The 56,961-nt window shown below is 71.5% G+C and carries 52 protein-coding genes, 1 tRNA gene and 1 pseudogene (2 of these 54 only partly in view); 31 read left to right on the forward strand and 23 right to left on the reverse strand.

Features of this window, described 5'->3' with window-relative positions:
• On the reverse strand, positions 1–1,043 hold the 5' portion of the coding sequence (locus FHX46_RS00300) for a sigma-70 family RNA polymerase sigma factor (protein ID WP_167109663.1). 430 nt of this gene lie to the left of the window's left edge; only the first 1,043 of its 1,473 coding nucleotides appear in the window; the start codon lies at positions 1,041–1,043; its stop codon lies off the left edge, out of view.
• 217 nt (positions 1,044–1,260) lie between these two features.
• On the opposite strand from FHX46_RS00300, the gene FHX46_RS00305 reads away from it, so the two are divergent.
• A tRNA-Gly gene (locus FHX46_RS00305) sits at positions 1,261–1,333 on the forward strand.
• Between the two features lie 507 nt (positions 1,334–1,840).
• Here FHX46_RS00305 and FHX46_RS00310 read toward each other — a convergent pair.
• The 5 genes from FHX46_RS00310 to FHX46_RS00330 form a co-directional block, all read right to left on the reverse strand.
• Positions 1,841–4,168, reverse strand: coding sequence for an oxidoreductase (locus FHX46_RS00310; RefSeq protein ID WP_208399940.1), 2,328 nt, complete (start codon positions 4,166–4,168; stop codon positions 1,841–1,843).
• Positions 4,169–4,238: 70 nt separating this feature from the next.
• Positions 4,239–5,012, reverse strand: coding sequence for an amino acid ABC transporter ATP-binding protein (locus FHX46_RS00315; RefSeq protein ID WP_167109664.1), 774 nt, complete (start codon positions 5,010–5,012; stop codon positions 4,239–4,241).
• Positions 5,009–5,956 carry an amino acid ABC transporter permease gene (locus FHX46_RS00320; RefSeq protein ID WP_167109665.1) on the reverse strand — a complete coding sequence of 316 codons (948 nt, stop codon included), beginning with the start codon at positions 5,954–5,956 and terminating at the stop codon, positions 5,009–5,011. The genes FHX46_RS00315 and FHX46_RS00320 overlap by 4 nt, the downstream gene beginning before the upstream one ends.
• A complete protein-coding gene (locus tag FHX46_RS00325) occupies positions 5,956–6,894 on the reverse strand; it encodes an ABC transporter substrate-binding protein (RefSeq protein WP_313885974.1) in 939 nt (312 codons plus the stop codon). Before FHX46_RS00325 ends, FHX46_RS00320 begins: the two co-directional genes overlap by 1 nt.
• 133 nt (positions 6,895–7,027) lie before the next feature.
• Entirely contained in the window at positions 7,028–8,446 is a 1,419-nt protein-coding gene (locus FHX46_RS00330) for a M20/M25/M40 family metallo-hydrolase (protein ID WP_313885975.1), read from the reverse strand.
• Between the two features lie 422 nt (positions 8,447–8,868).
• Here FHX46_RS00330 and pdhA point away from each other — a divergent pair, with 422 nt between their 5' ends.
• From pdhA to FHX46_RS00385, 11 genes are all read left to right on the forward strand, one after another.
• Positions 8,869–10,077, forward strand: a complete 1,209-nt coding sequence (gene pdhA / locus FHX46_RS00335; protein ID WP_167109666.1) for a pyruvate dehydrogenase (acetyl-transferring) E1 component subunit alpha — start codon at positions 8,869–8,871, stop codon at positions 10,075–10,077.
• Positions 10,077–11,105, forward strand: coding sequence for an alpha-ketoacid dehydrogenase subunit beta (locus FHX46_RS00340; protein WP_167109667.1), 1,029 nt, complete (start codon positions 10,077–10,079; stop codon positions 11,103–11,105). Before pdhA ends, FHX46_RS00340 begins: the two co-directional genes overlap by 1 nt.
• A gap of 6 nt (positions 11,106–11,111) precedes the next feature.
• On the forward strand, positions 11,112–12,431 hold the full coding sequence (locus FHX46_RS00345) for a dihydrolipoamide acetyltransferase family protein (RefSeq protein WP_167109668.1): 1,320 nt from the start codon (positions 11,112–11,114) through the stop codon (positions 12,429–12,431).
• Between the two features lie 119 nt (positions 12,432–12,550).
• The gene (locus tag FHX46_RS00350; protein WP_167120939.1) at positions 12,551–13,099 is read left to right on the forward strand and encodes a TetR/AcrR family transcriptional regulator; all 549 of its coding nucleotides are present in this window, start codon (positions 12,551–12,553) and stop codon (positions 13,097–13,099) included.
• Positions 13,099–15,054: an ABC transporter ATP-binding protein gene (locus tag FHX46_RS00355; protein ID WP_243871363.1), complete on the forward strand. Its 1,956-nt coding sequence runs from the start codon at positions 13,099–13,101 to the stop codon at positions 15,052–15,054. Before FHX46_RS00350 ends, FHX46_RS00355 begins: the two co-directional genes overlap by 1 nt.
• Before the next feature lie 75 nt (positions 15,055–15,129).
• A complete protein-coding gene (locus FHX46_RS00360) occupies positions 15,130–15,588 on the forward strand; it encodes a hypothetical protein (RefSeq protein ID WP_208399942.1) in 459 nt (152 codons plus the stop codon).
• On the forward strand, positions 15,585–16,115 hold the full coding sequence (locus tag FHX46_RS00365; protein WP_167109669.1) for a DUF3558 family protein: 531 nt from the start codon (positions 15,585–15,587) through the stop codon (positions 16,113–16,115). Before FHX46_RS00360 ends, FHX46_RS00365 begins: the two co-directional genes overlap by 4 nt.
• Before the next feature lie 99 nt (positions 16,116–16,214).
• Positions 16,215–16,655 carry a hypothetical protein gene (locus tag FHX46_RS00370; RefSeq protein WP_167109670.1) on the forward strand — a complete coding sequence of 147 codons (441 nt, stop codon included), beginning with the start codon at positions 16,215–16,217 and terminating at the stop codon, positions 16,653–16,655.
• Positions 16,652–17,170 carry a DUF3558 domain-containing protein gene (locus tag FHX46_RS00375; RefSeq protein ID WP_243871198.1) on the forward strand — a complete coding sequence of 173 codons (519 nt, stop codon included), beginning with the start codon at positions 16,652–16,654 and terminating at the stop codon, positions 17,168–17,170. The genes FHX46_RS00370 and FHX46_RS00375 overlap by 4 nt, the downstream gene beginning before the upstream one ends.
• A 184-nt stretch (positions 17,171–17,354) precedes the next feature.
• Entirely contained in the window at positions 17,355–17,885 is a 531-nt protein-coding gene (locus FHX46_RS00380; RefSeq protein WP_313885976.1) for a DUF3558 family protein, read from the forward strand.
• A 94-nt stretch (positions 17,886–17,979) separates the two neighbouring features.
• Positions 17,980–19,224: a hypothetical protein gene (locus FHX46_RS00385; protein ID WP_167109672.1), complete on the forward strand. Its 1,245-nt coding sequence runs from the start codon at positions 17,980–17,982 to the stop codon at positions 19,222–19,224.
• Here the strand turns inward: FHX46_RS00385 and FHX46_RS00390 are convergent.
• Entirely contained in the window at positions 19,221–20,849 is a 1,629-nt protein-coding gene (locus tag FHX46_RS00390; RefSeq protein WP_167109673.1) for a hypothetical protein, read from the reverse strand. The two genes, FHX46_RS00385 and FHX46_RS00390, sit on opposite strands and share 4 nt — an antisense overlap.
• A gap of 156 nt (positions 20,850–21,005) precedes the next feature.
• Here FHX46_RS00390 and FHX46_RS00395 point away from each other — a divergent pair, with 156 nt between their 5' ends.
• From FHX46_RS00395 to FHX46_RS00415, 5 genes are read left to right on the forward strand one after another with little or no spacing between them, the layout of a single operon-like run.
• Positions 21,006–22,151, forward strand: coding sequence for a hypothetical protein (locus tag FHX46_RS00395; RefSeq protein ID WP_313885977.1), 1,146 nt, complete (start codon positions 21,006–21,008; stop codon positions 22,149–22,151).
• A gap of 7 nt (positions 22,152–22,158) precedes the next feature.
• Positions 22,159–24,228 (forward strand): class I SAM-dependent methyltransferase, encoded by a 2,070-nt coding sequence (locus FHX46_RS00400; RefSeq protein ID WP_167109674.1) that lies wholly within the window; start codon positions 22,159–22,161, stop codon positions 24,226–24,228.
• On the forward strand, positions 24,225–26,108 hold the full coding sequence (locus tag FHX46_RS00405) for a glycosyltransferase family 4 protein (RefSeq protein WP_167109675.1): 1,884 nt from the start codon (positions 24,225–24,227) through the stop codon (positions 26,106–26,108). Before FHX46_RS00400 ends, FHX46_RS00405 begins: the two co-directional genes overlap by 4 nt.
• Positions 26,105–26,590: a hypothetical protein gene (locus FHX46_RS00410; RefSeq protein WP_167109676.1), complete on the forward strand. Its 486-nt coding sequence runs from the start codon at positions 26,105–26,107 to the stop codon at positions 26,588–26,590. The genes FHX46_RS00405 and FHX46_RS00410 overlap by 4 nt, the downstream gene beginning before the upstream one ends.
• Positions 26,587–28,419, forward strand: coding sequence for a glycosyltransferase family A protein (locus tag FHX46_RS00415; protein ID WP_167109677.1), 1,833 nt, complete (start codon positions 26,587–26,589; stop codon positions 28,417–28,419). Before FHX46_RS00410 ends, FHX46_RS00415 begins: the two co-directional genes overlap by 4 nt.
• 148 nt (positions 28,420–28,567) lie before the next feature.
• Here FHX46_RS00415 and FHX46_RS00420 read toward each other — a convergent pair whose 3' ends face one another.
• The 3 genes from FHX46_RS00420 to FHX46_RS00430 form a co-directional block, all read right to left on the reverse strand.
• Complete coding sequence (locus FHX46_RS00420; RefSeq protein WP_167109678.1) at positions 28,568–29,239, reverse strand: response regulator; 672 nt, start codon at positions 29,237–29,239, stop codon at positions 28,568–28,570.
• The gene (locus FHX46_RS00425) at positions 29,236–30,294 is read right to left on the reverse strand and encodes a sensor histidine kinase (RefSeq protein WP_167120950.1); all 1,059 of its coding nucleotides are present in this window, start codon (positions 30,292–30,294) and stop codon (positions 29,236–29,238) included. The genes FHX46_RS00420 and FHX46_RS00425 overlap by 4 nt, the downstream gene beginning before the upstream one ends.
• 132 nt (positions 30,295–30,426) lie before the next feature.
• Complete coding sequence (locus FHX46_RS00430; RefSeq protein ID WP_167109679.1) at positions 30,427–31,260, reverse strand: helix-turn-helix transcriptional regulator; 834 nt, start codon at positions 31,258–31,260, stop codon at positions 30,427–30,429.
• A gap of 101 nt (positions 31,261–31,361) precedes the next feature.
• Here FHX46_RS00430 and FHX46_RS00435 point away from each other — a divergent pair, with 101 nt between their 5' ends.
• Genes FHX46_RS00435 through FHX46_RS00445 form a run of 3 tightly spaced genes read left to right on the forward strand, consistent with a single transcriptional unit; the run spans position 31,362 to position 34,216 of the window.
• A complete protein-coding gene (locus tag FHX46_RS00435) occupies positions 31,362–32,774 on the forward strand; it encodes an MFS transporter (RefSeq protein ID WP_167109680.1) in 1,413 nt (470 codons plus the stop codon).
• A 52-nt stretch (positions 32,775–32,826) separates the two neighbouring features.
• Positions 32,827–33,351 carry an RNA polymerase sigma factor gene (locus tag FHX46_RS00440; protein WP_167109681.1) on the forward strand — a complete coding sequence of 175 codons (525 nt, stop codon included), beginning with the start codon at positions 32,827–32,829 and terminating at the stop codon, positions 33,349–33,351.
• A complete protein-coding gene (locus FHX46_RS00445; RefSeq protein WP_167109682.1) occupies positions 33,344–34,216 on the forward strand; it encodes a VOC family protein in 873 nt (290 codons plus the stop codon). Before FHX46_RS00440 ends, FHX46_RS00445 begins: the two co-directional genes overlap by 8 nt.
• Before the next feature lie 41 nt (positions 34,217–34,257).
• Here the strand turns inward: FHX46_RS00445 and FHX46_RS00450 are convergent, their stop codons facing one another.
• Positions 34,258–35,562 (reverse strand): UDP-glucose dehydrogenase family protein, encoded by a 1,305-nt coding sequence (locus tag FHX46_RS00450; protein ID WP_167109683.1) that lies wholly within the window; start codon positions 35,560–35,562, stop codon positions 34,258–34,260.
• A gap of 158 nt (positions 35,563–35,720) precedes the next feature.
• Between FHX46_RS00450 and FHX46_RS00455 the strand changes: the two genes are divergently transcribed.
• Positions 35,721–36,479: an SDR family NAD(P)-dependent oxidoreductase gene (locus FHX46_RS00455; protein WP_167109684.1), complete on the forward strand. Its 759-nt coding sequence runs from the start codon at positions 35,721–35,723 to the stop codon at positions 36,477–36,479.
• A 21-nt stretch (positions 36,480–36,500) separates the two neighbouring features.
• Here FHX46_RS00455 and FHX46_RS00460 read toward each other — a convergent pair whose 3' ends face one another.
• Entirely contained in the window at positions 36,501–37,649 is a 1,149-nt protein-coding gene (locus FHX46_RS00460) for an erythromycin esterase family protein (protein ID WP_167109685.1), read from the reverse strand.
• An 80-nt stretch (positions 37,650–37,729) separates the two neighbouring features.
• On the opposite strand from FHX46_RS00460, the gene FHX46_RS00465 reads away from it, so the two are divergent.
• On the forward strand, positions 37,730–38,437 hold the full coding sequence (locus FHX46_RS00465; protein ID WP_167109686.1) for a TioE family transcriptional regulator: 708 nt from the start codon (positions 37,730–37,732) through the stop codon (positions 38,435–38,437).
• Here the strand turns inward: FHX46_RS00465 and FHX46_RS00470 are convergent.
• Positions 38,421–40,055: a TM0106 family RecB-like putative nuclease gene (locus tag FHX46_RS00470; RefSeq protein ID WP_167109687.1), complete on the reverse strand. Its 1,635-nt coding sequence runs from the start codon at positions 40,053–40,055 to the stop codon at positions 38,421–38,423. The two genes, FHX46_RS00465 and FHX46_RS00470, sit on opposite strands and share 17 nt — an antisense overlap.
• A gap of 103 nt (positions 40,056–40,158) precedes the next feature.
• On the opposite strand from FHX46_RS00470, the gene FHX46_RS00475 reads away from it, so the two are divergent.
• A complete protein-coding gene (locus FHX46_RS00475; protein ID WP_167109688.1) occupies positions 40,159–40,623 on the forward strand; it encodes a DUF6474 family protein in 465 nt (154 codons plus the stop codon).
• A 4-nt stretch (positions 40,624–40,627) separates the two neighbouring features.
• Here the strand turns inward: FHX46_RS00475 and FHX46_RS00480 are convergent, their stop codons facing one another.
• From FHX46_RS00480 to FHX46_RS00495, 4 genes are read right to left on the reverse strand one after another with little or no spacing between them, the layout of a single operon-like run.
• The gene (locus tag FHX46_RS00480) at positions 40,628–41,590 is read right to left on the reverse strand and encodes a glycine betaine ABC transporter substrate-binding protein (protein WP_167109689.1); all 963 of its coding nucleotides are present in this window, start codon (positions 41,588–41,590) and stop codon (positions 40,628–40,630) included.
• Positions 41,587–42,363, reverse strand: coding sequence for an ABC transporter permease (locus FHX46_RS00485; protein ID WP_167109690.1), 777 nt, complete (start codon positions 42,361–42,363; stop codon positions 41,587–41,589). The genes FHX46_RS00480 and FHX46_RS00485 overlap by 4 nt, the downstream gene beginning before the upstream one ends.
• Positions 42,360–43,505, reverse strand: a complete 1,146-nt coding sequence (locus FHX46_RS00490) for a betaine/proline/choline family ABC transporter ATP-binding protein (protein ID WP_167120952.1) — start codon at positions 43,503–43,505, stop codon at positions 42,360–42,362. The genes FHX46_RS00485 and FHX46_RS00490 overlap by 4 nt, the downstream gene beginning before the upstream one ends.
• Positions 43,506–43,542: 37 nt before the next feature.
• Positions 43,543–44,190, reverse strand: coding sequence for an ABC transporter permease (locus FHX46_RS00495; protein WP_167109691.1), 648 nt, complete (start codon positions 44,188–44,190; stop codon positions 43,543–43,545).
• A gap of 236 nt (positions 44,191–44,426) precedes the next feature.
• On the opposite strand from FHX46_RS00495, the gene FHX46_RS00500 reads away from it, so the two are divergent.
• From FHX46_RS00500 to FHX46_RS00515, 4 genes are all read left to right on the forward strand, one after another.
• Positions 44,427–44,942, forward strand: a complete 516-nt coding sequence (locus FHX46_RS00500) for a hypothetical protein (RefSeq protein WP_167109692.1) — start codon at positions 44,427–44,429, stop codon at positions 44,940–44,942.
• A gap of 40 nt (positions 44,943–44,982) precedes the next feature.
• Positions 44,983–45,711 (forward strand): YcnI family copper-binding membrane protein, encoded by a 729-nt coding sequence (locus FHX46_RS00505; RefSeq protein ID WP_167109693.1) that lies wholly within the window; start codon positions 44,983–44,985, stop codon positions 45,709–45,711.
• Positions 45,711–46,241: a copper resistance CopC family protein gene (locus FHX46_RS00510; protein WP_167109694.1), complete on the forward strand. Its 531-nt coding sequence runs from the start codon at positions 45,711–45,713 to the stop codon at positions 46,239–46,241. The genes FHX46_RS00505 and FHX46_RS00510 overlap by 1 nt, the downstream gene beginning before the upstream one ends.
• 73 nt (positions 46,242–46,314) lie before the next feature.
• Complete coding sequence (locus FHX46_RS00515) at positions 46,315–47,337, forward strand: copper resistance D family protein (protein WP_167109695.1); 1,023 nt, start codon at positions 46,315–46,317, stop codon at positions 47,335–47,337.
• A 157-nt stretch (positions 47,338–47,494) separates the two neighbouring features.
• Here FHX46_RS00515 and FHX46_RS00520 read toward each other — a convergent pair whose 3' ends face one another.
• A complete protein-coding gene (locus FHX46_RS00520; protein ID WP_167109696.1) occupies positions 47,495–48,406 on the reverse strand; it encodes a phosphotransferase enzyme family protein in 912 nt (303 codons plus the stop codon).
• A gap of 53 nt (positions 48,407–48,459) precedes the next feature.
• On the reverse strand, positions 48,460–49,842 hold the full coding sequence (locus FHX46_RS00525; RefSeq protein WP_167109697.1) for a helix-turn-helix domain-containing protein: 1,383 nt from the start codon (positions 49,840–49,842) through the stop codon (positions 48,460–48,462).
• Positions 49,843–50,131: 289 nt separating this feature from the next.
• Between FHX46_RS00525 and FHX46_RS00530 the strand changes: the two genes are divergently transcribed.
• Together FHX46_RS00530 and FHX46_RS00535 are read left to right on the forward strand one after the other, a co-directional pair.
• Positions 50,132–50,452 carry a hypothetical protein gene (locus FHX46_RS00530; protein WP_167109698.1) on the forward strand — a complete coding sequence of 107 codons (321 nt, stop codon included), beginning with the start codon at positions 50,132–50,134 and terminating at the stop codon, positions 50,450–50,452.
• Positions 50,453–50,465: 13 nt separating this feature from the next.
• The gene (locus tag FHX46_RS00535) at positions 50,466–50,864 is read left to right on the forward strand and encodes a hypothetical protein (RefSeq protein WP_167109699.1); all 399 of its coding nucleotides are present in this window, start codon (positions 50,466–50,468) and stop codon (positions 50,862–50,864) included.
• A 228-nt stretch (positions 50,865–51,092) separates the two neighbouring features.
• On the opposite strand, the gene FHX46_RS00540 is transcribed toward FHX46_RS00535, so the two are convergent.
• The gene (locus FHX46_RS00540; RefSeq protein ID WP_167109700.1) at positions 51,093–52,340 is read right to left on the reverse strand and encodes an MFS transporter; all 1,248 of its coding nucleotides are present in this window, start codon (positions 52,338–52,340) and stop codon (positions 51,093–51,095) included.
• Positions 52,337–53,356 (reverse strand): annotated as a pseudogene (locus FHX46_RS00545) (family 1 glycosylhydrolase); the annotation flags it as partial. The pseudogene FHX46_RS00545 and the gene FHX46_RS00540, both read right to left, overlap by 4 nt.
• 94 nt (positions 53,357–53,450) lie before the next feature.
• Between FHX46_RS00545 and FHX46_RS00550 the strand changes: the two are divergent.
• Positions 53,451–54,074 (forward strand): TetR/AcrR family transcriptional regulator, encoded by a 624-nt coding sequence (locus tag FHX46_RS00550; RefSeq protein ID WP_167109701.1) that lies wholly within the window; start codon positions 53,451–53,453, stop codon positions 54,072–54,074.
• A gap of 71 nt (positions 54,075–54,145) precedes the next feature.
• On the opposite strand, the gene FHX46_RS00555 is transcribed toward FHX46_RS00550, so the two are convergent.
• The gene (locus tag FHX46_RS00555) at positions 54,146–55,327 is read right to left on the reverse strand and encodes an alanine racemase (protein ID WP_167109702.1); all 1,182 of its coding nucleotides are present in this window, start codon (positions 55,325–55,327) and stop codon (positions 54,146–54,148) included.
• Positions 55,328–55,412: 85 nt separating this feature from the next.
• On the opposite strand from FHX46_RS00555, the gene FHX46_RS00560 reads away from it, so the two are divergent.
• Entirely contained in the window at positions 55,413–56,729 is a 1,317-nt protein-coding gene (locus FHX46_RS00560; protein WP_167109703.1) for a D-arabinono-1,4-lactone oxidase, read from the forward strand.
• Here the strand turns inward: FHX46_RS00560 and FHX46_RS00565 are convergent.
• Positions 56,714–56,961: the 3' end of an ADP-ribosylglycohydrolase family protein gene (locus FHX46_RS00565; protein WP_167109704.1), read on the reverse strand. It continues 1,093 nt past the right edge of the window; only the last 248 of its 1,341 coding nucleotides appear in the window; its start codon lies beyond the right edge, outside the window — the gene reads right to left on this strand; it ends in the stop codon at positions 56,714–56,716. The genes FHX46_RS00560 and FHX46_RS00565 overlap by 16 nt on opposite strands.

Raw genomic sequence — 56,961 nt, forward strand, 5'->3', positions numbered from 1 at the left:
ACGTCGTCGGGCGCGATCAGCACCTGCGGCGGCGGGCTCAGCCGTTGATCCGGCTCCGCGATCCGCAGCTCGACCGCGCCCTGCGCGGGCAGGCCCACCGGATGCGACTCGTCCACCACCGCCGGCCCCACCGCGAACCCGACCACACCCGCCGCGGTGGTCGACACCAGCGCCACCCCGACCTTGAGCTTCGACACCAGCACCGTCTTCAGCGTGGTGAGCGCACCGGATGCCCCGCCGGCGCCACCGGCCACCGCCACCGACGCCGGCACCAGCAACGCCACCGCCCCCGCGTGCGCCCGCAGCGACGAGCACACGTCACGCAGCTCGGCGTGCATCGCCCGGCACGACGCGCAAACCAGCAGGTGCCCGCGAACCCGGCTCGCCTCTGCACCGGTGACACTGCCCGCCGTGTAGCCGCCGAGCTTCTCGATCACCCCGCGGCAACTCACGTCCGAAGTCCGGTTCACCGCCAGGTGCGCCTGGAGGTACGCCGCCCGCAAACCCTGCCGCGCCCGCCGCGCCAGCGCCGCCGTCGCGTTCGCGCTCAACCCGAAATGCGGCGCCACCACCGCCGGCTGCTCACCCTCGACCTCGGTCTGCCACAACACCGTCCGCCACCGCTCCGGCAGACTCGTGAACGCGGTGGTGATCAAGGTGTGCTCGGCCGTGCGGGCATGCGCGTCCGCACCGGCGCCCGCACGCGAGGTCAGCTCGTCGTCGGTGACCGGCACATCGCGGCGTGCCCCGTGCCACTCCCACGACACCCGGCGCGCCACCGTCAGCAGGTAGGCGCGCACATGCTCCTTCGGGCCCTTCCCGCGGCGCAACGCCTGCAACACGCGGAAGAACGTCTCGGCCGTGATGTCCTCGGCCTCCGACGCATCGGCGGCCAGGCTCCGGGCCAGCCTGCGAACGGCGGAGGCGTGCAGCTCGAACAGCTCGCGGAACGCGGCATCCTCACCGGCCCGCAGCCGGCTCAGCAGAACCTGCTCGTCCGCCGATGACGAACGCTGTTCCGGCACCGCCGCCTCGTCCGACATGCGGCCAGCCACCTCCTCCCCCGCGGGACTAACCCGTTCGGTTGAATGGAGTCACCATACGGAGCGAAACGCTCCCCGTCACCCCTTGTGCTCCGGGAGTGACCGAGTTCCCTCCGGCAAGCGATACCCCACCCAAGATCACCCCCACACCACCACCCCGTCAACCCGGCGAACCAGACCGGTATAGACTCTCCCTCGCACCGGTGAACCGGAGCACGCGGACGTAGCGCAGCTGGTAGCGCATCACCTTGCCAAGGTGAGGGTCGCGGGTTCGAATCCCGTCGTCCGCTCGCAGCTGGCCGCCCCCTGCTCGCGGAGTGCGCTCGCCGGGGGCTGCTCGCCATCGTTCCGGGGGTCGAACCCCCGGGCCCCCGCCAGGGTGGGCTTCGCCCCCCTGGACCCCCCGCCGCGGTGCCGGTTGCATTGTTATCTCGCCTGTTGAAGGGTTCCTGCTTCAGCTGGCCGAACCCTGCCGCGGGAAGCGCTCGCCGAGAACTGCTCGCCACCGTTCCGGGGGTCGAACCCCCGGGCCCCCGCCAGGGTGGGCTTCGCCTCCCTGGACCCCCCGCCGCGGTGCCGGGTTCGTTGTCAGGTCGCCTTCCGAAGGGTTCCTCCTTCAGCTGGCTGAGCCCTGCTCGCGGGAAGCGCTCGCCATCGTTCGGGGGGCGAACCGCCGAACACTGCCAGGGTGGGCGACGCCCCTGGACCCCCGCGGTGCCGGGTTTGGTGTCGGGTTGTCTGGCGAAGGGTTCCTGTTCAAGCTGGCCGAACCCCTCGCGGCTGAAGCGTTCGCGGGGTCAGGTGTCTCGGCGGATCATTCGGCCGGCGCCGGCGGCTACCGTGGTGGCCAGGATCCAGCCCATCGCGGTGAAACCGTTGCTCACCCACTTGTCCAGATCGTGCATGTACCAGCGGCCCTTGTTGCCGAAATCCACGATCGGCACCAGGAGGTCCGCGGTGTAGAGCACCGGGTTCCACTCCAGGCCCGTCTCCTGCTGATCAACCGCACAACGCGGGCCGCTCACCATGTACCGGATCGGGTCCTTCACACACGAATCGGTGCCCAGACCGAAATAGACGCTGCCCGCGGCCAGCAACGCGATCAACCACGCCAGCGCCCGCACCGGGCGGTAACCGTAGCCGACCATCCACCGCTGCAACCAGCTCCACAACCGCACCCCGGGACCCAGCACCCGGTAACCCCGGGCGAGAGCCTCGTACCGGTACTGCTGCTTCTTAAACAACACCGTCGACGCGTGCTCCTCGTTGCCGCTGTTGCGCAGCATCGCGGCGAGCTGGTCGTACGGCCCCGGCCGGTACCCCGCCATCGCCGTGCGCAGCCGCTCGATGCGGTCCCGCACGGCGGCGTCGTCCTTCATGTCGATCGGCTGCTTGAGCACGTCGTAGCGGAAGTCTTCGAGCTCGATACCGCCCTCGGCGCGCCAGAAGTGCTCGTTGTCCGCCAGCGTCTGGCAGTGCGCGTGCCGCATCACGATGGCGCCCGCGGCCGGCCGGGCGAGGGTGAGCAGGAACTCGTCCGCCCCCACGTCACTCACGTCGAGCGCCACCCCGTGCTTGTTCAGCGCACCCAGCACGGCACCGGTGAAGTCGATCCGGCGGCCCGCCGCCGCGCCATCCATGTTCACGCCGCCCGCGGCGTGGAACGGCTGCTCACCGGCGTTGGTGAGGATGATGTCGCGGCCCACCTTCACGGTCCGCAGGTCCACCGAAAAACTGGTCCGGTTGCGCACCGCGGGCTCGGTCACGTCGGTGCCGTAGAGGTAGACGCTGCCGCCCACCTCCACGCCCTGCAACCGCAGGGTGCCCTCGATCGTCGCCTCGTGCAGGTGCAGGTTGCCCGCCACCTTCATCCGGCGGGCGGACAGCACGTCCCGCTCCGCGTGCCGCAGCCCCACGCGGCCGGCCAGGACGTTCCCGCGCACCGTCACGTCGGCCATGCGCATCTGGCCGGACGGGATCTCCAGGCCGGTCGCCTCCAGATCGCTGCCGATCTGCGAACCGTCCAGGTGCAGCGCCCGGTCGTAGTACGGCTCGACCGCGCCGCGCGGCACCGTGATGCGCGCCCGCGCCAGCCGCAACGTGCCGCCGATGCGCGCGTTGATCATCCGCACCGTGCCGACCGCGGTCAGCCCGTCGGACAGCTCGACGTTGCCGTCGACCTGGCAGCGATCGCCCACCAGCGCCGGCCACGGATCCACGTAGGGGTCGCTGGACTTCCACGCCTCCAGGACGATCCGGCCCTGCTGCTCGCTGGTCAGCTCGGCGGCGCGCAGCACCACGTCACCGTTGACGCGGATGCTCGGCAGGTGCAGCACGCCGTGCGCGGAAAACGCTTGCCGCGTGCTCGCGGCGCCGAAGTTGTCCACCTCGCACAACAGGCTGCCGCCGATGTGCGCGCCGTTCCCGTCGAGCGCGAACCCGTCCGGGTTGCGCAGCCGCGCCCCGGAGAAGTTGACGTTGCCGCCGGTGCGCATGCCCGGCAGCCGGACCTCACCCTCGGCCTGCATCCGGTAGGCCAGCAGCGCACCGGCGATGATCAATCGGTCGGCCTGGATCGCGCGGCCCTGCGGGTGGTCCACCGCGGTGCGGGTCAGCACGACCGAACCCTCCACGACGGCGTCGGTCAGGTTGATCGCCGCATCCGGCACCCCGCGCTCGCGGGTGTCGCCCCGCTGCACGGCCGTCTCGCCGTCGTCGCTGCCCGGCAGGACCTGCACGACGCAGCGGATGAGCCGGAGGTCGTTGCGGCTGCGCAGGTTCCGGGCTTTGAGACCGGGCAGCCAGCAACGGCGGAAGACCAGGCCGAGGATCTTGGCCTCGCGCACGTCCGGCGGATGCTCGAAGCGGCAGTTCTCGAAGCGGAACAGGCAGTCCAGGTCCGCGCCGCGCAGATCCAGCCGGCCGGTGACGTAAGCGTTTTCCAACGACACGATCGGCGCGTTGCTGGCCTGCCGGCGGAACCGCAGCAGCCCACCGCTGCCCGGCTCGAGCAGCGGTTTCAGCAGCTCCTCGGCCGCGACGTGGTAGCGCCGGTCCGGCACCCCGCGAAAAGGATCCAGGGCCGGCACGTCGCGGTCCCCGATCCCCGGCTGGCCACCCACCATCCGCGTCCCCCTCCCCGCGACGATCGCCACACCTGCTCCGACGATCCTCGCGGGTGAGGGGTTCCCGGCGCTACTGCTCGGGTTTGAGAACGCGCGCCAGGAACGCGCGCGTGCGCTCGTGCCGCGGGTCCCCGATCACCTGCTCCGGCGCACCCTGCTCGACGACGACGCCGTCGTCCATGAACAGCACCTTGTCCGCCACCTCGCGGGCGAACTGCATCTCGTGCGTCACCACGACCATCGTCATGCCGTCACGCGCCAGCTGCCGCATCACACCCAGCACGTCGCCGACCAGTTCCGGGTCCAGCGCCGACGTCGGCTCGTCGAACAGCATCAGCCGGGGCTGCATCGCGAGCGCACGGGCGATCGCGACCCGCTGCTGCTGACCGCCGGAGAGCTGCGCGGGGTAGGAGCTCTCCTTGTCCGCGAGGCCCACCCGGTCGAGCAGTTCGCGGGCCCGCTCACGCGCGGCCTGCTTGCTCTCCCGCCGCACCTGCACCGGCGCCTCCATGACGTTCTCCAGCGCCGTCATGTGCGGGAACAGGTTGAAGCGCTGGAACACCATGCCGATGTTGCGGCGCTGCTGGGCGATCTCGCTGTCCCGCAGCTCGTACAGCCGCTCGCCGCGTTGCCGGTAGCCGACGAGCTCGCCGTCGACGTAGAGCCGGCCGGCGTTGACCTTCTCCAGGTGGTTGATGCACCGCAGCAGCGTCGACTTGCCCGAGCCGGACGGACCGATGAGGCAGGCGACCTCCCGCTCCTGCACCTCGAAGTCGATGCCCTTGAGCACCTCGAGCCGGCCGAACCGCTTGTGGATGCCCTGCGCCTGGACGACCGGGGTCATCCCACCGCACCTCCCCCGATACCGCCGCCACCGCCCGAGCCGTACCGGAACCCGAGCATGCGGCTCGTCCACTTCGTGCGCTCGCCCACCTGCCGGGAAGTCCCGCGGGCGAACCGCCGCTCGATCTGCATCTGCACCAGCGTCAGGATCGTGGTCATGAACAGGTACCACAGCGCGGCCGTGATCAGCAGCGGCGCGATCCGGTAGTTCTGCGCGTAGATCTGCTGCGCCGACGTCATCAGCTCGAAGTACCCGATGACCACCACCAGCGACGTCGTCTTGAGCATCGCGATGGTCTCGTTGCCGGTCGGCGGGATGATCACCCGCATCGCCTGCGGCAGGATGATCCGCCGCAGCGTCTTGGCCCGCGACATGCCGAGCGCACTGGCGGCCTCCAGCTGGCCGGCGTCGACCGACAGGATGCCGCCGCGCACGATCTCGGCCATGTAGGCGGCCTCGTTCAGGCCCAGGCCCAGCAGGGCCGCGGTGAACGGCGAGATCAGCGAGTTGGTGTCCCAGCTGACGAACTCCGGCCCGAACGGGACCCCGAGGCCGAGCCGCGGGTAGAACAGCGCGAGGAAGTTCCAGAACACCAGCTGCGTGATCAGCGGCGTGCCCCGGAACAACCAGATGTAGGTGCCCGCCGCACCCGCCGCGAGCGGGTTCGGCGACAACCGCATCACCGCGAGAACGACCCCGCCGACCACCCCGATCACCATCGAGATGACGGTGAGGATCAGGGTGTTCTGCAGGCCGCGCAGGATCCGGTCGTCGAACAGGTAGTCGCCGACGACGTCCCACTGCATGTTCGCGTTGGTGACGACACTGCGGATGACGATGGCCGCCAGGAGCAGGATGATCACACCCGCGATCCACCGGCCGTAGTGGCGGACCGGAACGGCGCGGATGTCCTCCGACTGGGTGGCTTGACGTGTCTCGGTCATCAGCTGGCCGGGTTCAGCTCCGCCTTCGTGAGCGTCCCGCTCGGGTTCAGGCCCCACTTGGCCAGGATCTTGGCGTAGGTGCCGTCGTCGATGAGGGCCTGCACGGCACCCTGGACGGCCTCGGCGTAAGTGCCCTGGCCCTTCTTGAGCGCGATGCCGTAGGGCGCGGCGTCGTAAGGCTGGCCGACGGTCTCGACGGCGCCGCCGGTCTGCTTGATCGCGTAGTCGACGACCGGGGAGTCGGCGAGCATCGCCTGGCTGCGCCTGGTCTGGACCTGCAGGTTCACATCGGTCTGCGCCTGGAACTGCTGCACGTTGATCGCCGGCTTGCCGGCCGCGGTGCACTGCTGCGAGCGGGCGGCCAGGTCGTCGACCTGCACGGTGCCCTGCTGGACGGCGATGTTCTTGCCGCACAGGTCGTCCAGCGAGATGTGCTCCGGGTTGCCCTTCGGCACGCCCAGCGAGGTACCCGCCCGGTAGTACGAGACCATGTCCACGGTCTGCAGGCGCTCGGGGTTGACCGTGAACGAGGACATGGCCAGCTCGTACTGGCCCGAGGCGAGGCCGGCGAGGATGCCGGAGAACGCGGCGTTCTGGTACTCCATGGTCAGGCCGAGCTTCTGCCCGACGGCGTTGCCCAGGTCGACGTCGAAGCCGACGACCTTGCCCTGCGCGTCGACGAACTCGTTGGGCGCGTAGCTCTGGTCCTGACCCACGATTATCTTGCCGTCGGCCGCTATGGCCTGCGGGACCTTGGCGGCCAGCGCCGGGTCCTTCGCCACCGCCGGGATCTCCTCGGACTGGGTCGCGCCAGTCCCGCCGGCCGGCTGCGAGGTGCCTCCGGAGCCGGTGCCACCCGCACCGCACGCCATGGTCAGCCCGGCCAGGGCGAAGGCGGGCAGCAGGGCCAGCGCCTTGATGTGTGTTGCACGAGCCACGGAGCTACTCCTCGTCACTCTAAGTAGGTCTTACCGTTGAGCTCTCGCATCCTGCCATTCGAAAGGAGTACGCGCAGCATCGGAAGGGTCACGTCTGAACTTCACGGCTCGCCCCGGCCCGGGCCGTGCGGATTCACCCCCGGGCGTGGGCGTCCAGCATGTGCGCGACCGCCTCGGTCAGCCGCTGCGCCTGGGGCAGGTGCAGCCACTCGTCCGGGACGTGCGCGTTCGAATCGGGCCCGAGCGCTCCGGTGACCAGGAACTGGGCCTCCGGGTACTTCTCACCCAGCAGGCCCATGAACGGGATCGACCCGCCGAGCCCCACGCTGCGCCACGGCGCACCGAACACCTCGTCGCTCACCTTCTCCAGCGCGGCGGACAGCCACGGGGAGGCGTCCGGTGCGTTCCAGCCGTCCGCGGCCTCGACCCCGGACAGCTCGACCGCGGCACCGTACGGGACGTCCGAAGTCAGCGCCTTCTCGATCGCGGCGAGCGCTGCCGCCGAGTCGGCCGTCGGCGGCAGCCGGAAGCTCAGCGCCAGCGTCGTCGACTCACGCAGGACGTTGCCCGCGTTCGCCGGCTCCGGCAGGCCCGCCGCGCCGATCACCGACAGCGTCGGCCGCCACGACTGGTTCAGCAGCAGCTCCAGCTCGTCGTCGGAGACCGGCCGCATGCCGGGCATCAGCGGGAACGACCCCTTGGTCGCCCCGGGGGCCACCGCGACCGTCGCCGCGGCCTCCGCGCGCCGGTTCGGCGGGATGTCGACGTGCAGGTCGGCGAGCTTGATCTCGCCCGTCGCGGAGTCCTCGATGCGGTCCAGCAGCTGCCGCAGGACGCGGAACGAGCTCGGCACGACACCGCTGGCCAGCCCGGAGTGCGCGGCCGTCTCCAGCACGCGCACCGTGACGTGCACCTGGGCCAGCCCGCGCAGGCTGGTCGTCAGCCACAGCCGGTCGTAGTCGTTGCCACCGGAGTCCAGGCACACCACGAACGTCACGCGGCCCAGCCGCTCCGACAGGTGCTCGAGGTAGAGCGGCAGGTCGGGGCTGCCCGACTCCTCACCGGTCTCCAGCAGGATCACCGACCGCGCGTGGGCGCCGCCGGCGGCGTGCACCGCCTCCAGCGCGGCGGTCGCCGCGTATCCCGCGTAGCCGTCGTCCGCCGAACCGCGGCCGTAGAGCCGGTCCCCGCGGACCACCGGGGTCCACGGACCGAGCCCGTCGGCCCAGCCGCCGACCGGGGGCTGCTTGTCGAGGTGGCCGTAGAGCAGCACCGTGCCGCGGTCCTCCGCACCGGGTGTCGCCGGGACGTCGACCAGCAGCACCGGGCTGCGGCCGTCCAGCTGGACGACGTCGATCGTCGCGCCGGGCAGGTTCCGCCCGGTGATCCAGTTCTGCACGTGCCGCACGGCGGCGGCGAGGTGCCCGGTGGCGGCCCACTCGGGGTCGAACGCCTGCGACAGGGCGGGGATCTCCACCAGGCCGGACAGGCTCGGCAGCACCTCGTTCGCCCAGAGGCGCCGGACGGTTTCACGCACGGTTGTTTGCTCCACGCGGCCATTCTGCCCCAGCTGGAGCACGCCCTCCGGCGTCCTCGCGATAGCAGCCCGCCGGCACCGGCCACGCATCACCCCCTGTGATGCAGTTCACTTTCGAACACGCTCGGCGACCGGCTCGTCGCGGTGCGGTCGCCACCCCGCGCGCCGCGGCTGGTGAGGGCGTGCGCGACAGCCCGAATGTCGGTGCGGCCAGTATCGGGCGTCCTAGCGTTTACGCAGCTCAGGCACGCCTTTCGCGGCAACAAATCGGGCGTGGACCTGCACCGGGACCCCCTGTTCGTGTCAGGATGTCCCTCGTAAGCCGTCACGGCCGACGGCTGCCGAGCGCTTCGGACCCGAAACGTCGGTGGCTGCCGGTCAAAGCCGTGAGCGGCCGCCACAAGCGGCCCCGTGGCAGGACACCGAGGAGAACGCGCATGCCGTCCCCCGAACAGTGGACGCACCCGGAGCCCGGCGAAGGACCGGCCGCACAGGCCGCCCAGCCATCACGGGAGCAGGTGATCGCCGGTTTGCGAAACACGGACGCGGGTGGCGCTGAGGTGACTCAGCTGCTCACCCCCGAAGGCGAGCGAATCGCCTCGCCCCAGTTCGACCGCTACATCTCCGACATCGACCCGGACGCGCTGCGCGGGCTCTACCGCGACATGGTGCTGGTCCGCCGGGCCGACCGGGAAGCCAACGCCATGCAGCGCCAGGGCCAGCTGGGCATCTGGGTCCCGCTGCTCGGCCAGGAGGCCGCACAGGTCGGTTCCGGCCGCGCGCTGCGGCCGCAGGACATGGCGTTCCCGAGCTACCGCGAACACGGCGTGGCCTACACCCGCGGCGTCGACTTCAAGGAACTGCTGGGCATCTTCCGCTGCACCGACCACGGCGGCTGGGACTTCCAGGCCCACGGTTTCCACCCGTACACCATCGTGATCGGCAACCAGGTGCTCAACGCGGCCGGTTACGCGATGGGCCAGAAGTTCGAGGGCAAGGTGGGCGACGACGACGGTGAGGCCACCATCGTCTACTTCGGTGACGGCGCCACCTCCCAGGGCGACGTGCACGAGGGCTTCGTGTGGGCCGCGGTGTACGACGCGCCGCTGGTGTTCTTCTGCCAGAACAACCAGTGGGCGATCTCCGAGCCCACCGAGCGCCAGTCCCGGCTCCCCCTGTACCAGCGCGCCCGCGGCTACGGCTTCCCCGGCATCCGCGTGGACGGCAACGACGTGCTGGCCTGCCTCGCGGTGACCCGCTGGGCGCTCGAGGAGTGCCGCCACGGCAACGGGCCGGTGTTGATCGAGGCGTTCACCTACCGGATGGACGCCCACACCACCACCGACGACCCGACCCGCTACCGGCTCTCCGAAGAGCTGGAGGTCTGGAAGCACAAGGACCCGATCGAGCGCGTGCGTGTGCACCTGGCCCGCAACGGGTACGCCGACCAGGCGTGGTTCGACCAGATCCAGGCCGAGGCCGACGCCTTCGCCACGGACCTGCGCGAGTTCTGCTTCAACATGCCGGAACCGCCCCCGGAACGCGTGTTCGCCAACGTCTATGCCGAATCGTCGCCGGTGCTGGACTCCCAGCGCGACGAGTTCCTGTCCTACCTGGCCGGTTTCGTGGAAGCGGGTGAGCGCTGATGGCCGCCCCGGTGAAGTCCCCTGTGGACGGTGCGGTACCCGCCGTGCAGAAGCTGACGATCGGCAAGGCCCTGAACATGGGCCTGCGCGCGGCGATGGAGGCCGACGACAAAGTCCTGATCCTCGGCGAGGACGTCGGCAAGCTCGGCGGCGTCTTCCGGATCACCGACGGGTTGCAGAAGGACTTCGGCGAGCAGCGCGTGCTGGACACGCCGCTGGCCGAGTCGGGCATCATCGGCACCGCGGTCGGCCTGGCCGTGCGCGGGTTCCGCCCGGTGTGCGAGATCCAGTTCGAGGGGTTCATCTTCCCCGGGTTCGACCAGATCTCCTCGCAGCTGGCGAAGCTGCACTACCGCACGCAGGGCCGGGTCAAGGTGCCGGTGGTCGTGCGGGTGCCCTACGGCGGCGGGATCGGCGCGGTGGAGCACCACTCCGAATCACCGGAGTCGCTGTTCGCGCACATCGCCGGGCTGAAGGTGGTGTCCTGCTCGAATCCCACGGACGCCTACTGGATGATCCAGCAGGCCGTCGCCTCCGATGATCCGGTGCTGTTCTTCGAGCCCAAGCGGCTCTACCACAACGGCCAGCTCAAGTCCGAAGTGGACACCACGACACCGCCGGGGCCGCTGTTCGCCTCGCGCGTGGTGCGCGAGGGCACCGACTGCACGCTCGTCGCGTACGGGCCGTCGGTCAAGGTGTGCATCGATGCTGCTGCCGCCGCGGCCGAAGAAGGCCGGTCGCTGGAGGTCATCGACCTGCGCACGCTCTCGCCGCTCGACCTCGCGCCGGTGTTCGAGTCGGTGCGCCGCACCGGCCGGCTGGTCGCGGTCAGCGAGGCGCCGTCGGAGTCGTCGATCACCTCCGAGATCGCCGCGCGCGTGCAGCAGGAGTGCTTCTACTCGCTGGAGGCGCCGGTGCTGCGGGCGACCGGGTTCGACACCCCGTACCCGCCGTCCAAGTTGGAGGAGCACTACCTCCCCGACCTGGACCGCGTCCTGCACACCGTCGACCGCGCGATGGGCTGGTGAGGCGGGGTGCCCGAGTACAAGCAGTTCCTGCTCGCCGACACCGCCGAGGGCCTGACCGAGGCGGAGATCCTGAACTGGCGCGTCCAGCCGGGTGACGAGGTCACGGTCAACCAGATCGTCGTCGAGGTGGAGACCGCCAAGGCCGCCGTCGAGCTGCCCATCCCGTGGGCCGGTGTGGTCACCGAGCTCATGGCCGCGGCCGGGGACACCGTGGCGGTCGGGGCGCCGCTGCTGACCATCGACGTGAACCCGGCCGGCGCGGGCGCGCCCCCGGCAACCGTGAACGGGTCCGCGGCAGCGGCACCGGCCGAGGAAGAGATGAAGCCGCTGGTCGGCTACGGGTCGAAGGCGACCGAGGCACGGCGACGGCCACGCAAGGCGGCTGCCGCGGCGGCTCCGGCTCCCGCTCCAGCTGCGGCAGAAGCGGCACCGGCACCGGCTGCTCCCGCGCCGGAATCGGCCCGGGGCGGTTACGTGCCGCTGGCGAAACCGCCGGTGCGCAAGCTCGCCAAAGACCTCGGTGTCGACTTGTCGACGCTCACCGGGTCCGCCGAAGGCGGCGTGATCACCCGGGAGGACGTCGAGCGGGCGGCCCAGCCGGCCGCACCCGCACCCGCGACCGCCGGGGCCCGCGAACGGCGCGTACCGGTCCGCGGTGTCCGCAAGGCGACCGCGGCGGCGATGGTGTCCAGCGCCTTCACCGCGCCGCACGTGACCGAGTTCCTGACCATCGACGTCACGCCGATGATGGAGCTGCGCGAGCGGCTGAAGAAGCACCCGGACTTCGCGGGCGTGAAGCTGACCCCGCTGGCGTTCGCGGCCAAGGCCGTGTGCATGGCGGTGCGGCGGACGCCGGACGTCAACGCGTCCTGGGACGAGGCGGCCGGCGAGATCGTCTACAAGGACTACGTGCACCTGGGCATCGCCGCGGCGACGCCCCGCGGCCTCGTCGTCCCGAAGATCCGGGACGCGGACGCGATGTCGCTGCCGGAGCTGGCACGGGCGCTGGACGAGCTGACGACGACCGCGCGCGAGGGCAAGACCCCGCCCGCGGACATGGTGGACGGGACGATCACCATCACCAACGTCGGCGTGTTCGGCGTCGACACCGGCACGCCGATCATCAACCCGGGTGAGTCCGCGATCCTGGCCTTCGGGGCGATCAAGGACGCGCCGTGGGTGGTGGACGGGCAGCTCGCGGTCCGGAAGGTGTTGCAGCTGTCGCTGAGCTTCGACCACCGGCTGGTCGACGGGCAGCAGGGCTCGCAGTTCCTCGCCGACGTCGGCGCGCTGCTGGCCGATCCGGCAATGGCGTTCACCTACTGAACGGTTCGGGCGGGCCGCGTCGTTCCGGCGCGGCCCGTTCTCCTGCTCCCTTGACGGAGTGAGCGCTCACTCCACATACTGGGGCCATGACCGCTCCCGCCCGCCGCCGGGCACCCGGCATGAACCCCGAGGACCGCCGGCGCATGATCGTGCGAGCCGTGCTGCCACTGGTCGTCGAGCACGGTGCCGCCGTCACCACCGCGCAGATCGCCCGCGCCGCAGGCATCGGCGAGGGCACGATCTTCCGCGCGTTCAAGGACAAGGACGAACTGATCGACGCCTGCGTCGCCGAGGCGGTCAAGCCGGACAGCACGGTGGAGGCGATCGCCGAGATCCCGCTCGACCAGCCGCTGGCCGACCGGCTCGCCGAAGCCACCGAGACCATGTCCGCGCACCTGGAGCGGATGGGCGCGCTCATGGCGGCGCTGCACTCGACCGGCCGGCTCAAGCGCGGCGGACCGCGGAAGGGTGCGCGGGCCGAGTCCGTCACCGCGCTGCGCCAGGCCATCGCCGAACTGTTCACGCCCGAGGACGGGCTGCGGCTGCCGGCCGACAAGCTCGCGGCGATCTTCCTGTCGATGGTGTTCCTGCGCCGCCGGGACGACCAGGCCACACCGACCGCGGCCGAGTTGGTCGACGTCTTCCTGCACGGGGCGGTGGCCGCATGATGCACAGCGGTGGCGCACCGATCGGGGTGCGGCGGATGCTGCGGCGGGCCGGCACCTCGGTCCCGCAGAGCGGGCTGACCGGTCCGGTGGACATCCCGGACGCGGTGGCGCCGGACCAGCCGAAGGACCTGCGGTCCCGGTGGCAGCGGTTCCGGTCCTCAGCCGGCGGCACGGTGCGCGGACTGCCGCGCGTGATCAAACTGGCGTGGCGGGCGAGCCCCGCGGTGACCGTCCTCATCGCACTGTCCGCTTTGATCAGTGGGCTGATGCCCACCGGCACGGCCTACGTGGCGAAACTGCTGCTGGACGCGGTGGTCGCGGCGGTGCAGGGCCGCGGCGGCACCGATCGGATCGTCCAGCTGGCCGCGCTGGAGTTCGGCGTGTTCACCGCGACCGCGATCAGCACCGCGCTGACGAACGCGGCCCAGCAGCTGCTGCAGGAGCGGATGACGTTGACGATCCGGCACCGGGTGATGGCACACGCGAGCAGGCTGGACCTCCAGTTCTTCGAAGGCTCGGAGTCCTACGACCAGCTGCGGCAGGCGTCGCAGGAGGCGCCGCAGCGGCCGATGTCGATGCTGACCTCGGCGCTCGGGCTGGTCCGGACGTCGATCACGTTCGCCAGCATGGTGGTGCTGCTGATGTCGGTCAGCCCGCTGCTGGCCGCCGTGGCGCTGCTCGCGCCGGTGCCGGCGTTCATCTCACAATCGAAGTACGGGTCCCGGGCGTTCCTGCTGACCCTGTGGATGTCACCGATCCGGCGGCGGATGGACTACCTGAACTCACTGGTCACGACGGACACCTACGCCAAGGAAACCAAGCTGTTCGGGCTCGGGCCGTACCTGGTGGACCGGTTCCTGCGGCTCGGCCAGAACGCGTACGCCCGCGAGCGGAAGCTGACGACCCGGCGCAACTTCGTGGGCACGGCGTGGAGCCTGCTGTCCACTCTCGCCGGTTCCGGCATCGCGCTGTACATCGCGCTGGAGGCGGTGGCCGGGCGGCTGACGATCGGGGATCTCGCGCTGTACACGGCGGCTGCGGCGGCGGTGCAGACGTCGGTGCAGGGGTTGTTCACCGGGTTCTCCGGGATGTACGAGAACAACCTGTACCTGGACACCCTGTACGACTTCCTGGCCACCGAGCCGCAGATCGTCGCGCCGGCCGTGACGGCGCCGCTGCCCGAGCCGGTGCGCGGGCACATCGAATTCCAGAACGTGTCGTTCCGCTACCCGGGGGCGGCGGAGAACGCAATGGACGGGGTCTCGTTCGAGATCCGGCCCGGTGAGACGGTGGCGGTGGTCGGGCGGAACGGGGCCGGCAAGTCGACGCTGATCAAACTGCTGTGCCGGCTCTACGACCCGACCGAGGGGCGGATCCTGCTCGACGGGACCGACATCCGCAAGTTCGACCCGGATGCCCTGCGATCCCGGATCTCGGCGATGTTCCAGGACTACGTGACCTACCAGGGAACGGCGGCGGAGAACATCGGGCTCGGCGAGCTGAGCGCGCTCGACGACCGGCCGCGGATCGAAGACTCGGCCACCCGCGCCGGGGTCGCCGCCCGGATCGCGCGGTTGCCGCGCGGGTACGACAGCCCGTTGGGCCGGTGGTTCGACCAGGGCGTGTCCCTGTCCGGCGGCGAGTGGCAGAAGATCGCGCTGGCGCGGGCCTTCATGCGGGACGCACCGATCCTGGTGCTGGACGAACCGACGTCGGCGCTGGACGCCGCGGCCGAACACGACCTGTTCACACGGTTGCGCGCACTGTCCGAGGGCCGGACCACGCTGTACATCTCGCACCGGTTCTCCACGGTGCGGCAGGCGGAGAAGATCCTGCTGCTCGACCGGGGACGCCTCGCGGAGGAAGGGACGCACGAAGAGCTCATGTCCCAGGGCGGCGACTACGCGTCGCTGTTCACCCTGCAAGCCGCGGCGTACCTGGAGGAAGCCGCGTAACTGCGGATCGCGTCGAGCCGATGACACTCGGTGGCCGGAGCGATATCGTGCTCCCCCAGGGAGGAGCCACTTGCCATGACGGGGGACACGAACAGAATCCCGGCCAGCTCCGCCGCGGCCGAAATAGCAGGCGTGTTCGGCGGCGAAGACAAGCTGAACGCGATGAACGCCGACGCGAAGCGCATGCTCGCGGATGCGCAGGCAGGCCGGTGGGCGGTGGACGAGGAGACCGGGTCACACCTGCGCCGGGCCGTGACGCAGATGCAGGACCGGCTCGCCACCATTGGCCCACGGATTTTCCGGCTCCAGCAGGCGCCGAAGCTCGGCAACGACAAGTACGCCAAGGAGGTGGCCGCACACTTCCTCCGCGCCATGGACTCCGACGACAAGTCCCTTGTCCGGGTCTTCTACGCCGCGCAGCACACACTGGATACCGTCCGCCAAGCCCTCGAAGTCGCGATAAGCAAATACGACGCGTCGAACGAGGCAGCTACGAAACAACTCACTGTCTTCAAGGATCAGGAAGGCCATTGAGCGTCAACCTTCGATTCGTCCGGGTTCTCACCGGCATCGGATGCCTGGCCGCTGCAGTGAGCGGTTGCACCAGCACGGTCGCGGGTTCAGCGTCGCCAGCGACCACCCGTACCACCCCCACCACGCCGACCGCGGCAGACGTCTTCGCCGGTCTGAATGCTTGCCGGGTTCTCGAACAGCTCACCGCAGGGCAAGGGTTCGGCCCGGGGGAGAACATCAGCCGACGGAACGAATGCGACGTCCTCAAACCCGGTTTCGGTTCATACGGCCTGGCATTGGATCCGGTACAAGGGCTCATCGAATTCGCGGCCACGAACAAGACCGTCGTCAACACCACGATCAACGGGCGAAACGCGATGCAAGCGAACATCCCCACCGGAGGATGCGCGATCGCGATCGAGGTCGGCGAGCACGCCAGGGCGATGGTGACGGTCGCGATGTCGCGGATCAGCGAAGACCCGCAGTCCTGTCCGAGCGCGCGGGCCCTCGCGGAGAAGCTGGAGCCCCTGTTGCCCCCGGGGCCGTGATGGGTGATTTATCAGTGCCGCAATTATCGGGGCCTTGGTCACGCTATCTTCGGTAACTGCTGATCGGCCTCGTCATGCTGATCGAGTGAAGGAGGGCTCTTGACGGACGGCGTAGCGAGCCAGGTAGCCGCCGTCTTCGGCGGGACCGAACAGCTGACGACGATGAGCGATGGCGCAAAGCGCATGCTGGCCGACGCCCAAGCCGGCCACTGGGCGGTGGACGAAGAGACGGGCTCACACCTGCACAGGGCAGTCACCCAGATGCAGACCGAACTCGGGAGGATCAGCCCGAAGATCTACCGACTCAAGCAGGCGCCCAAATTCGGCGATGACGAGTACGCCAGGAAGGCGTCCGCACACTTTCTCGAAGCGATGTACTCGGACGACCGATCGCTCGTCCGCGTCTACGAACAAGCACAGATGATGCTGGAAACACTTCGCGAAGCCATTGACATCGCAATCAGCAAGTACAACGGCTCTGACGATGCGGCAACCCAAGATTTGCGCACTCTCCGGACCCAGGAAGATAATTGCGGATGAACGTTCGTCCCGCCCAGCTGCTCCTCGGGCTGACTTGTCTCGCATTCACCACGGCGAGTTGCACCAGCACGGTGAGCGGCACTCCGTCGCCGGCGCCGAGCGCGAGTTCCGTTCCGGCGAACTCCGATGTGTTCGCGGGCCTCAACGCATGCCAGATCGTGGAACAGATTACGGCCGGTCAGGGCTTCGGGCCAGGTGAGAACATCAGCCGCCGCAACGAGTGTGACGTGACGAAGTTCGACTTCGGGACATACGGCCTGGCGCTGGACCCCGTACAAGGGCTCACCGAATTCGCCAGGGCGAACGCGAACGTGGTGACACTCACCGTCAATGAACGTGAGGCCATGCAGGCGAACATCCCGACGGGCGGATGCGCGATAGCTGTCAAGGTCTCCGAACATGCCCGCGCTCTCGTCACGGTATCGATGTCACGGTACAGCCAGAACGCGGAGGCGTGCTCGAACGCCAAATCGTTCGCCGAAAAGATCGAGCCCTTGCTGCCGAAGGGGCAGTGAGTCGCCTGCCTGATGGTGATCACAACCGGAGGTACCGGCGCAGGGGATTCTGCGATATCGCGACTACGAACCGGGGTGCGGTGAACACTTCGATCAATGGCCATGACGCCATGCTGGCCGGATACGACGACGCCGACGAGCCGGCAACCAAGTCTCTCGACCAGCTCAGGAACCAGGTGTCCCGGTGATCAGGTCCCGCTTCGCCCGGATTTTCACCGGCATCGCCTGCGTCCTGGGAACCGTCCTGGCCGCCTGTACCAGCACCGTCTCCGGGAGCCCGTCGCCCGCGCCCGTTGTTCCGTCCAGCTCAAGCCCTGACAGCTCTGACGTTTTCGCGGGCCTTGATGCTTGCCGCCTGCTGGATCAGCTCAACGCCGGGCAAGGGTTCAATCCCGGGGAAAACAAGAGCCGGCGCAACCAATGCACCGCCTCCAAACTCGATTTCGCCACGTACAGCATCGCCCTCGACGCCACGCAAGGGCTGCGGGAGTTCGCCGCGACCAACACGGGCGTGCGGGAGATCTCGGTTCATGCGCGGAAGGCCATGGAGGCTGACATCTCCACCGGTGGTTGCGCGGTCGCGGTGGAGGTCGCGGATCGGGCGCTCGCGTTGGTGCTCGTGACCATGGCGCGAGCGAGCGAGGATGCGCAAGGGTGCCCGAACGCGCGGGCCTTCGCGGAGAAGCTGGAGCCCCTGTTGCCCCCGGTGTCGTGATGCGTGATCGGGCACTGCCGCAACCACGGGGCGCTTGATCGCGCTATCTTCTCGGTGACGTCCACCGCGTGGAAGCTGACCGAGGAGCCCTGGGATGAGTTGGCAGGATGAGCTGCGCCGTCTGGACGCCGACCTCGCCAACGGCACCATCACCCAGCACGAGCACCGCAAGATGCGGGACGAGCTGCTGGCCGCGGCCTCCGGCATCGGGGCTTCGGCGCCGATTCAGCCGCAGTGGCAGAGCGCGAATCCGGCCAACCCGGGCTCCGTGCAGCAGCCGGGCCAGTGGTCGGCGCAACCCCCACAGTCCCAGCCCGCCGGCCCGCACACCGGGCAGGGGCAACCGGACGCGGGGCACGTCCCACCGGCCGGACCGCCCCGGAACGATGCGAGCGGGCCGGGTCAGGCCCAGCAGGGCGCCCTCGAGATCGAGGAGGGACCCACCGAGAGCGCCCTCGCCAACGAGGAAGGGCCCACGCAGAGCATTTCGGCGCACCTGCTCGCCACCAGCAAGCCCACGAGTGCGCCCAGTCCGGCCGACGAGCGTCCCACCGACTCCGTGCACTTCCCCTCCATCGAGGACGCGCCGACCGTCATCACGAACCCGGTGCCGCCGCCGTCGCGGCCCTTGCCCACCATGGCTCCGCCACCGCTGCACCCCGGGCCGTACCCCCAGCACTACCCGCCGTTCGACCCCGCGCCGCGGCTCCAGGCGCCGCGCAAACGCAAGCCGACCTGGCTGTTCGTCACCCTCGGTGTGATCATCGTTGCCGCGCTGGTCGCGGGCGGCATCTGGTTCCTGGGCGGCGGCAGCAACGGCACCACCGCCACCACCGCGGCCCAGCCCCCCACGTCCGCCGCCACACCGCAGTCCGTCGAAGCGCGGCTGCCGGCCCTTCCGGGCACGCCGAGCCCGAACAACGGAACCCTCACCGTCGACCAGGGCGTCGACCTCAAGCTGTTCTCCCGCGAGGAGGGCCGCCTGATGAAGGACAACGGCGTCACCCAGCTGATCTTCCGCGGCTCGTCCCAGGGCCCGCAGGGCTACCTCGTCCTGGTCCTGCCCGCCGGCTCGGCCACCGGCGCCGCCTCGATCATCCGGGGCCTCTACGACCACGCCCTCTTCGCCGGCCTGCGGAACATCCCGTCCGGCTCCACCGACGCCAAGGCCGTCACCGGCAGCAACGCGGCCGGTCAGATGAGCGGCACCTGGTACACCTCGGGCACCTACGCCGTCGCGATCTGGGTGTCCCAGGGCCTCGACGGCGACCCGGCCGCCCTGTCCGAGCGCCTCGCCCAGACGAAGACCTCCCTGGTCAACGCCCTGCCGCCGAACTAGGGCAGCTGCCCGGGCCGCAGCACCGCCCCGCACCGACCGGTCGCCGCCCGCTCGGCCTCCACCCGCGGGAGCGCGACCCGCGCGTACGCCCGCAGCCGGACCAGGTCGTCGCCGTCGAGGGCGTCCAGCCGCACCCAGTCGCCGTTCTGACCGGTCCGGTCCAGCACCACCGCCGCGTACTCACCGGACAGGCGGGCGTCGCGCGTCAGCCCGGTCAGGCCGCTCCACGGCACGTGCGACTGGATGAACGTCGGCTTGAGCTCGTCGAACACGTAGTCCCGGAACCCCGCGAAATCCCCCGCCGATACCAGGTCTGCAATGTGCGAGTCGGCCAGGCCGACCGAGTCGACCACCCGCAACCGGCTCGTCAGCGCCGTCCCGCCGATGTCCGGCAACAGCACCGACCCCTCCCGCAGGCCGATCGTGTCCGCGTAGCCGTTGAACACCCGCCCGTCCCGCTGCACGATCTGACACAACGGCACGACCGGCCCGCTCGCGAACCCGCGACCGGAATCGGCCAGCGCCGGGGCGCTCGGCACCGCCGCGCCTACCAGCACCACCGCCAGCAGCACCCGCCGGCGCACCGCCAGCGCCCGCATCCCCTCGACCGCCGCCACCGCTGCGACCAGCGCCGCCATCGTCCACACGGGAGTCGCAAACCGGAACTCGCCCGCCGGCTCCGCGTTGAGCACGCAGTACGCCACCAGCGCCAGCACCAGCGGCACCAGCCATCCGGCCAGCGGCCGGCGCAGGGCCGGGACCAGCCACAACGCCAGCCCGGTCACCAGCACCCCGGCCAGCACGACCGGCCACCCCAGGTACTCCACCGGCTCCGCCACCCGCGTCACGTTCGCCAGTGCCGGCGGCTGCTGGTTCTTCGCCACGGCCGTGTTCGGCACCCACCGGCCGAACTCCGCGTGCCGCCACAGCAGATAGGCGCCGTACGGCACCGCGAACGCCAGAAGCCCGGCCCCGGCGGGAACCACCGTCCGCGCCCGCCGCGCGAACCGCAGCGCGACGAGGGGGTACGCGACCACGTAGATCGCACCGTCCGGCCGGGTGAGTCCCGCCAGCGCTGCCAGCAGCCCGGCCCCCACCGCGATCCGCACGTCGTGCACCCGTCCGGCCGCGAGCGCGCGGAACAACAGCGCCGCGAGCCACGCCACCGCCAGCGCGTACAGGGGATTCTCCAAACCGGACAGCGACCAGATCACGAAGGACGGGATCGCGGCGAGCAAGCCGCCCGCGAACACCGTCACCAGTGACGGCCATCGCGTGACGCGTTTCACCGCGAAGTGACACGCAGCGAGAATTCCCGCACAGCAGGCCAATCCGAGCGCCTTCGGAAACAGAACGTAGTCCGGGACACCGAAGATCGCGCCCGTATCGAACAGATGCAGCACCTTGCCCAGCACCAGCAGCGCGAGCCACGCCGGATTGGAGAAACCCTCCACCGGCGCCGCCCCGGGCTGGAGCACCGGACCGGCGCCTTCGGCCAGGTCACGGGCGTAGGCAAAGGTGATCGCCGCGTCGTCGTTGATCCAGTTGCCGTACGTCCACCCGTGCAACCCGATCAACGCCGTGCCGCCGACGACCGCGGCCACGGCGCGCCAGCGTGCCGCCATTCTCCCCCTCCTCGATTGATCACCCTCGCAGAACAAGGTCACGAAATGACCCTCACCGGCGATGAGCGGGGTAGGCGTGCACAATGTGCGTCGTCACCGTAGCGCTGTCCGGCGGACGCGTTCCGCCTCGTCGAGAGCAGATTAGGGGGCTACCGGGTGTCCTGGCAGGAGGAGTTGCGCAAGCTGGACGAAGAGCTTGCCTCGGGACGGCTCTCCGCGGACGACTACCGCGTCCGGCGCGACCAGGTGCTCTCGTCCGCGGTCTCCCACAGCGAGAACACCGCCCAGCAGCCGGAGCCGGACAACTCCGCCGACTCGACGCAGGTGATCGCGCCGGTCAGCCCGCCGCAGGGCGTGCCGCAGCAGGCGCCGCCGGACCTCTCCGCCGAGCCCACGCAGGCCGTCTCGCCGAACTGGCAGGCCCACCCCCCGGTCGATCCGGAACGCACCCAGTACGTGCCGAGCCCGTCTCCGCCAGCGGGTTTCCCGACCGCGCCGCCCGGCGGTTTTCCGCAGTCCGGCCCGCAGCCCGTGCAGCCGGCGTGGCACGCGCCCCAATCCGACGTGAGCCCGCCGTGGGGCGGCTCGGACTTCCCGCCGATCGGCCCGGTGGGGCAGGGCCCGGAGTCGTTCGACTCCAAGCCGGGTAAGGGCAAGATCGCCTGGATCTCGGTCGCGGCCGTCGTGGTGCTGGTGGCCGCCGGCCTGACGATCTTCCTGACCACCTCCGGTGGGGACAGCCAGGCCGGCCCGACGCCCACGCAGGCGCCGCCGACGTCGAGCACCAGCAACTCGCCGAACCAGGCGTTGCTGGACAAGATCCCACCGACCGAGGGCGCCGCGGACGGCCAGAGCGGTGTGCTGCCGGTGAACCGGCTGGTCGAACTGGGCATCGTGGACTCCGGGGAGGCCGCGCTGCTGAGCACCCACTCGGTGCCGGAGGTCGCGTGGCGGGGATCGCAACGCAGCCCGGACGACAAGGGCCCCGGCAACGAGAAGATCTCGGTGACGGTCATCCCGCTCGACAGTCCGACGACGGCGAACGCGCTGGCAGGCGAGATGCGCCAGTACTACGTCCGCAACGGGCTGGTGCTGCTCGTCGATGCGCTGCCGGACATGCCCCCGCAGGTGGCGTTCCACAAGCTGGTCGCCTCCCCCGTCGTGTACCGGGGCACCTGGGTGTCGGGCAGCAACGTGGTGCGCGTCAACGTGATCCAGGGCAACCTGGCGGACGAGAACGCCCTGTCCGGTGCTTACCAGCGCACCGTCCACACGATGCTGCTGTCCAACCCGGCCAGCTGATCGCGGTATGAGCGACCTGGTCGCCGAGATCATCCGCCACGCCGCCGACCGCACCGCGCTGTCGGACGAGCTGCACTTCGCCGCGCACGAACCGGGCGAGCGGAGCCAGCTCGACCACGGCCGCGCGAACGTGCTGCGCGCGCTGCGGCTGCCGGCGGACGCGCATGTGCTCGAGGTGGGCGCCGGTTACGGCGCGGTGACCAGGTATCTCGGGGAACGGGTGGCGCGGGTCGATGCGGTCGAACCGGACCCGGCCCGCGCCGGCGTGGTGCGAACGCGCACCGCCGATCTACCCGGCGTGCGGGTGCTCGACGCGGTTCCGGACGAGCGCTACGACGTGGTCGTGGCATCCGGCGTCGAGCACGCGGACCGCGTGCGGCCGGGCGGTGCGCTGGTCCTGGCGGTGCCGAACCGGCTCGGGGTGGGCCGACCCGGTGGCCGGTCCCGGCGCCGGTGGGAACGGGAGCTGGCCACCGCCGGGCTGACCGTCCAGCGGGTCCTCGGCTGCCTGCCGGACCACCGCGTCACCCGGGCCGTGATCACCGGGGAGCTGCTGGAACGGCATCCACGGCTCGCCGTCGAGCTGTCCGGGCGCGACGAGCGCTGGGCCGAACTCGTTGAGGGCGGCCTCGGTCTGGACACCGTGGACGGTCTGGTGTTCCTCGCCTCGGCCGGCGAACCCACCACCGGCCTGTGGCCGGACGGCGTGCTCGCCACCTACTTCAACACCGACCGCGCGGCCCGCTGGTGCACGCGCGCGGACGTGGTCGGGGGCGAGATCCGCCGCACTCCCCTGCTGCCGCAGGAACCCGGCCCGGTCGCCGTGCGCGCGTGGACGGACCTGGTGGTGGACGCGCCGACCCTGCCCGAGGTCCTGACCGGACAGCCGTGGCGCGCCGGTGAACTGCTCACCGCGTGGGCGGACCTGGTGCGGGCGGACCCGTCGTGGGACCTGATCCCGGCCAACGTGCTGTTGGCGGACCCGCCGCGGGCCATCGACCTGGAGTGGGTGCGGGACGGCACGACCGTGGACGAGGTGATCGACCGCGGCCTGCTGCTGCTCGCCGACCAGCTCGCCCGCGCCGGCTGGTCCGGGGCCGCGCCGGGCACGACGGTGCGGGACCTGGCCGCGTGGCTCGGCGTCCTGCTGGACCGGCCGGTGAGCTTCGTGGACGCGGCCGCCGAGCGGGAAGCGGAGTTCCAGGCGATCCGCCGGTGCGGGATCACCTCCGGCCCTGGACTGGATCACGACCGGGACGCGATGCGGCTGGCGTGGCGCCGGCGTCTCGCCGAAGAAACCGGGCTGGCACCGGCCGGACCGACCGAATTGGACGCACGCGTCGCCCGCACGATGACGCGGGTTGACCGGATCATCGCACCCGGCGACTCGACGTTCCGCGGCGACACCGGACACTACTTCGCAGTGGCCGGCCAGGCGTTGCGGGCCTGCCTGCACGGGTTGCAGGCCGCCGGTCGGCCTTCACCGCGCCGCGTCTTGGACATCGGCTGCGGCTACGGCCGGGTGCTGCGCACGTTCCGGGCCGCGTTCCCGGACGCCGAGCTGATCGCCTCGGACATCGACACCAGCGGCGTCGAGCACTGCGTGCGGTTCTTCGGCGCCACCGGGCTGCCCGCGTCCGGGCGGATCGAGGAGATCCCACCGGTCAGCGACATCGACCTGATCTGGTGCGGTTCGGTCCTGACCCACCTGGACGTCCCGGCGTGGGACGCGCTGCTCGGCTTTTTCGAGCGAGTCCTAGCGCCGGGCGGCGTCGCGGTGGTCACCACGCACGGCCGTCGCGTCGCCTGGCGGATGACCAGCGGCGCCGGGTACGGCCTGACCGCGGAGGACCACGCCCGCGTGCTCGCGGACTACCGGGCCTCCGGGTTCGGGTACGCCGACTACCCCGGCCGGTCCGGGTACGGCATCTCGCTGTCCGCGCCGGAGTGGGTGACCGGGCACGTCCTCACCCCGCAGTTGCGGCTCGCGGGGTACGTCGAGGCGGGCTGGGACGGCCACCAGGACGTGTTGATCCTGGCCAAGGACGCCGACGAGACGGTGAAGGCGGAACGATGAACGCAGCGGCCGGGTTGGTGCGGCCGGGACGGCCGCTCGGGCACCTGTTCGAGCTGCGCGGGTGGGTCACCACCGGCGACCACGTGACCGTCCACATCGGACGGCAGGTGGCCGAGGTGCGCCCGGACTCCACCGGGGCCGAGCCGCCCGGCACGACCGGTCTGCTGATCCGCACACCGGGGCCGGTGCCGACGGGGCGGCACGAGGTGGTGGTCCGCGCGGCGAACGGTGCCCCGCTGACCAGCGCCGTCGTCGAGGTCGGCCGGTCCGGCGACGAGGAACCGCTGCGGCTGTACGAGATCGACACCCCGAAGGCCGGCGACAACCCGCAGGGCGACGTCGTGTTCGTGCACGGCTGGGTGCTGCTCGACTCGCGGGCCCCGTCGCTGGTCGAGGTCCTCGTCGACGGCGGTGAGCCGGTCCGCGCCCGCACCCGCCTGCCGCGCCCGGACGTGGCCGACCACCTGCCGGATTTCCCGGACGCCGCGGTCAGCGGGTTCGAGGCCCGGGTGCCGGTGGACCTGCCGCCGGGTGCGGACCGCGCGCTGTCGGTGCGGGTGCGCGTCCGGGGTGAGCTGTCCGGGGAGTGGACCTCGGAGGCCCGCGAGGTCGTGCTGTCCAACCCGCCGGCCGAGGAGGCGGACCTGGCGCTCGCGGCGGAACTCGCCGAGCGCACACGCAAGGCCCTGGCCCGGCCCCGGGAAACCACCGATCCCCGGCACCTGCTGGTGTTCACGCACAGCCTCGCGGTCGGCGGCGGGCAGTTGTGGCTGCAGGAACTGCTGGACCGGCTCGCGACCCGGCACGGCTGGCGGATCACGGTGGTCAGCCAGCTGGACGGCGAACTGCGCGCGGACTGCGCGGCCCACGGCATCGACGTGCACCTCACTTCGCCGTACCGGGTGCACGACGTCGCCTCCTACGAGGGCCACATCGCGGAGCTGGCCCAGTTCGCGCGCGGCACCGACGCCGCGGTCGCGCTGGTGAACACGCTCGGCGCCTTCCCCGGTGCGGACGCGGCGATCCGCGCCGGGCTGCCGACCGCGTGGGTGCTGCACGAGAGCTTCGACCTCGCCGACTTCGCCTACCAGAACTGGGGCCCGGCGGGGCTGGTTCCGCCGGTGCGCGAACGGTGGCTGAACACGCTGCGGGCGGCGGACCGGCTGCTGTTCGTCGCCGACGCCACGCGGGAGATGTTCCTGCCGTTCTCCAGTCCGGCGCGCTGCCGCACGATCCGGTACGGCACACCGATGGTCGCCCGCGGCGGTCGGGTGTCCGAACGCGACCGTCGCGCCGCCCGGCGGAAGCTGGGGATCGCCGAGGACACCACGCTGCTGCTCAACGTCGGCGTACTGGAACCGCGCAAGGGCCAGGGCCTGCTGATCAGCGCGATGGACCGGGTGCGGCGCGCGCACCCGGAGATCCAGCTGAGCATCGTCGGGCACCACCCGTCGCCGTACGGGCTGGCGCTGGCCGGGTTCACCGAGCGGACCGGGCTCGCGGACCGGGTGGACCTGGTGCCGATCCAGCGCGACCCCGCGCCGTGGTTCGAGGCCGCCGACCTGTTCGTGAACAGTTCCGACGTGGAGTCGCTGCCGCGGTCGATCCTGGAGGCGGTGTGCTGCGGCCTCCCGGTCGTGGCGAGCGACGTGTTCGGCGCCCGCGAGATGATCACCGACGGGCACAGCGGCTGGCTGTTCGAGCCCAACGACGCGGACGCGCTGACCGTCGCGTTGCTGCGTGCCCTGGACACCCCGGCGGACCGGCGGCGCACGATCGCCGCGAACGCCTACGAGAAGCTGCACGGCTGGCTCGACCCGGCGGGCTACGCCGCCGAATACGCCGACGTGCTCACCGAGCTGGTGAAGGAGCGGGGATGACCGACGAGCTGCCCGGCGCGGTGCGAGCCGAACTGACCCGGCTGCGGGCCGAGCGGGTCGCGTTCACCGAAGAGCGGGAACGGCTGCGCACCGAGCTGCGCGAGGCCGAGCTGCAGATCCGCGAGGTGAGCCGGCACCGGGACCAGCTGGTGCAGCAGACCGAGCAGCTCGCCGGCGTCACCGAGCGGGCCGCGCAGGCCGATGCGCTGGCGCGGGACGTGCTGGTCGCCCGCGCCGAACGGGATGCGCTGCGCGCCGAGCTGGCCGAGACCCGCACCGAGCGGGACCGGCTACGGCTGCGGCTGCTGGACGCCGAGCTGCGGTTGTCCGGCGCGACCCCGCCCGAACCCCCGGTCGAGAACGGCACCCTCGCCGCCGAGCAACGGGCCGCCGAGCTGGCGCGGGAACTGGAAGCGACGCGGGCGACGGTGAGCTGGCGGGTCACCGCGCCGCTGCGTGCCGTGCGGCGGCGGACGTCATGACCGCTCAGCTGTGCTTCGTGTCCGCGAGCCGCGGGTCCGGGTTCATGGCGGAGCTGCTGGAGGTGGTCGCGGACGCGGTGCGGCGCGCCGGGTTCCCGGCGACTACGGCCACCGGGCGTTACCCGGACGCCGAGGGCGACACGGTGTACGTGGTCGTGCCGCACGAGTACTTCGTGGTGACCCCCGAGGCGGACCGGCCGAGCGAGGAGCAGCGGCGCCGCACCATCGCGTTCTGCGTGGAGCACCCGGGTACGGCCACGTTCGAGCGCAGCGCGGCGCTGGTCCCGGGGCTGGCCGGTGCGGTCGACATCAACCACGACTCGACCGCCGAGTTGCGTCGCCGGGGCATCCCGGTCGAGCACTTCCAGCTCGGCTACTCACCGCTGTGGGACGCCTGGGGCGGCGATCCGGACCGCGCGCGGGAGATCGACGTGACCTACCTGGGCACCGCGGAGCGGCGTCGTTCGCTGCTGCTCGCGTCCTACGCCGCCGACCTGGCGGACCTGCGGGTCCGGTTGCTCACCCCGCCGCACGAACCGATGGGGCCGCGGCGTGTCGATTTCCTGCCGGGCGAGGCGAAGTTCGCACACCTGGCGAACTCGCGATTCCTGCTCAACCTGCACCGCGAGCGGTCACGGGCCCTGGAATGGGTGCGGGTGCTGGAGGCGCTGTGCAACGGCTGCGTGGTGCTGACCGAGCCGTCGACCGACCTGGCGCCGCTGGTGCCGGGCACGCACCTGGTCGTTACGCGGCCGGAGTCGCTCGGTGCGGCGGCCGCCGCACTCGCCGCGGACCCGCAGCGGGAACGCGACCTGCGGATGGCCGGGTACGAGTTCGTGCGCACCGCGCTCGACCCGCTGGCGTCCGCGAAGATGCTGGTCGAGCTGGCCGAAGGGGTGCTCGCCGCCTCGCCCGGGGTGCCCGCGGGCCCGCCACCTGCCCAGACAGTGGTGGACGTGGTGGACGTGGTGGACGTGGTGGACGCCGGGCCGCGGCCGCTGGCCGTCGACACCCCGTCGTGGGACGTCCGGTTCGCCGGCACCCGCTCGCTCGGTGCTCCCCCGGCGAACCCGGCGCTGGCCACCCGGATGGGTCAGCAGACCGCGGACGCACGCCGCACGTCCGGGGTGGACTGGTCGCCGTCGGTGGTGCCCACAGTGTTCCCGGACGCCGAACGGGCGGCCGTGGACGTGCTGCTGGTCCGCCGTCCGGGCGAGCCCGACCCGGAGTCGCTGGTGCGCGACCTGCTCACCGGGACCGTGCTGCCCCGCCGGATCCTCGCCGGGGAGGACGGTGTCGCGCCGCGCCCCCGCCCGCGCGCGGCCGACCTGCTGCGGCACGAGCTGCCGCTGGGCCGCGGCTACACGCGCAACCGGCTGCTGGAACGCTCATCCGCGCCGTGGCTGCTGGTGCTCGACGGCGGCATGCGTGCGTCGCGGCGGCTGCTGGAACGCCTCGTCGCCGCTTCCGACGGAGCGGACGTCGTGCACTGCCCGGTCGCCGACCCGGTCGAGGGCCTGGTCGGCGCGTTGCCGCCGGAGGACCGGCGGCTGGCCGAGCTGCCCTATCTGGGCAGCGGGTACCTGGTGCGCCGGGCCGTGCTCGAGTCGTTCGGCGGATGGACCGACGACCCGCTGGTGGACGGCCTGGAGGACCACGTCTTCTGGCGCCGGCTGGCGGCCCACGACCGTCCGAGCTCGCTGGTCCAGCAGGTCCTGCTGAGCCGCTTGCGGCCCGATCCGGCACCGCGCCCGGTGGACCTCGATCCGCACCGCGTCTGGTCGCTGACGCGAATCCTCGCCGGTGCACCGGCCGCCCCCATCGAGTGAGATGGGCGTGTCGGGCAACCTCATCCCACTCTCGCGCGCCTGAAAGACACAGCATCGGTCACCGGAAGGAGGCGCGGATGTGGCTTCAGATCGGCCTCGTCGGCCTGCTCGGCGTGGTGTTCCTGGTGCGGCTGGTGGTCGTGCTGCGTCACGGGCGCGAGCCGCGCGGGGCGACCAGACCGGACTCGTAGGCGAGCACCACCAGCTGGGCGCGGTCGCGCGCGCCGAGCTTCGTCATGATGCGGCTGACGTGCGTGCGCGCGGTGGCGGTGGAGATGACCAGCTGTACTGCGATCTCGTCGTTGGACAGTCCTCCCGCGACGAGGGCCAGCACCTCGCGTTCGCGGTCGGTGATCTGCGGGACGGCGCCGGTGTCGACACGCCGGTTCTCCGGCCGTCCGACGAACTCGCTGATCAGCCGCCGCGTGACGGTCGGGGCGAGCAGCGCCTCACCCGCGGCGATCACGCGTAGCGCACGGAGCAGCTCGACCGGTTCGGTGTCCTTGAGCAGGAATCCGCTCGCGCCGGCACGCAACGCCTGGAAGACGTACTCGTCGACGTCGAAGGTGGTCAGGACCAGCACTTTCACCCCGTCGAGGCCGGGGTCGGCGGTGATCTCACGGGTCGCGGTCAGCCCGTCCACCCCGGGCATGCGGATGTCCATGACGACGACGTCCGGCCGGTGCTCGCGGGCTAGCGCAAGCGCTTGCGCGCCGTCGGCCGCCTCCCCGCAGACCTCGAAACCGTCCTCGGTCTCCAGCAGCACCCGGAACCCGGCGCGCACCAGCGCCTGGTCGTCGGCGAGCACGACCCGGATCATCGCTCCTCCAGCTTCTCCAAGGGGAGTTCCGCGCGCAGTTCGATGCCGCCGTCCACCACCCGGGCCGCGACCTCGCCGCCCAGCGCGGCGGCGCGTTCCCGCATGCCGCGCATCCCGTTGCCGTCGACCGGCGTCGTGGCGCCGCGGCCGTCGTCACGCACGACGAGCGTGAAGGAGCCGTCGTGCCGGGTGAAGCGGATGTCGACCGTGCTGGGCTGGTTGGCGTGCCGGATCACGTTGGTCAGCGATTCCTGCAGGATGCGGTAGGCCGCGGCATCGACCGGGGCGGGCAGGTCGCCCGGCGAGCCGTGCACGCGCACGACGAGACCGGTCGCGCGGGCGTGGTCGAGCAGCTCGTCGAGCTGGTCCAGGCTGGGCGCGGGGCCGAGTCCCTGACCGGAGCGCAGGACCGTGACGGTGGCGCGCAGGTCGGCCAGCGCGGTGGCACTGGCCTCCTTGATCGCCCGCAGCGCGGCGACGGCCTGGTCGGGCCGCCGATCGGCGACGTGCACCGCGACCCCGGCCTGGACGTTGATCATGGCGAGGCTGTGCGCGACCACGTCGTGCACCTCGCGGGCGATCCGGAGCCGCTCCTGCTCGGCGAGCCGGGACTGCCGTTCGGCGGTCTCCTGCGCGGCGGCCCGGGTCGCGGCGACCCGGTTGCGGACGGCGGTCCCGATGCCGAGGACCGCGACCAGCCAGACGACGAGCGTGACCCCGGTGGCGAGGCGCCCGGCCAGTGCGGCCACGACGACGACCGACCCGGCAATCCCCGCGACGAGCGGTCCCCTCGTGCGGGTCAGCACGAACAACGCGATGGTCGGCAGCACGATCGCCGGGCCGCCCGGCTGTCCGGAGACGTAGTACGCGCCGGTCAGGGCCGCGGTGACGGCGAAGACCGGCAACGGCACCCGCCGCACGGCGACCAGCGGCAACGCGGCGGCGGCGAGCCACAGGTAACCGGCAGCGCCCAGCGGGTGGCCCTGGAACCGGCCGGCCCCGGTGGTCGCCCCCAGCACGAACGCCATCGGGACGAGGGTGAGCACCACGTCCACGAGAGCCGGCCACCGGCGGGGTTCGCGCACGTCCCGAAGCTACGGCAGACGACGGCGCGGCGCGTCCGTCGAAAAGCGGCACTTGGATTACGACCACCGCGGTACCGGGGGGCCAGGCCGGCTGCGGGGACCTCAGCGCGCGGCGATCTTCTCGGCCGTCTCGCTGTCCGCGGGGGTGTAGGTGGTCAGCCGGACCTCGGAGTGCCGGCCGAACCACAGGTGGGTGTAGTCGAAGCTGAGCAGGCCGGCTTCCGGGTGCATGAACACCTTCGTCAGGTTGCGCATCGGCTGCACGTCGTGCTGGTTCCAGACCGCCTCGAACTCGGGGGACTCCTGCCGCAGCCGCTTGACCAGCGCCTTCCAGCTCGGTTCGGCGATGTGCTCGGCCATCGAGGCGCGGAACTGCGCGACCGTGCGCGGCATACCGTCGGCCCAGTCCCGCAGCCGGGAACGCCACCGCGGGTTCGTGAAGCACAGCAACAGTGAGTTGCGCTCCTCGAACGGGATGCTGTCCACGTCCATCAGCCAGTCGTAGGTGGCGTTGTAGGCGAGGATGTCGGTGCGCGCGTTCTGGACCGCGGCGGGGAACGGCTCCAGCTGGTCCAGGATCGCCCTGACCTGGGGCGTGACGACCCCGCACTCCTTCTGGATCGGCGGTTCCGGCACGCCGGCGAGGGTGTAGAGGTGGCTGCGCTCGTACGGGTCGAGGCGCAGGGTCCGGGCGATCGCGTTCAGCACCTGCTCGGAGGCGTGGATGTCGCGGCCCTGCTCCAGCCACGTGTACCAGGTGACGCCCACCCCGGCGAGCTGGGCGACTTCCTCGCGGCGCAGGCCGGGCGTGCGCCGCCGGCCGCTGGACGGTAGCCCGACCTGCTCCGGCGAGATCCGCTCGCGGCGGCTGCGCAGGAACGACGCGAGTTCACGACGGCGGATCTCCTCGGTGGAGACGGCCACAGTGCTGGTCATGATGCCAGCCTGACACACCCCTGATCCTGTTACCAGGTACTTCCGATACCTGGATAACCACACTCTGGTACCAGGTTCCGGCGCGGTTGATCGTAGTAGCCATGACGACAACCCTCGCCCCGGCCGTGACCCGGCCGGCGCTCACCCGCGGCGGTCTGGCCACCGTCCTGCTGGGCGCGGCACTGGCACCCATCGACCTGTTCATCGTGAACGTCGCCCTGCCCACGATCAACGCCGATCTGCACACGACGACCGCCACCCTGGAGTGGATCGTCGCCGGGTACGGCATCGCCTTCGCCCTGCTGCTCGTCATCGGCGGCCGGCTCGGGGACGCGCTCGGCCACCGCCGCGTGTTCTCCCTCGGCCTGGCCGCGTTCACCCTCACCTCGCTGGTCTGCGGGATCGCGCCGACCGCGGGCGTGCTCGTCGCGGCCCGCATCGCGCAGGGCGCCGCGGCCGCGCTGATGGTGCCGCAGGTGCTCTCGATCATCCAGGCCACGACGAGCGGTGAGCAGCGCTCGCGCACGATCGGCTACTACGGCGCCACCGGCGGGATCGCGATGGTCGTCGGCCAGCTGCTCGGCGGGGTCCTGGTGTCCGCCGACCTGGCCGGCAGCGGCTGGCGGCCGATCTTCCTGGTCAACGTCCCGATCGGACTGGCCGGGCTGGTGCTGGCCCGCCGCCTGCTGCCGGAGACCCGCGCGCACGACCCGCTCGGCGTGGACGGCCGCGGCACGGCACTGCTCGGACTGACCCTGCTCACCCTGCTGGTCCCCCTGATGGAAGGCCGCGCACTGGGCTGGCCGGTGTGGTGCTGGGTCCTGCTCGGCGCGTTCCCGTTCGCCGCGGCCGCGTTCGTGCACGTCGAACGGCGGTTGGAGGCACGTGGTGTCACGCCGCTGCTGCCACCGTCGGTGGTGCGGATGCCGAGCATGCGGCGCGGGCTGACCGTGGCCGTGCCGTTCTTCGTCGGCTTCGGCGGGTTCCTGTTCGTCTACGCGCTCACGCTCCAGGACGGGTTGCGGCTCGGCCCGCTCGCGTCGGGTCTCGCGCTCACCCCGATGGCCGTCGCGTTCCTGGTGATGTCGCTGCTCAGCAGCCGGTTCGTGGCGCGCCTCGGCCGCAACGTCATCGTCCTCGGCACGACCGTCCAGGTCATCGGGCTGCTCGCGCTGATCGGCGCGGTCCTGGCGTTCTGGCCGCAGGTCACCGTCCTCACCCTCGTCCCGGGCATGCTGATCACCGGGGCCGGCCAGGGCCTGACCGGGCCCACCCTGTTCCGGGTCGTGCTGTCGCGGGTGCCCGCGGGAAGCGCCGGCGCCGGCAGCGGGATGCTCACCACGACGCAGCAGAGCTCGCTCGCGCTCGGCGTGGCGACCCTGGGCACGCTGTTCGCCGCGCTGACCGGACCGTTCGGGATGGCGGGCGCGCTGGTGCTGGTCACCGGGTTGCAGGCGATCATGATGGCGGGGATCGCGCTCACCGCGCGCCGCCTGCCGGACCCACGCGGCTGAAAATTCCGGGCGGAGCCGTCGGAGAACCGCCGCCCCGGACGACGATGGGGTTGTGAGCGAACCGCGGGTACGACCGGACCCGGCTTTCGCGCTGCTCGAGCTGTACGAGTCGGCGCTGCCGGAGGTGTACGGCTACCTGCTGGCGCGCTGCGGTGACCGGGGCGTGGCCGAGGAACTCACCTCGGAGACGTTCCTCGGCGCCGTCCACGCGTGCCGGAGCACGGGCGCCCCGCCGGTGAGCACCCGGTGGCTCATCGGGGTCGCGCGGCACAAGCTGGTCGACCACTGGCGGCGCCGGGAACGCGAGGAACGCGGGCTGCGCGTGGTGGGCGAGTCCGAACCGGAGTCGGTGGATCCGTGGGACGCCGAACTGGACGCCCTGCTCGCCCGCGAGGTGCTGGAGTCGCTGGGCGCGCACCACCGGGCCGCACTGACACTCCGGTACCTGGACGGACTGCCGGTGCCGGAAGTCGCACACGTACTGGGCCGGACGGTGCACGCGACCGAAGCCCTGCTGGTCCGGGCACGCAACGCGTTCCGGGCCGCCTACCGGGAGGAGGAGGTGCGTGATGACTGATCCCCTCGACGCCCTCCGCGCCCCCGTCCAGCCGGTCGACCCAGACCCCAGGTTCGCCGCCGAGCTGCGCGAACGCCTGCGTCGCGCTGTGTTGAACGGAGGAGAGATGACCGGAACGGAAGCACCCGCACGGGCGGAACTGCACTCGCTGACCCCGTATCTCGCCGTGCCGGACGCACGGCGCGCGCTGGACTTCTACGTGGAGGTGTTCGGCGCGCAACGCCGCGGCGACCCGATCGTCATGCCGGACGGCCGGATCGGGCACGCCGAGGTCGCGATCGGTGACAGCGTCCTGATGCTCGCCGAGGAGCACCCGGAGATCGGCCACGTGACCGCCGCGGGTGGCGCGACGATCCGCATCGAAGTGTCCGATGTGGACGACGTGGTGCGCCGCGCGACGGACCGCGGCGCGGAGGTGCTCAACCCGGTCGAGGACCGCGGCCACGGCCGGAGCGGCGCGGTCCGCGACCCGTTCGGCCAGCGGTGGCTGGTCGCCGAGGCCCCGGTCCGGGCCAGCGGTACCGACACCGCCCGGCACGGCGAAGCCATCTACTTCACGTTCCAGGTGCCCGACGACGAGGCAGCGAAGGCGTTCTACGGCGCGGTGCTCGGCTGGCGGTTCACCCCCGGCAGCGTCGAAGGCGCGTGGGGTTTCGCCGGGCCGGGGCTGGAGGGTGGCCTGTGGGGCGGTCCGGGACGGCAGGTCGGCTGGAAGCTGATGTACGCCGTGGACGACGTGCCCGCCGCGGTCGAGCGCGTCCGCGCTGCCGGCGGGCGGGTGACCGAAGTGGACCGCAAGCACTACGGCCTGACCGCCGACTGCGTCGACAACCAGGGCATCGAGTTCTGGCTCTGGCAGCCGTGAGTCAGTGCAGTCCAGTGCAGTCCAGTGCCGTTCAGTGCCGCTCAGTGCCGTACGGCGACGCGGGCGGGGCGCGGGCGGCCGAGACCCACGTAGGACAGTCCCGCATCGGTGATCACACGCGGATCCAGCAGGTTCCGCGTGTCCACCACCCCGTCACCCTGCATCAGGCCGGCGAGGTAGCCCCAGTCCAGCGCGGTGAACTCGGCCCACTCGGTGAGCACGACGATCGCGTCCGCGTCCTTGGCCACCTGGTACGGGTCGTCGACCACGGTCATGCCGGGCAGGGCCGCCCGCACCGCCGGGTCGTACGCGGTGACCTCAGCGCCGTGCGCGGCGAGCATCGAGCACACCGACAGGGCGGGTGAGTCGCGCAGGTCGTTGGTGCCGGCCTTGAACGCCAGGCCCAGCACTCCGATCCGGGCGCCCGCGAGACTGCCGCCCACCGCGCCGGCGATCTTCGCGACGATCCGGTCGCGCTGCGCGATGTTCTCGACGATCGCGGCGGTCAGCAACGAGAAGTCGAACCCGACCGATTCGGCGACCTGCACCAGCGCGTGCGTGTCCTTGGGCAGGCAGGAGCCGCCCCAGCCGGGGCCGGGCTTGAGGAACGACCGGCCGATGCGGCGGTCGTGGCCCATGCCCTCGGTGACCGACCCGATGTCGGCGCCGAGCCGGTCGCACAGCTCGGCGATCGCGTTGACGTAGGACAGCTTCATCGCGAGGAAGCAGTTGGCGGCGTACTTGACCAGCTCGGCGCTCGCCGCGTCGGTGACGACGTTCGGCGCGGACAGGTCGCGGTAGAGACCGGCGACGCGGCGGGCGGCGGCCTCGTCGTCGGAGCCGACGACGATCCGGTCCGGGTGCAGGAAGTCGGCGACCGCGCTGCCCTCGCGCAGGAACTCCGGGTTGGCGACCACCGGGACGTCGTCGCGGCCGAGCAGGGTGCGGATGCGCTGGGCGGTGCCGACCGGGACGGTCGACTTGGTGACCACGGCGCACCCGGCGGGCAGGACGTCGGCGATCTCGGCGATGACCGCTTCGACGGCCCGCAGGTCGGCGGCGCCACCCGCGCCCATCGGGGTCGGCACGCACAGGTAGACCGCGTCCGCGCCGGCAACGGCCGGGCGCGAATCCACGACGAACCGCAGCCGCCGGGTGGCCAGCCCCCGGGTGACCAGCTCCTCCAGGCCGGGTTCGAGGATGTCGACGCGTCCCGCGGCGAGCCGGGCGACCTTGACGTCGTCCACGTCCACGCAGGTCACCTGGTGGCCGAGGGCGGCGAGGCAGGCCCCGGTGGTCAGGCCGACGTATCCGGTGCCGATCACGACGATGCGAGCTCCGCTCATGAGCCGACGGTGACAGCCCGAGTTGACCGCAGTCCTAACGGGAGTCGTCCGCGCCGGATACGGCGCGCGTCGGGTGAGGAGGGCCACGCGAGTGCCGCGGCGAACGAGCGTTAACCTCGGGGGGCAGAGCAGAGTGGCCGCCACGGAAGGACCTATTCATGCAGATCAAGGACACTGCCGCGATCGTCACCGGTGGTGCGTCGGGCCTTGGCGGGGCGACCGCCCGGGCACTGGCCGCACGCGGGGCGCACGTGTTCGCCCTCGACCTCGCCGCCGGGATCGAGAAGGCGGAGAAGGTCGAGGGCATCACCTACGTCGAGGCCGATGTGACCGACGGTGACCAGGTCGCGGCGGCCGTGGAGCAGGCGGCGGGCTCGGCGGCGCCGCTGCGGGTGGTGGTGAACTGCGCCGGCATCGGGCCGTCCGCGCGGATCCTGTCCAAGAAGGGCAAGCACGACCTGGGGCTGTTCCGCAAGGTCGTCGAGATCAACCTGATCGGTACCTTCAACGTCGTCACCCTGGCCGCCGAAGCGATCGCGCAGACGGAGCCCCTCGCGGACGACGCCCGCGGCGTCATCATCAACACGGCGTCGGTCGCGGCGTTCGACGGGCAGATCGGGCAGGTGGCGTACTCCGCGTCGAAGGGCGGGGTCGCCGGGATGACGCTGCCGGCCGCGCGCGACCTCGCCTCGCACGGCATCCGGGTCATGACGATCGCGCCCGGCATCATCGACACCCCGATGCTGGCCACCGTGTCCGAGGAGTTCCGGGCGGGCCTCGCGGCGGGTGTGCCGTTCCCCAAGCGCCTCGGCCGTCCCGACGAGTACGCCCAGCTCGCGCTGAACATCATCGAGCACGACTACCTCAACGGTGAGGTCATCCGCATGGACGGCTCCCTCCGGATGGCACCCCGCTGAGCAGCCGCTCTCGAAACACGCCTAGCCACGCAGTATCAGGGCCTGCGTGCCGGTGCCCGCGCTGACGTGCAGGACCGCGTCGGCGCCGTCCACGGTCTCCTGGTCCAGCGGGAAGTAACCCTGCATGGGGTCGGTGTCGGTGCGCGTCTCCGCGTGCGCGAGGTCGCGCGCCGGCACCAGACCCCAGGTTCCGATGCGCCGCTGCAGCAGGCCCTCGAAGGTTTCCGGCGCCGGCTCGCCCAGCTCGATCGCCCTGCTGCGGCCCAGACTGCCGACGATCAGCCGGTACCGCTCGCCTGCCAGCGACGAGACGATGGCGCCCGCGCTGGACCAGTTCACGTCCATCGGCCCCAGGCGCAGGTGGCTCTCGTTGCGCTGCAGGTGGCGGTTCTGGGCGAACACCAGGACCGGGCCGCGCTCGATGTCGCGGATGTCGAGCAGGTTCTGGGCCATCATCGCGTCGCGGAACGCGCTCAGGCGGGTCCAGCGTGCGGTGTCGTCGACGGGTTCGGCGGCCTGCCGGTGGTAACGCAGGAGACCGAGACCGGCGGTGAGGTGGATCCTCGCCCGGTGCCACTCGGCGCGCGAGGTCGCCGCGATCAGCAGCGGTGCGCTCGCGTAAAGGGTCACGAGCATGTCGTCGGCGATGACGCGGAGCCGGTCCGCCTCCGGCGTGGCGCCGGGTGACTCGGCCGCGTTCATCACCGCCTCCGTGCGGTGCCACCGTTCGTCGTCGCCGGTGAGGCCCGCGATGTCGTGGTCGAGGCCGAGGTAGTCCCGGGCGTGCTCGAGGTAGGGACGCGGGCTGGGAGCGTTCATCATCTCGGTGGACACGTCGAAGCCGTGGAAGGCGAGGCGCTGCGCGGCCGGGCGGTTCTCGTTGTACTCGCGCATCCAGGCGACCAGCCGCCGGTTGTTCTCGAGTTCGCCGAACCGGTGCGAGAAGCCGTCCCGCATCACCGCGTCCAGGCTGCCCGCGCCGTGCTGGACGTAGTCGTTCACGGCGAGCGCGGCGACGCGATCGGTCTCCAGGGCGATCCCGGCGAACCCGAGATCGGCCAGCTGGGCGAACAGGTCGTTGCGGATCCGGGCGAAGGCCGGCTCCAGGTGGGTGGGCTCGCCGAGGGCCAGGAAATCGACGGTCGGGTCCAGGAGTTCTCGAATGTCCATGAGCCTCAATCGTATCGTTGAAAGAACGGTTGAGGCTTTTGCCGAGATCGTCGGAGAACAGTGCCGTAGAGTTTCAACCGGTGTCCACCTTCAAGCCCGCCGATCTCGCGCGCGAGCACGGCCTCTCCACCCAGACGGTCCGCAACTACGAGCGGGACGGGTTCCTCCCGGCCGCCGACCGCACCCCCAGCGGATACCGGATCTACACCGAGGTGCACGCGGCGGCGCTGCGCGCGTTCCTGGCGCTGGCCCGGGCCTGCGGGCACGCGATGGCCGGGCAGATCATGAACGCGGTCCACGAGAGCCGGCTCGACCACGCGCTGACGCTCGTCGACCGCGCGCACGCACAGCTGTTGCGCGACCGGGAAACCCTGGATTCGGTGCGCCGGGCCATCGGCGACCTGACCGGGGCCCCGGCCACGCCGGAGGGGCCGGCGCGGACGATCGGCGAACTCGCCCGGCGGCTCGGCGCCACGCCGGCGACCCTGCGCAAGTGGGAGGAGGCCGGAATCGTCGCGCCCACCCGGGACCCGGCGACCGGGTACCGCCGCTATCAGCCCGCCGACGTCCGCGACGCCGAGCTGGCGCACCTGCTCCGGCGCGGCGGTTACCTGCTGGAGCACATCGCCCCGGTGGTGCGGCAGATCCGGGCCGCAGGCGGAACCGAGGCGCTGGCCGGCGCGCTGACGGCGTGGCAAGGGAAGCTGACCGCGCAGGGGGTGGCGATGCTGGACGCGGCCGCGCACCTCAGCCGGTACCTGCGCGTGGCGCCTACAGGTCGCCCATGAACGGGATGCTGTTCGCGGTGGTGGTCATCCAGTTGCGCAGCGCGTGGGTGGCCCGCACGTCGTCCTCGTTGTAGCGCAGCAGACGGTCGCGCTGGCTCAGATCGGGTTCGGTGCCGTCCATGCCGACGGCCTGCCGGTACCAGCGCATCGAGGCCTCGCCACCGGCCTCCGGATCGCGCCAGGTGAAGCCGGCCACCGGGGCGACCACCTTCAGGCCCTTGCCGCGGGCGCACAGGAACTGGTCGGACACCGACCGGAACAGGTCGACCCACTCGTCGGAGTCCACAAAGGACTGGATTTCCTGCTTCGAGGGCATGCCCGGATGATCGCCGAAGCGGTCGACCGAGCCGAACAACCACCGGTTCTCGGCCATCGCGTTGTAGCAGTAGGCCCGGAACGTCAGGCCCGCCGCCTCCGTGCGGGCCCGCACCTCACGCAGCCAGGACCAGAACTCCGCGAACGACCGGGCCTCGTCCCCGGTGGGCAGCGGCTGCCAGGTCACGAACGCGCGGTAGCCCTGCTCGATCCCGATGTCCGCGCCGCTGAGCAGGCAGCCCCACAGGTAGGCACCCGACTCGCCGAAGGACTCCATGTCGATGTCGACCTCGACGTCCGCGCGCGCCACCTCGACCCCGGGGACGCGGCGCACCATCGTCAGGTCCGCCAGCCACGCCCTGGCCAGCGCGACCGCGTCGGCGAACGGGCCGGAGGTCCACACGATCGGCGGCTCGTCGTCCGGGTCGAGCGCGGCCAGTTTGTCCACTGTGGACACGCCGGCGCGGCGCAGCTCCATCGCGTCCTCGCCGCGGACGACCAGGCTCACGTCCCGCATCGCCGTCAGCTCGGCCTCACACGTCGGCCACCACGGGCACGTCCGGCACTCCAGCACCCGGGACGGCTCAGCCAGCGCCGGACCGCCGGCGCGTGCGGCCTCGGCGATCGCGAGCCGGTCGGCGAACCGTGCGTCGTACTCCGTCAGGGCCGTGCGGCCGCCCGGCCAGGTGGCCGCGTCCAGGTCGTGCCACACCACCACGTCGGCGTCCAGGCCGATGACACCCCCGACGGCCTGCTCGGCCGCCATGCCGTGGGCCTGGAGCATGCGACGCAGGTGGGCGAGCCGCATCTGGTCACGCGGGTGGGAGCGGACCCTGCGCGACGGGTCCGGAATCGCGTGCCGCGGGTCGAGGTCGTGCGGCGGCGTGGTGACCGCGCCCGCGCCCGGGTCGGTGATGCGGTGCCGGACCACCAGCACCGGCAGGTAGCCGCCCGCGGCGCGGACCAGCAGCTCGGCCCCGCCGCGGCGGTGCCCGGCCCGGTCGGCCGGCAGCAGCGCACCCCAGATGTGCTCGGCACCCTGCGCCATCGCCTGCTGCGTGGCCGCGGCGCGCTCCGGCGGCGGCAGCTCACGGTCGACGACCACCCACCCCGCGCCCGGGGTCGCCGCCATCAAGCGGTCGCGGATCTCCAGCCGGTGGGCCGCCGCGTCGGCGATGCGCTGCTCGGCCGACGGGTCGGGCGGCGCGAGCTCGACCCCGCGCATCGCCGGGTCGTGTTCCAGGTGCACGCGACGACGGCAGCGGCTCACCGCGCCGGCCTCGAGCAGCACCTCAGGTTCCATGACACCTACTCTAGAGAGCCCCTCCGACAGTTCCGCGCCGAGTGTGACCGCCGCATTACGTGTCGGACATGCCCGCGCTCGTGGCTGCCGCTACATTCAGCCCATGGCTCGCAAGAAGACCAGGACGCCGGCCGAGACGGGTCTCACGCCGAAGAAGGCCCGGAACGCGGTCGCCGTGGCGAAGATCGTGGTGCCGGCGGTGGCGCCGGCGCTGGCCCCGCTCGCGGTCAAGGCGGCGAGCGCGGTCCGCGACGCCTACGACCACTACCAGGCGCGGCGGCTCGGGGTGCCGGTCGACCAGCTGTCGGAGTTCACCGGCCGCGGCGCGCACCTGCTCGCCCGCATCGCCGGCACGTCCGAGGCGCTGACCGAGCTGCGCGGGAGCGAACGCGCGACGGACGACGACGCGCGCTTCGCCAAGGACGCGCGCGCGACGCTCGAGCAGCTGACGGCCGCGGTCCGCGCGGCGGAGCGCATGCCGGCGTCCCGCCGCAGGGCCGCCCACCACGCGGTGAGCGCCGAGCTGGAGCGCATCGAGGGTCAGGTGCTCCAGCGCCTCGGCGTCTGAGCCGTCACCGGACGAACCCCTTCGACACCATCCAGTCGCGGGCAACCTCGCCCGGGTCGCGGCCGTCGACGTCGACCTGTTTGCACAGTTCGATCATCTGCTGGTTGTCCAGCGCCTTCGCCACCGGTTCGAGCACCTCGCGCACCGCGGGGTGCGCGGCCAGGAACTCCTCCTTCATCGTCACCGCCGCGTTGTACTGCGGGAAGAACCGCTTGTCGTCGGCCAGGACCCGCAGGTTCAGGCCGGCGATGCGGCCGTCGGTGGTGAAGATCTCGCCGAAGTTGCAGGTGCCGCTGGCGACCGCGGCGTAGATCGCCCCGGTGCCGAACGTCTTGACGTTCGTCGCCGGGAACCCGTACGTCCGCTGCACGCCGGGGAACCCGTCCTGCCGGCTCGCGAACTCCGTCTCCACACAGAAGACCGCCTGCTCCGGATGCTGCTTCAGGAACTCCGTCAGGTCCGAAGTGGACCGCAGGTTGTGCTGGCGCGCGTACGCCTCGGTGGTGGCGAAGGCGTAGGTGTCGTTCACCGGCGAGTAGTCCAGCCACGTGATGCCGAACTTCTCCTCGTCGGCCTTCTTCGCCGCGTCGAACTGGGCCTTCTCGTCCGGGATCGGCTGGGTGTTGCCCTGGTAGGAGATCCACGCCGTGCCGGTGTACTCCCAGGAGACGTCGATCTGACCGTTGATCAGCGCCTGCCGCGCCGAGTTCGACCCGCTGATGTTGGTCAGGTCGGTGACGTGCGCCCCGGCCGCGGACAACGCCAGCTCGGCCATGTAGCCCAGGATGATGTTCTCGGTGAAGTCCTTCGACCCCACCGCGACGTTCACGCCGTCCAGGCTCGGCACCGGGCGGATCGACCCGGGTTTCACGTCGTAGGGCAGGGCCGCGTTGACGTCCAGGCCGCACGCGGTCAGCGACGTCGTCAGCAGCACGGCGCCCAGGATCGCCGTCAACCGGTGCTTCACGCCAGCCCCCTCGGACCGAAGACCCGTTCCATCACGGCGCCCAGCCAGTCGATCAGCAGCGCGAGACCGACCGCCAGGATCGCCCCGGTGACCAGCACCGGCACCCGGTTCAGCTTGTAGCCGGTGTCGATCAGCTCGCCGAGCCCGCCGCCGTTGACGAAGAACGCCAGCGTCGCCGTGCCGACGGCGAGCACCAGCGAGGTCCGCAGGCCGGCCAGGATCAGCGGCACCGCGAGCGGCAGTTCGATCCGGAACAGCACCGCCCGGCCCGACATGCCGATCCCGCGGCCGGCGTCGATCAGCGCCGGGTCCACCGAAGTGATGCCGACGATCGTGTTCCGCAGCACCGGCAGCAGCGAGTAGAACGCGATCGGCAGGACCGCGCACCAGAACCCCTCCCAGCTGGTCCACAGGAAGAACAGCACGATCACCCCGAGCGCCGGTGCGGCCTGCCCGATGTTCGCGATGGTCAGGAACACCGGGGCCACCGGCCGCGCCCAGGAGCGGGTGAGCACCGCGCCCAGCGGCACCGCGACCCCGACCACGATGACCGCGACCGCGACGGTGATCAGCAGGTGCTGCCAGGTCGCCTCCAGCAGCCGGGCGGCGTTGAGGTTCTCCGCCTCGATGGCGTCGTTGTCCCTGGCCAGCGCCCATCCCACGACCCCGGCGACGACCACCGCGACCACCGCGGGCTGCACCAGCAGCCGGGCCCGTTCCGCCCGGCGCGAGCCGGATTCGGTGGTGAACCCCTTGTCGACGGCCGTGGTCACGCCGGGCTCCCGTCGTCGGCGTGTTCCTCGCGCAGCCGCTGGATGGTGCTCGTGACCGTGTCCAGCTCGATCATCCCGGCGTACTCGCCACGCGATCCGGTGACCGGCACCGCGCCGCCCTCGACCAGCATCGCCTCGAGCGCGTCCTGCAGCGTGGACTGGAGGCTCACGAAGTCGCCGACCGGCTTGCCCACGTGCTCCAGCGACGACGCTGCGGTGAGGTCGCGGACGTGCACCCAGCGGACCGGGCGGCGACGGCGGTCGAGCACCAGCGCGTAGGTGCGGCGCTGCTCGGTCATCTTCCGCCGCAGGTCGGCGGGCGGATCACCGATCGACGCGGTCAGCGTGTCCTGCTTGAGCTCGACGTCGCGCACCCGCAGCAGGGTGAGCTGCTTGAGCGAGGCACCCGCGCCGACGAACCCGGCGACCGTGTCGTCGGCCGGGTTGGCCAGGATCGCGTCCGGGGTGTCGTACTGCAGGATCTTCGACTGGTTGCCCAGCACCGCGATCTTGTCGCCGAGCTTCACCGCCTCGTCGAAGTCGTGCGTGACGAACACGATCGTCTTGCCGAGTTCCGACTGGAGCCGCAACAGCTCGTCCTGCAGGTTGCCGCGGGTGATCGGGTCGACCGCGCCGAACGGCTCGTCCATCAGCAGCACCGGCGGGTCGGCCGCCAGCGCGCGGGCCACCCCGACGCGCTGCTGCTGACCGCCCGACAGCTGCCGCGGGTAGCGGTCGTGGAACTGCGCCGGATCGAGTCCGACCAGGTCGAGCATCTCCTCGACGCGGTCGGCGATCTTCTTCTTGTCCCAGCCGAGCAGCCCCGGCACGACCGCGACGTTCTGCGCGACCGTGAAGTGCGGGAACAACCCGGCCTGCTGGATCGCGTAGCCGACCTTGCGGCGCAGCCGGTCCGGGTTGAGGCTCAGCGCGTCCTCGCCGCCGATGGTGATGCGGCCGGAGGTGGGTTCGATCAGGCGGTTGATCATCCGCATGGTGGTGGTCTTGCCGCAGCCGGACGGCCCGACCAGGATCACGATCTTCCCGGCCGGGATGGTCATGGTGACGTCGTCGACCGCCGGCTGCCGGGAGCCCGGGTAGCGCTTGGTGACGTGCTCCAGCTGGATCTCGACACCGGACACCGCACCCGGTGCCGCGTCGGCGGGCGATTCGATGGTTTCAGACACGGACACCCCTCGGGACGGTGAAGCGGGCGATGAGGACGTAGATGCCGTCGAGGACCAGCGCGAGGACGACCACCCCGATCGTGCCGGTGAGGGCCTGGTTCACGGAGTTGGTGCTGCCCGCCCTGGTGAGGCCGGCGAACACCTCGGATCCCAAACCGGGGCCCTTGGCGTAGGCGGCGATCACCGCGATGCCCATCAGCATCTGGGTCGCCACCCGCATGCCGGCGAGGATCGCGGGCCAGGCCAGGCGCAGCTCGACGCGGGTCAGGACGCCGAACCGGCTCATCCCGATGCCCTTGGCCGCGTCGGTGATCGCCGGGTCGACCCCGCTCAGCCCCACGATCGTGTTCCGCACGATCGGCAGCAGCGCGTAGAGCACGAGCGGGATCACGCTGGGCGCGACGCCGAGACCGACGATCGGGATCAGCAGCCCGATCAGCGCGAACGAGGGAATCGTGAGGACAGTGCTGGCCAGCGCGGTGGCCAGGGCCGATCCGATGGGGCTGCGGTAGACGGCGACGCCGATCAGCACGCCGATGACGGCGGCGATCACGGTGCACTGCACCACGGCGCTCACGTGGAGCCAGGCCTGCAGCCCGAGCCTGCTCCACCTGTCGGCCACGTAGTCGAACCAGTTCATCCGTGCGGCCGCCTCCTCCCGATCTCCGTCACCCGTTCGGGCTACGTCTCGGCAACCAGTACACCGTTACCGAAAAACGTGAAAGTCACAACCACCGACACCGGATCACTACCGATTTCCACCGGTCAGACCGGAACGCGGCGTTCACCACACGGGACGCCGTCGCCATGATCACCCCGGTCTCCTACCCTGGGCGGGTGAGCAAACGACCTCGTCGGCACGGTGCGTCACGCACCGTGCGCGGAGTCTTGCTCGCCGTCACTTCGGGTGGCCTGGCGGTCAGCGCGCACGCGCTCGCCCACGGCGGCCTGCCGGACACCGCGCTGACGCTGCTGCTCGTCCTGCTCGTCGGCTGGACCGGGGGCGCGCTCGCCGAGCGCACCCGCGGGCCGCTCGGCGTGCTCACCGTGCTCGGCTCGGCCCAGCTGCTGATGCACGTCGTGCTCGACTCGCTGATGCCGCACCCGGGCTCGCTCCCGATCGCGATGTTCGCCGCGCACGCGGCGGCCACCCTGGTGACCGGGTTGCTGCTGGCGCACGCCGAATCGCTGCTGCGGGTCGTCGCCGAGCGGTTGTCCCTGCTCCTGCCGGTCCTCTTCGGACCGCTCCCCCCACCTCCGCTGCCGCCCGGCGCGCCCGCTCCGGCGCCCGGGCCGGCGCAGATGTCGGTGCTGCTGTGCCGCATGCACGCGAGACGAGGGCCGCCGGTGCCCGGCACGCGACCCCTCTTTCACCTCAGCGGAACCCGCTGACCTGTACTTTCCAGGTCTTTTTCCCAGGAGCAATCACATCATGAACAACGCTGTCATCCGCCGCGGCCTCGTCCTGACCGGGACCATCGGTCTCGTCGGCGTCCTCGGTGCGGGCGTGGCGTCCGCGCACGTCACCGCGAACGTCCTCGGCTCGCAGCCGCAGCAGGGCGGGTACGGGGCGATCACCATCCGCGTGCCGAACGAAGAGGAGAACGCCGGCACCGTCAAGCTGGAGCTCGACTTCAAGCCGGAGTACGCGATCAGCTCGGTGCGGTACCAGCCGATCCCGGGCTGGACGGCGGAGGTCACCAAGACCCCGCTGCCCGCGCCCGTCAAGAACGGCAAGAACCTGGACGTCACCGAGGCGGTCACGAAGATCGTCTTCACCGCCCAGCCCGGCACGAAGATCGGTCCGGGTGAGTCGCAGTACCAGGACTTCGCCATCACCGCCGGCGCGCTGCCCGCGGTCGACGAACTGGTGCTCCCCGCGATCCAGACCTACGACAACGGTGCCGTCGTGAGCTGGGACCAGGTGGCCGCCGACGGTGCGCCGGAGCCGGAGCACCCCGCCCCGTCCGTGGAGCTGGCCGCCGCGTCCGGAGACGGCCACTCGCACCACGCGACCACCACCGCCGCCGCGACCGAGGCGGCGGCCCCCGCCAGCGACGACACGGCCCGCTGGCTGGGCGGCGCCGGGCTGGTCGTCGGCGCGCTCGGCCTCGGTGTCGGCGCCGGCGCGGTCCTGCGGGGACGGAAGGCGTCGAAGTAATGCGCCGCCTGCTCGTCACGGTCGCCACGGCGCTGGTCGCACTGGTCGTCACCGCCACCCCGGCGCTGGCGCACAACGTGCTCGTCTCGTCCGACCCCGCCAAGGACGCCGTGCTCGAAACCGGGCCGTCGAAGGTCACGCTGACCTTCGACAGCCCGGTGCAGGGCGGCGACGTCAACCAGGTCTCGGTCGTCGGCCCGGACGGGTCGCAGTGGGCCGAGGGCGAGGTGCAGATCAGCAGCAACGTCGTCACGGCCGCGGTCCGGCCGCTCGGCCCGGCCGGGCGGTACACCATCGGCTACCGGATCCTGTCCGCCGACGGGCACCCGGTGCTCGGTGATGTCGCGTTCACCCTCAGCAAGGCCGGCACCGGCACCCCGGCGTCGGCGAGCGCCGCGACCGGAAGGGGCACGGCGCAACCCGCGGCCTCCGGCGGCGGCGTGCCGGTGTGGGTGTGGATCCTCGGCGCGGTGGTCCTGCTGGCCATCGGGCTGACGCTGGCGCTGCGGACGGGCAGGGACAAGGCGTGACCCCGCGGCAACGACACACGAGCATCGCAGGGCCGGCCACGGCCCACGGAGCACAGTGGGGAGGCCTCGCGGCATGACCCACCCCGGGACCACCTCGCGCGTCCGCCTGCAGGCGATGGCCGCGGTCGTCACCGCGGCGCTGGCCGGTGTGCTGATCGGCGTCGCGCTGACCACCACCGCTCCAGTACCGGGCGTGGCGGACGTCAGCGAGGTGGTCTCGGTCACCATCCCGATCGTCCGCGTGCTGCTCGACCTGGCCGCGGTGACGACGATCGGCCTGGCCCTGCTGTCCGTGCTGGTCGGGTACGACCGGCCGAAGCTCACCGAGCCGATCCTGCGGCGCGCCCGGCCGGTCGCGCTGGCCGCGTCGCTGGTCTGGGCGGCGACCGCGCTGGTCGCGCTCGTCCTGCAGACCGCCGAGTACCGGCCGCAGGTGGCGACGGTGAGTTTCGCCGACATCGGCGCGTACGTCGTGGCGGTCGGTGCGGGCAAGGCGCTGCTCGTCGTCGCCGCGCTCGCGCTGGTCCAGGTCGGGCTGGGCGTGCTGACCCTGCGGCACGGGGAGAAGGTCCCGGCCGAGGTGCGCGTCGGGCTCGGCCTGTTCGCCCTGCTGCCGCTGCCGGTCACCGGGCACGCGGCGAACTGGAACTACCACGACTACACGATGATCTCGATGGAGCTGCACGTCATGGCCGCCGTGGCGTGGACCGGCGGCCTCGGCGCCATGGTCGTGCTGCTCGCCACCAACCGGACGCTGCTCGCGCACGCGCTGCCCCGGTTCTCCAAGCTGGCCACCGTGTGCCTGGCCCTGACCGTGGTGACCGGGCTGTTCAACGGGCTGGTGGAGATCCTGCTCAACCCGACGATGAACCTGGTCACCGCGCTGTTCACCACACCGTACGGCCGGCTGGTCCTGCTCAAGGTGCTGTGTGCGGCCGGCATCGGGGCGCTCGGTGGTGTGGTCCGGTGGAAGCTGATGCCGCGCATCGCCCGCCACGAGCGAACCGCGCTGGCGACCTGGGCCACGCTCGAGCTGACGGTCATGGGCCTGGCGTTCGGATTCGCCGTGGTCCTGACCCGCGCCCCGGTCAGCTGACGGTCAGTAGCTGCAAGTTGCACCGCGGGCCGCCGGACGGAACCGGCCCGGGGGGTGATCGGTGGGACCGAACTCCCCTCCGCGGCACACCTCTCGGCGCAGACGACGAACGGTCCCTACGCGTCGGTAAGTGCCCGCCCATTTCCCACCATGTGGACTACCGGTAGCGGGCCCAGCCGCTCTCGGCGCGGCCCGCGCGCAGGTCGCCCAGCCGCCGCCGGAGCTCGCCGCGCACCTGCGAGTGGCTGCGCAGGATGGGCAGCACGCTGGTGACCAGCTTGAGCTCACGGGCGGCCCGGAGCACGGCGAACCCATCCCAGCGGGTGACGTCGAAGCCGTAGACGTCGGCGAGCATGCGGTACCGGCCCGCCGGATCCCCGAACCGCTCCCGGCCCACGGCCAGCGGCGTCAGGTCCCACTCCGGCGGCCCGACGCAGGAGGAGTCGAAGTCGCACAGCACCGGGCCGTCCGGGCCGACGATGACGTTGCCCGGGTGCGCGTCGCCGTGGATCAGGCTGCGCCGCAGCGGGAACTCCAGCTCATCCAGGGCCGCCTCGACCTCGGCGCAGCGCCGCAGCAGGAACCGCCGGTCGTCCGGGTCGAGCTCCTCGGCGTCGGCCACGCGGGCCCGCACATCCGCCAGCGGTGCCCACTCGCCGACGCCCTCGGGCGCGGGCAGGGCGTGCACCCGGCGCAGCAGTCTGCCCAGGTCGGCCGCGGTTGCGCGGCGCCGGCCCGGCGGCACCCGGACCCAGGCGGTGACGACGTGCTCGCCCACGTGGATCGGCTGGTCCGCGCCGGGCAGCAACCGGATGGCCGGCACGTCGTGCGCCGCGAAGTGCCGGGCGACCCGGACGACCTTGGCGACGCGGTGCCGCAGCGCCCGCGACCCGACGATCCGCATCACCACCGGCGCACCGGCCAGCTCGTAGACGGCGTTGTTGGTGAACCGCAGCAGCGTTGCGCCGCGGTGGTCCAGACCGAGCAGCGCACACGCCTCGGCCAGCGCGACGGCCAGCTTGTCCTTCGTGAACCGGCCGTCCCGCTCGCCGCCCGCGAAGGTGGTCATCGTCCTATCCCGCGTTCCGGCGCGGCGACGCCACCAGCCACCCGGACACGGCGCTACGCCGCGAAGAACGAGCTGATGCGCTCGTCGAGGTCGCGGGCGTCGGGGTTGTTGCGGCGCTTGGCCGCCTCCTCCTTCATCGGGACCATGCGGTCCTTCACGCGGGCCGACTTGATGCCCTCCGCGGACTCCAGTGCCAGGCGGCCGATCCGCGCGCCGTGGTCGATGTCGCCCTCGAGGAGGTGGTTGGTGGCCAGCGCGGCCTGGTTGAACACCTTGCTGCGCTGCATGTCCTCGCCGTACGCCTCGATCGCCCTGCTCAGCGCCGGGATCGCGTACTGCGTGTGCTTCGTGTCGACACCGCGCGCCAGTACCGTGTGGACGGTGCCGATCATCGCGTACACGTCGGTCTCGTTGAAGAACCGGACCCAGTCCTCGGCCTCGGCCACGTTCGCGCGGGCGAACTCGTCCTTGGCCAGGCCGAGCAGCTTCAGCGACTGGTCCTCGTTGCCCATCATCGCGTAGGCCCAGGCCTGGTTCGCCGCCAGCACGGAGATCGCCAGCTCGGAGCCGGACTCCTGCGCCGCGATCTGGCCCAGCTGGAACAGCTTGAGCGCGTCGTTGGGCGCGTCCTGGTGCAGGTAGACGCGGCCCATCCGGTACAGGATGTTCGCCACCAGGTGGTCGTTGTTGCCCTGTTTGGCCAGCTCGAGCGCGTTGGCGAAGTGCCCCCGCGCGGAGTCGACCAGTCCACTGTCGAACGACGTCCAGCCGGCCAGGCTGTGCAGGTCGGCCAGCGCCACGAACAGGCGCGACCGGACCGGCGTGGCGGCCGAGGAGTCGAGCATTTGCTGTCCCCAGGACAGCTGCGCCACCACGGCGTCGCGGCAGAACCCGCCGCCGTACTGGTAATCGAGCGCACGCAGCGCCCTGGTCGCGGCCTCGACCTGGCGCACATCGGTCATCCCGATGTGGCCGGGTGCCGGCGTCCTCGCGGGGCTCGCCGCCCATGCCTTGGGCGACGATCCCAGGATGGCCGCCCCCATCGTGACCTGGGCGGCGTGCGCGAGGAAGTTCCGCCGCTTCACGGACTCGTCCTCCTCAGCCTGCTGCTCGTCGGCGGCGCCGACGACCTGAATCTCGGTGGCCTCGTCGTAGGCGAGGCCCATGTATCCACGGGGGACGCCCAGGCCGTCGGCGATCCGCGCGAGCACGTCGTAGGCCATCACCTGGCGGCCCTTGAGGATCTCCGAGACCTCCGACTGGGATTGACCGGTGAGCGCGGCGATCTGGCGCTGGGAGATGCCCTCCTTGCGCAGGTTCCGGTACACGGCACTGATGTCCCGGGCGGCCAGGGCCTCCCGCATCTCCCGCTTCTCCCAGGCATCCGGACCGATCGGATGTCCCTGGCGGATATCAGTGTTGTCACCGGCGTTCATTGCGCCCCCTCACCGTCCTGTCGGGCGTCGATTCGCAGCGTAGGCACACACATTGAACCGTGGGAAACGTCGTTGCGGCACCCCTGATCGGTCGGGGTGAACTCCGGCGACCGTTCACCGGCCCGCCCGCACCGGTCGCCGCTGTGACCGCGGTTCGACTTCTCTTCCGCTGCGGTTCATCGCAATCTTGTTCTCGGAGTTCCGCGTGACCGAGTGAACACAGGCAGCGATCACGCAGAGCTACGACGAACACGGACAGCAAGCCCGATCGAGAGAGCGGAGACACGCGGTGGAGTTCATGAACTCGATCTCGGCCCCACGCGCCCAGATCCACCGGCGGTCCTTCGCCCCGGCCGGCGCCGCGACGCGGCCGGCGATGCCCGCCGCGGACCCGCGTGCCGCCCAGCTGCGCCGCTACGAGGGTGGCCAGCTGGTGTGGCGGGTGCAGTGCGGGGACCTGATCAACCGCGACCGCTGCCTCACCGTGCTCGTCCAGGACGGCCAGGTGGTCCTCGTCGGACCGCCCGGTGAAACGGCCCGCCTCACCGCGGGCCAGCTCGGCCAGCTGCAGGCGGCGTTGACCGAAGCCGCCAAACTGGCGGAAAGGTGAGGGTGAGAGTTCCGTGGATCAGATCCTTGGGCAGGTCCTCCGCAACGCGGTCTGGGAGCGCCTCGACATGCTCGCCGATCTCGCCACCAGGGCGGACGCGCAGTCCCTGGTCTCGGTGGCCCGGTCGGAACTGCCGCGGCTGACCGAGGGCTGGCGCGCGATGCTGAGCGCCCACGAGCCCGACGAGCGGGGCGACTGCCCCACCTGCTCCACCCGCTGGCACCGCTGCAAGGCGCCGTGCTCGGTGTGGCAGGTCGCGCACGAGCACCTCGTCGCCGGCGGCCTGGCCCCGCAGCAGGACCTGCACCGGCCGTGGCGCCGCAGGACGGGCGTTCCGTCGCAGACGCGCGGCACAACCCCCGCCGAGCCGACGGGTCGCCACGCGCTGATGCCGCAGGTCGCGAGCCACTGACCACTCGGCGATTAATCCGAAAAATCCGGTCGCAACCCCTGGTGGAACCCCCTGGTGGCCGCTATGTTGTCGATCATGGTCCGGGTCGCGCACCCTGACCACCGCCCAGACTCCGCGGACCGGTGCCGTTGCACTCCCCTCCCCCGACCGGCACCGGCCCGCGGGCCCACAGAGCTGAGGGCCTTTCCACATCGGAGAGGCCCTCAGTCCTGTTCACCGCAGACCTGTTCACCGCACGGACTGCACGCCCAGGATGAACGCGCCGGCCGCCAGCGTCGCGACCGCGGACGCGGCGAACAGGCCCGGGTAACCTCCCAGCCCGGCGAGGATGACGGTCGCCGCGAGCGGCGCGATCACCTGCGGCAGCGCGTTCGCGACGTTGACCACGCCCAGGTCCTTCGCGCGGTCCTGCGCGGCGGGCAGCACCTCGGTGAGGATCGCCAGCGCGACCGCCCAGTAGGCGCCGAACCCGATGCCGAGCAGCGGGGAGGCGGCGAGCGCCGCCGGCCAGGTCTGCCACAGCACCAGTACGATCGCCGCCGCGGCCATGACTACGGCCGCGCCCAGCACGAACGGCTTGCGGCGGCCGGTGCGGTCGGACAGGACCCCCACCACGAGCCCGCCGATCACCAGCGCAACGCCGTAGAGACCCATCATGATCAGCAGCCCGGTGCCCGGGTCGGCGTAGTGCACCGCGTCGGCGAGGAAGAACAGCAGGAAGAACGTGCCGAGCGCGTTGCCGAGGTTGATCAGGAAGTGGCAGCCCCAGGCCCACGCGAAGTCCGGGTGCCGCCGCGGTGACACCCACAGCCCGGCCGTCACCGCCCGCCGGCCGGCCGCCGGCCGTGCGGATGTGACGGCGGTGTGGTCCGCCGTGCGCAGGACGAACGCGAGGGCACCGACGACCACCACCGCCGCGCACGCCAGGTAGCCACCCGGCAAGCTGGTGACCACGACCGTCACCAGCACGGCACCGAGCACCGTGCCCAGCATCTGGCTGATGCCCACCAGCCCGCCGATCCGCGCGCGCTGCCCGACCGGCACCCGATCGGGCACCGCCGCGGTGAGCGTGGCGAGCATGCCGCCGAGCCCGGCCTGGACCAGGCACCAGCCGGCGACCATGACCGCCACGTGACCGGCCAGCGCCAGCACGACCAGGCCGAGCGCCCCGCACAGCGCAGCGGCGAGCGTCCACGGGTGCCGGCGGCCGAACCGGGAGCGCGTGCGGTCCGAAGCCAATCCGACCAGCGGGTTGGTGAGCAGCGCGACCACCGCGCCGACGCCGGTGACAATGCCGAACGCCAGTTCCTTGTGCGCACCGTCCAGGAGCTCGGCCTGTTCGGGCAGCAGCACCTGGACCGGGGCGTAGATACCGAGCCAGAGGCCGGTGTTCGCGCCGAAGAGCAGCCCGATCCAGCCGGCCCGGACGGGTACGACGGGCTCGGCGAGGGCGCCGGGGACATCAGTTCCGGTCATGAGCGCACCAGCTTCCGGTACCAGCCGAAGGAGTCCTTCGGGGTGCGCCGCCGCGTTTCGTGGTCCACGTGCACAAGACCGAATCGCGGCGCGTATCCCGTGGACCATTCGAAATTGTCCAGCAGCGACCAAACAAAATACCCACGGACTTCGACTCCCACCGTTCTGGCCGCGGTGACGGACCGCAGGTGCGCGTCCAGGAAGCCGATGTGCTCGGCGTCGTGGATCCCGTCGAAGCTCGCGGCGTTCTCGGTCCGGTGGACCGGCGGCAGCTTCTCACCGTAGCGGTCATGCAGTCCGACCAGCAGCTCGCGCAGTGCACCGGGCACGATCGGCGAGCCGTTGGTGGTCCGCGGGAAACCCGCGATCTCGCGGAGCTCGAACGGTAGCGGATTTCGATAGTTGACGCCGTAGAAATCGGGCGGTTGCGCTATGGTGGGCAAGTCGTCGACATGACCGGGGGGAAGGAGCGACACGATTTCCGCGGGATAAGTCCCGAGTAGAAGCGGATCGGAAAACGTGTGGTCGAGCAACGCATCGAGCCATCGGGCGGATTCGTGATCGGCTGCGGTGCCTGAAGCGGACCACACTGGACAGTGGTGATTGGCGGTGCCGACGCCCGTCGCGCCCGCGGCCCGCAACGCCTGGACCGCGAGGCCGTGGCCGAGGTGCTGGTGATGCGCGGTGGGAACGGCGTCGAGCAGGAAGATCCGGCCCGGCGCGCACTCGCCGATCGCGTACCCGAAGATCGTCGTCACCATCGGCTCGTTGAGGGGGATCCACATCCGCACGCGATCAGCGAATCGCTCGCCGAGGACCGAGGCGTACTCGGCGAACCGGTGCGCGGTGTCCCGGGACAGCCGGCCACCGGCGTCCTCGATCGGCCGCGGGGTGTCCCAGTGGTAGACGGTCGCCACCGGCGCGATGCCCGCCGGCAGCGCGACGTCCGCCGGCCGGCGGTGGTAGTGGTCGCACGCGAGGTTCTCCACGGGTGGCGTCCCTCCCTCGGGTGCAACGTGAAAAGTTCTCAAACACTAGCCCGTCCCCTGCCGCCGGGGAAGTAGTCGTCAGCGCTAAAGTCCCAGTTCAGAGCACCAGAAGGAGCACAACGTGTCGGAGACCCAGGCGACCACGCCGCTTCGCCGGCAGCCGGTCCAGCAGCGCAGCGCGAAGCGGGTCGAGCAGATGCTCGACGCCAGCGCCGTGCTGATCGACGAGGTCGGTTACGACGCGTTGACCACCACGTTGATCGCCAAGCGCGCGGGTGTCGCGGTCGGCTCGCTCTACCAGTTCTTCCCGGACAAGCGGGCCGTCGTGCGGGCGCTGACGCAGCGCAACCTCGACCGGTTCGTGCACGCGGTGAGCGAGCGGCTGACCCGCGAGGACCCGCGGCACTGGTGGGACGTGGTCGACTCGGTGCTGGACATCTACCTCGAGATGCACCGGACCGTGCCCGGCTTCGCCAAGGTGCACTTCGGCGACGTGGTGGACCGGCAGCTGCTCGACGACAGCCGGGACAACAACCGGGTCATCGCGGACTCGCTGGCCGATCTCCTCGCCAAGTACATCGATCTCAACGCACCGCGCCTGTCGCTGGCGATGACGGTCGCGATCGAGGCCGCGGACGGTCTGCTCAAGCTGGCCTTCCACCGCGACCCCGACGGCGATCCGGAGATCGTCGGCGAGACCAAGCACCTCATCAAGGGGTACCTGGCCTCGCGCCTGGGGGAATGATCCGGTCGCCGCGAAGCAGTACCGCAACCGCCCACCGCGATTGTCCACAGGGGTGTGGACATGTGGACAAGTCAGCCGAAGCTCTGGTGCTCGCCGCGGTAGGTCGGGACAACGCGCTCCAGCCGCCCGTCCGCCACGACGTGGTACTCCGTGAACCGCTCGGCGAGCTCACCGGCCTTGGCGTGGCGCATCCACACCCGGTCGCCGATCCGCAGGTGGCGGGCGGTTTTGCCGGTCACCGGCGTCTGCACCTCACCAGCGCCCTCCCAGGGCAGCAGCCGCAGCCCCGCCGGGAGGCAGGGCGACGGCAGGCGGGTCGCGGAGACGGGCCCGGACGCGACGAAGCCGCCGGAGTAGAGCGTGACGATGTCGCGGGCGGGCTTGTGGACAACCGGGAGCGCGAACAGGAGCGCGGGCCGTGGCCGGAACCGCGAGTACCCGTCGAAGAGCGTGGCACCGATGAGCCCGGAGCCGGCCGCGACCTCCGTGACCACCTGTTCGGCCCGGGTCAGCTCGATGCTGCCGGTGCCGCCACCGTTGACGAACTCCAGGTCGGCGACCTCCCGCACCGCGGCCACCGTCGCCGCGCGACGGCCGGCCAGCTCGGTCGACGACCGGCGCTGCATCCAGCGCACCAGGACGTCGGTGAGACGGCCGCCGGCGGCGTCGCCGAGCCCGGCGATCTGACCCTCGTAGGCCATCAGCCCGGTCAGCCGGAACCCCCGTCGCGCCGCGATCGCCCGGGCCAGCGCCGCGGCCTGCCGCGGGCTGTGCACCGGCGAGCGCCGCGTTCCGACGTGCAGGAACGGCAGCGGCCGCCAGGACGCGTCGAGCTCCAGGCACACCCGGATCTCCGGGTGGTCGTGACCGACTGCCGCGTCCACGAGGTCCAGGTGCGCGGTCGAGTCGACCATGATCGTGATCGTCGCCCGGGCCCGGTCGTCGGCCGCGAGCGCGCGCAGCGCGGCGAAGTCGGCCGTCGGGTACGCGACCAGGATGTCGTCGCTCGTGCCGAGGCGGGCGTGCCAGAGGGCCTCGGCCAGCGAGTAGCACATGAGGCCGGCGAACCCGGGCGTGGCGAGGGCGCGTTCGATCAGGAACCGGCAGCGCACGGACTTGCTGACCACCCGGATCGGCACGCCCGCGGCGCGCCGGACCAGGTCGGCGGCGTTGGCGTCGAACGCGGCCAGGTCGACGACGGCGAGCGGCGGATCGAGGTCCTTCGTCGCCGTGTCGTACGTGGTCGCGGTCATGCCAGGACCGTACGTCAGAACCCCTTGAAACGCGAAATCTCTTCACCTACGGTGTCGGCACTCCACACGGACGGGTGAGCACTCTATGAATCGCTGGCAGAACTGGGCGGGTACCGCGAGCGCGGACCCCCAGCGCGTCCACACTCCGCGCAGCGCCGCCGAGATCGCCGAGGTCGTCACCGGTGTGGCCGCCCACGGCCGTCGCGTCCGCGCCTGGGGCAGCGGACACTCGTTCACGCCGATCGCGGTCGCCGACTCGGACGCCATCGACCTCCGCGGGTGGACCGGCATCGCCGCCGCCGACGCCGGCACCCATCGCGTCACCGTGCGGTCCGGCACCACGATCCGCCGGCTCAACGCCGAACTGGACGCGCTCGGCCTGGCGCTGAGCAACCTCGGCGACATCGACGCGCAGACCATCGCGGGAGCGGTGTCGACCGGCACCCACGGCACCGGCGCGCGCCTGGGCGGGCTGGCCACGCAGATCGTCGAGCTGGAACTGGTGCTGGCCGACGGATCGGTGGTCACCTGCTCCGCCGACCGCGAACCCGACCTGTTCGCCGCCGCCCGGATCGGGCTGGGCGCCCTCGGGGTGATCACACACGTGACCCTCCAGTGCGAGCCGGCGTTCGCGCTCGCCGCGCAGGAACGCCCGGAGCCGCTGGAGCAGGTGCTCGAGGGCTTCGACACCTTCGCCGCGGAGAACGACCACTTCGAGTTCTACTGGTTCCCATACGGGAAGAACGCACTGGTCAAGCGCAACAACCGGCTGCCGCCGGGCGAGGCGAAGCGGCCGTTGAGCCGGGCCCGGCAGTTCTTCGACTACGACATCATGGAGAACGTCGCGTTCGGCGCGTTGTGCCGGATCGGGCGCGCGATGCCGCGGCTGGTGCAGCCGCTCGGCCGGCTCGCGTCGTCGGTGCTGTCCGCGCGCGAATACTCCGACACCTCGCACCGCGTGTTCGTGACGCACCGCGGGGTGCGGTTCGTGGAGTCGGAGTACGCGGTGCCGCGGGAATCCGTGCACGAGGTGCTGCGCGAGTTGCGGGCTCTGGTGCCGCGGCTGGAGAACCCGGTGGCGTTCCCGGTCGAGGTGCGGGTCGCCGCCGCGGACGACATCTGGCTGTCCACCGCCCACGGCAGGGACTCCGCCTACATCGCGATCCACCAGTTCACCGGGATGCCCTACCGCGAGTACTTCGCCGGCTTCGAGTCGATCGTCGCGGCGGTCGGGGGCCGTCCGCACTGGGGCAAGATGCACACCCTGGACGCTTCCGCGTTGCGCGAGCGGTACCCGCACTTCGACGACTTCGTGAAGGTGGCGCACCGCTGCGACCCGGCCGGCGTGTTCCGCAACTCCTATGTGGACCGCGTGCTGGGACCGCTTCAGTCGTGCCAGTAGCGGCGGATCCACAGTGGATCCTGCGGCGGTCGCGGTCCGAACTCCGCGAGCAGATCCCGCGTCAGTACCTCGATGACCTCGTACAGGTCGAGGGCTGCGAGCAGGCCGCGCGGCACCGTCTCGATACCCCACCGAGCACCGGCGAGCGCGCCGGCCAGCATGCCGGTCGCGGCGGTGTTCCCGTCGTGATTCGTCGCGACGGACAAGGTTTCCCGCACGTAGTCGGTGACGA

Origin of the sequence: Amycolatopsis viridis, assembly GCF_011758765.1 — a bacterium.
Lineage (GTDB): Bacteria > Actinomycetota > Actinomycetes > Mycobacteriales > Pseudonocardiaceae > Amycolatopsis_E > Amycolatopsis_E viridis.

Coding starts and splice junctions, on each gene's coding strand:
- FHX46_RS00405 (WP_167109675.1), top strand. CDS start 24,225: ATGAACGCAGCGGCCGGGTTGGTGCGGCCGGGACGGCCGCTCGGGCAC.
- FHX46_RS00435 (WP_167109680.1), top strand. CDS start 31,362: ATGACGACAACCCTCGCCCCGGCCGTGACCCGGCCGGCGCTCACCCGC.
- FHX46_RS00515 (WP_167109695.1), top strand. CDS start 46,315: ATGACCCACCCCGGGACCACCTCGCGCGTCCGCCTGCAGGCGATGGCC.
- FHX46_RS00475 (WP_167109688.1), top strand. CDS start 40,159: ATGGCTCGCAAGAAGACCAGGACGCCGGCCGAGACGGGTCTCACGCCG.
- FHX46_RS00420 (WP_167109678.1), bottom strand. CDS start 29,239: ATGATCCGGGTCGTGCTCGCCGACGACCAGGCGCTGGTGCGCGCCGGG.
- FHX46_RS00415 (WP_167109677.1), top strand. CDS start 26,587: ATGACCGCTCAGCTGTGCTTCGTGTCCGCGAGCCGCGGGTCCGGGTTC.
- FHX46_RS00390 (WP_167109673.1), bottom strand. CDS start 20,849: ATGGCGGCACGCTGGCGCGCCGTGGCCGCGGTCGTCGGCGGCACGGCG.
- FHX46_RS00385 (WP_167109672.1), top strand. CDS start 17,980: ATGAGTTGGCAGGATGAGCTGCGCCGTCTGGACGCCGACCTCGCCAAC.
- FHX46_RS00510 (WP_167109694.1), top strand. CDS start 45,711: ATGCGCCGCCTGCTCGTCACGGTCGCCACGGCGCTGGTCGCACTGGTC.
- FHX46_RS00460 (WP_167109685.1), bottom strand. CDS start 37,649: ATGGACATTCGAGAACTCCTGGACCCGACCGTCGATTTCCTGGCCCTC.
- FHX46_RS00495 (WP_167109691.1), bottom strand. CDS start 44,190: ATGAACTGGTTCGACTACGTGGCCGACAGGTGGAGCAGGCTCGGGCTG.
- FHX46_RS00310 (WP_208399940.1), bottom strand. CDS start 4,168: ATGGTGGGTGGCCAGCCGGGGATCGGGGACCGCGACGTGCCGGCCCTG.
- FHX46_RS00540 (WP_167109700.1), bottom strand. CDS start 52,340: ATGACCGGAACTGATGTCCCCGGCGCCCTCGCCGAGCCCGTCGTACCC.
- FHX46_RS00410 (WP_167109676.1), top strand. CDS start 26,105: ATGACCGACGAGCTGCCCGGCGCGGTGCGAGCCGAACTGACCCGGCTG.
- FHX46_RS00375 (WP_243871198.1), top strand. CDS start 16,652: ATGAACGTTCGTCCCGCCCAGCTGCTCCTCGGGCTGACTTGTCTCGCA.
- FHX46_RS00340 (WP_167109667.1), top strand. CDS start 10,077: ATGGCCGCCCCGGTGAAGTCCCCTGTGGACGGTGCGGTACCCGCCGTG.
- FHX46_RS00430 (WP_167109679.1), bottom strand. CDS start 31,260: ATGACCAGCACTGTGGCCGTCTCCACCGAGGAGATCCGCCGTCGTGAA.
- FHX46_RS00450 (WP_167109683.1), bottom strand. CDS start 35,562: ATGAGCGGAGCTCGCATCGTCGTGATCGGCACCGGATACGTCGGCCTG.
- FHX46_RS00525 (WP_167109697.1), bottom strand. CDS start 49,842: ATGAACGCCGGTGACAACACTGATATCCGCCAGGGACATCCGATCGGT.
- FHX46_RS00470 (WP_167109687.1), bottom strand. CDS start 40,055: ATGGAACCTGAGGTGCTGCTCGAGGCCGGCGCGGTGAGCCGCTGCCGT.
- FHX46_RS00320 (WP_167109665.1), bottom strand. CDS start 5,956: ATGACCGAGACACGTCAAGCCACCCAGTCGGAGGACATCCGCGCCGTT.
- FHX46_RS00360 (WP_208399942.1), top strand. CDS start 15,130: ATGACGGGGGACACGAACAGAATCCCGGCCAGCTCCGCCGCGGCCGAA.
- FHX46_RS00445 (WP_167109682.1), top strand. CDS start 33,344: ATGACTGATCCCCTCGACGCCCTCCGCGCCCCCGTCCAGCCGGTCGAC.
- FHX46_RS00505 (WP_167109693.1), top strand. CDS start 44,983: ATGAACAACGCTGTCATCCGCCGCGGCCTCGTCCTGACCGGGACCATC.
- FHX46_RS00350 (WP_167120939.1), top strand. CDS start 12,551: ATGAACCCCGAGGACCGCCGGCGCATGATCGTGCGAGCCGTGCTGCCA.
- FHX46_RS00455 (WP_167109684.1), top strand. CDS start 35,721: ATGCAGATCAAGGACACTGCCGCGATCGTCACCGGTGGTGCGTCGGGC.
- FHX46_RS00555 (WP_167109702.1), bottom strand. CDS start 55,327: ATGACCGCGACCACGTACGACACGGCGACGAAGGACCTCGATCCGCCG.
- FHX46_RS00355 (WP_243871363.1), top strand. CDS start 13,099: ATGCACAGCGGTGGCGCACCGATCGGGGTGCGGCGGATGCTGCGGCGG.
- FHX46_RS00400 (WP_167109674.1), top strand. CDS start 22,159: ATGAGCGACCTGGTCGCCGAGATCATCCGCCACGCCGCCGACCGCACC.
- pdhA (WP_167109666.1), top strand. CDS start 8,869: ATGCCGTCCCCCGAACAGTGGACGCACCCGGAGCCCGGCGAAGGACCG.
- FHX46_RS00520 (WP_167109696.1), bottom strand. CDS start 48,406: ATGACCACCTTCGCGGGCGGCGAGCGGGACGGCCGGTTCACGAAGGAC.
- FHX46_RS00315 (WP_167109664.1), bottom strand. CDS start 5,012: ATGACCCCGGTCGTCCAGGCGCAGGGCATCCACAAGCGGTTCGGCCGG.
- FHX46_RS00560 (WP_167109703.1), top strand. CDS start 55,413: ATGAATCGCTGGCAGAACTGGGCGGGTACCGCGAGCGCGGACCCCCAG.